The sequence below is a fragment of the Ruegeria sp. CDSC081 genome (assembly GCF_059610485.1).
Genome location: NZ_JBXWNS010000009.1, coordinates 57,312 through 112,372, shown reverse-complemented (window position 1 = coordinate 112,372; position 55,061 = coordinate 57,312). Strand labels below are relative to the sequence as shown.

The following is a 55,061-nucleotide window of genomic DNA, read 5'->3' as shown; positions in this document are numbered from 1 at the left end:
CGTGCTGCAGCAGATCGGTGCGCACCTTGTCCGGGTTCGCATCCGGCTTGTCGACCTTGTTGATCGCAACGATCATCGGGACACCCGCCGCTTTGGCGTGGTTGATCGCCTCGATCGTCTGCGGCATCACCGCGTCATCCGCAGCAACAACCAGAACCACGATATCCGTGACCTGCGCCCCGCGCGAACGCATCGAGGTAAAGGCCGCGTGACCCGGTGTATCCAGGAAAGACAGCGTTGTGCCGCCATCGGTTTTCACCTGATAAGCACCAATATGCTGGGTAATACCCCCGGCCTCACCCGCCACAACGCGAGCGTCGCGGATCGCGTCCAGCAACGAGGTCTTACCGTGGTCAACGTGACCCATGATGGTAATGACCGGCGGACGCGACTGCAGATCGCCTTCGCTGTCTTCGATCTCTTTGATGACGTCCTCGACGTCAGAGGCCGAGACGCGCGTGACCTTGTGGCCAAATTCTTCGATGATCAGTTCCGCAGTATCAGCGTCAATGGTCTGGTTCTGCGTGACCATCATGCCCATGTTCATCAGCGATTTGACAACGTCCGCGACACGCTCGGCCATACGGTTGGCCAGCTCGGACACGACAATCGCCTCGGGCAGCTGTACGTCACGGATAACCTTTTCCCGCTCGACAGCGCCGCCCATGGCTTTCTGACGCGCGCGCTCTTGCTTACGCTTCATGGCTGCCATCGAACGCTGGCGGTTGCCTTCACCACCGGTCGCCTGACCCAGAGTCAGCTTGCCTGAACGGCGGTTATCGTCACGGCCCTTGGTGCGCGTGCCGCGCTGTTCACGCTCGCGATCCTGCTTGCGTGGCGTTGCTGCGGGCGCAGGCTTGCTGGCCGGGCTGCGGGCGGCTTTTGGCTCTTCAGGAGTCGGGGTCGCCGCGACACGCTTAGCGGCATCTTCAGCCTCTTTGCGCTTGCGTTCTTCCTCTTCGGCCTTGGCGCGCGCGCGTTCTTCGGCCTCGCGCTGTTCGCGCTCTTTGGCCTCTAGTTCCGCACGGCGACGGGCACGCTCTTCCTCGCGCGCTTTTTCAGCGGCCTGACGCTCGGCGGCCTCTTCGACCTCACGCGCCTTGGCAGCCTGCAGCGCCTTCATCCGGCGCGCCATTTCCACGTCGGAAATCCCGGCTGGACGACGCGACGGATCACCTGATGGCGTAGCTCCACCACCGGTTTTGGCCGCACCCGGCTTGGGGACCACCACGCGTTTGCGTTTGGTTTCCACCACGACATTCTTGGTACGTCCGTGGCTGAAACTTTGTTTCACATTTCCGGGGCGCGCCCCGCCACGAAGACCCAATGTCTTTTTGCCGTCACTATCGCTCATAAAGCTTCTTACCCTTCCGCGCGGCCCTTGCCGCCGTCATCCGTTTCGCGCAAGCCATGCAGGCGCTGCGCTTCCTCTACAACACGTTTGGCGAGTCCGCCAGAGGCCAAGGCCGCATGAATCACGGTTTGGCGCCCAAATGCCGCCCCAAGTTCGTCTGCGGTCAACCAGCCGATGTATTTCCCAAAGTGCGGCGTGCTGAGTTTCGACTTGCCGCGCCCCGATCCATCAGAAGCCTGAAGCAATATCTGGGCCTCTTCCCGGTCCAGCATTGCCTTGACCTTTTCATAGCCAGCAACCGCATCACCGGACTTGCGTGCAAGGCTCAAAAGCTCGATCACGCGCCGCGCAATCTGCTTTTCAACCTCATCGGCCAGATCCTTTGACACAGTGACCTGCGCCTTGAACCCCCGCGCGAACAATTTCTTGCCGATGGCTTTGTCCAACGCGCTGCGGTCGGCCGAGACATAAACACCGCGCCCCGGCAGTTTTGCCGCGACATCAGGAAAGACCTGACCGTCTGGCCCGACCACAAAGCGGATCAGCCCATATCTAGGCTGAACCTCGCCAGTGGCAATGCACTTGCGTTCGGGTCCGTCAGACCGATCCTTATGGACGCCACCGCGACCCATGTGCGCCACCCGAAGCCTGCGATCAGGCCTCGGCTTCCTCGTCGGCCGCTACGCCGTCTTCTTCAGCCTGCTCCAGTTCGGCAGGATCAACCCAGCCCAGCATGATGCGTGCGGTCATGACCAGATCCTGCGCCTCTTCCAGCGTTATGCCAAAAGGCTCCAGAACGCCGTCATCCTTGATACGCTCACCATCAACTGTGGTCCAACCACCAGCCAGTTCCCAGTCAGCGCAGGTGGCAAAATCTTCCAACGTTTTCACGTCGTCCTTGGCCAGCGCTTCTACCATCTGGGGTGTCAGACCTTCGAATTCAATAAGGCTGTCCTCGACACCCAGCTCACGCGCTGCATCCAGCGCCGCTTTGGCCTGTGCTTCCAAGTGTTCACGCGCACGGGTCTGCAGTTCCTGCGCGGTGCCATCGTCGACGCCGTCAATGACCAACAGCTCGTCGAGCTCGACATAAGCGACTTCTTCCAGGTTGGTAAACCCTTCCGAGACCAGCAGTTGCGCAAAGAACTCGTCCAGATCCAGGCTTTCCATGAACAGGCTGGTGCGGGCTTCGAATTCTTTCTGACGGCGCGCCGATTCTTCGGCCTCGGTCATGATATCAATGTCCAGATTGGTCAGCTGGCTGGCCAAACGCACATTCTGACCGCGACGGCCAATGGCAAGGCTCAGCTGTTCTTCGGGAACCACAACTTCGATCTTGCCCGCTTCTTCATCCAGAACAACCTTGGACACCTCGGCAGGCTGCAGCGCGTTCACCAGGAAGGTGGGCTGATCTTCGTTCCATGGAATGATGTCGATCTTTTCGCCCTGCAGCTCATTCACGACGGCCTGCACACGGCTGCCGCGCATACCAACGCAGGCACCGACAGGGTCGATCGAGCCGTCATAGGAAATGACAGCGATCTTGGCGCGCGATCCGGGATCACGCGCAACAGCTTTGACCTCGATGATGCCGTCATAGATTTCCGGCACTTCCATCTTGAACAGTTCAGCCATGAATTCAGGCGCGGTGCGCGACAGGAAGATCTGGTGGCCACGAACCTCGCGGCGAACTTCCTTGATATAGGCGCGCACACGGTCATTGGGGCGATAGCTTTCGCGGCCAATCTTGTCGTTGCGGCGCAGAACAGCCTCGGCACCGCCCAGATCGACGATGACATTGCCGAACTCTTCGCGCTTGACCGCACCGTTGATGATGGTACCTGCGCGATCCTTGAAGTCTTCGTACTGGCGATCGCGCTCGGCTTCGCGGACCTTCTGCAGAATCACCTGCTTGGCGGATTGCGCCGCGATCCGGCCCATTTCGACCGGAGGCACTTCTTCGACATAGACGCTACCGACTTCCGGCGCTTCCATGTATTGCTTGGCCTGCTCGACGGTCATCTCGGCCTGATAGTTCTCAAGCTCCTCATCTTCAACCACGGTGCGGACACGGGTAAAGGTCGCCTTGCCGGTCTTGCGGTCGATGCTGACGCGGATATCCATCTCGGCGCCGTAGCGGCTTTTGGCGGCACGGGCGAGCGATTCTTCCATCGCTTCGACAACCAGACCGGGGTCGATCATCTTTTCGCGGGCCACGGCCTCGGCGGTCTGCAGCAGCTCCAGCTGGTTGGCTGAGGTGATTGCCATCAGTTCGTCTCCTCTTCGGACCCTTCGGTCTCAATCTCGTCGAAAGCGTTTTCGTTCAGGGCACCGGCGTCCTTGCGCTGGCGCAGCATCTCTTTGATCAGATCATCGGTCAGGACCAGCTTGGCATCGCTTAGCCAGTCAAACTGCAAGCCGATGGTGATCGTCTCATCTCCCTCGGAGATATTGATCAAAACCTCATCACCTTCGGTCCCGGCCAGCTCACCTTTGAAGCGGCGACGGCCGTCGATCAGTTCGGCGGTTTCAATCTTTGCCTCATAGCCCTCGAACATCTCAAAATCCTTGAGACGTGTCAGAGGCCGGTCGATGCCGGGGCTGGACACTTCCAGCGCATAGGCGTCAAGGATCGGATCTTCGACATCCAACGTGGCACTGACTGCGTTCGATATCTCGGCGCAATCATCCACTTCGATGCCACCATCGGGCTTGTCGGCCATGATCTGCAAGGTGGTCTGCTTGCCGCTCATCAGGCGGATACGGACCAGCTCATACCCCAGATCTTCGATCACTGGGGTGATGATCTCGGCCAGTCTCCGATCGATGGCAGCTTTGGCTATCAGTTCGTTTGTCATCAGCTACTCTACCCTGTCAGTCGGGCACAAAAAAACGGGCGCGCGGCCCGTCGAAATTCCCGGTGGAGCCCCAGACCAGAAGTCTGACACGCCGCTGTTGCAACTGCATATACGCAGGGTTTCCCGAGTCTGCAACCCCCGGCAGGAACCCTGACCGGAATTTACGCCAACCACCACCGTTCAGCGATGCGTCCGTCGTCCAGCGCGCGCGCGCCGCCGATCTGCTGGGGCATACCAACATGAGCAGCAGCAGCCAGCGCAATATCCGATTCGCTGGGGTGAAGGCGCAGACCGCGCAGTCCATTCAAGCCTTCGGATGATGGCAGGGCAGCAATATCCACATAGCCATCCCGCAATGCTTCGGCCCGGACGCGGGCATCAGGAATGACGATAATCTCAAAAGCATCCGCCCAGCCGGTCTGAGTGCTCTTATAATGGTCAACGACTTTGCGGCCCAGAAAGTGGCGATCATCCACAGCCCGTTCGACACAGTAGCATCCGGTGCCATTGGCGATCTGCAGCGGTTTGACGCTCTGACCAGCCCGCGGGATGACAAATTGACTTTCGGCCAGCAGGAAAGGCAGGCCGGGATTAGGTTTGGCCAGTTCAAGATGCAGCCGGTTAGGGGCCAGCGCTTCGGCGCGCCCGACTTCGGCCAAAACCGCCATCACATCAGCGATATCCAATGCTACGCCGTCGTGGAACACCGCATCATCGCGCAGATCAAACGTCCAGATCCGGGCATCCGTATCGGTCTGCCATCCTGTTGCCAGCTCACCTCGCAAGGTACCGTCCGGTGCGATTTCGGTCAGCGTGTCAAACACCGCCCCCCGTGCAACTTGTTCAAGACTGTCGTCACGCGGCACCGCAAGCCGCAGGGTTCCGCCCGGCTTGGGCGTATTCGCCAGTGACGCACCTGTTGCGGCCAACAGCGCCGCAGCGGCACCTGATGCAAACAACGCGCGGCGGTCAATGCGGGTCATGCTACCCCCTCGGCCACGCGGTTCATAATGCGGACCAGTTCGGCACTGATGCCGGGTTCAGACAGGGCATGGCCCGCCTGACGGACCATCTTCAATTCGACATTCGGCCAGCGCTCGGCCAGGTTCCAAGCAGAATGCGGTGGGCAGATCATGTCATAGCGCCCCTGAACGACATGGCCGGGAATATGAGCGATCCGATCCATCTGCTCCAGAATCTGCCCGTCCTGATCAAGGAAAGCCCGATTGATGAAATAGTGATTCTCAAGCCGGGCAAAGGCGCGCGCATACTCACCCGGGCTTTCTCCGGTGGATCCGTTCGAATGGATTGACGCCAGCGCATTTTCCCAGGCGGACCAGGCCCGTCCGTACAGAACCTCAGTCGCCCGATCCCCTGAGAACAGACGTTTGTTATAGGCCCCAATCGTGTCGGAAAGCTCAGTCTCGGAGAGCAGAGCGGTGAACTTGGACCATTGCTCGGGCCAGAACTTGCCCGCGCCACCACCATAGAACCAGTCCAGCTCGGCCTGCGTTGCCAGAAACACGCCGCGCAATATCAGCCTATTCACCCGGTCGGGATGCGCCTGCGCATATATCAACGCCAGGGTTGCGCCCCAGCTTCCACCGAAAACGGCCCAATCACTGATGTTCAACAGGGTGCGCAGCCGTTCGATATCGGCCACCAGATGCCAGGTTGTGTTGTCTGTGACCGACGCGTGCGGGCGCGAGCGTCCACAGCCTCTCTGATCAAACAGAATCACCCGAAAGACGTCCGGATCGAAATAGCGCCGCATTGCGGGGCTGCATCCGCCACCTGGGCCTCCGTGCAACACGACCACCGGCAGGCCATCCGGATTGCCGCATTGTTCCATATAGATAAGGTGACCATCGCCCACATCGACCATGCGCTGATCGAACGGGTCGATCGGCGGGTAAAGATATTGCACTGCGCGCTTTTGGTCCGGGTACTTGTCCATTATGGCCCTATATAGTCCTTAAACGTAAAAGAGCATACGGAGACAGGAATGCAAGCGCATCCGAACACGGTAGACCCGTCCGAGATCGCAAAATTCGAGGCGATGGCCGCCGAATGGTGGGACCCACATGGGAAATTCAAGCCCCTGCATATGCTGAACCCCTGTCGTCTGGATTATATCACACAGCAAATCGCAGGCGAATTTGACCGTGATCTGAAGGCCCCGCGCCCGTTCGAGGGCCTGCGCCTGCTGGATATCGGATGTGGAGGAGGCTTGCTGAGCGAACCCATGGCTCGCCTTGGCGCCGAGGTCGTGGGCGCCGATGCCGCCGAGGGCAACCTGCCCGTCGCCCGCATCCATGCCGAGCAATCGGGGCTTGGGATCGACTATCGCCACACCACTGCCGAGGCTATGGCCGCCGCAGGTGAGCAGTTTGATGTGATTCTGAACATGGAGGTGGTCGAACATGTGGCCGACCCGCTCAGCTTTCTGACAGCCACGCGGGATTTGCTGAAACCAGGCGGACTTGAGATTTGTTCGACCATCAACCGCAACCCGAAATCCTATGCGATGGCTATCTTTGGTGCCGAGGTGATCATGCGCTGGCTGCCGCGCGGCACGCATGAGTGGAACAAGTTCATCACCCCTGACGAGTTGTTCGACCTGTTGCGTCAAGCCGGGTTGGACCCGGTGGACCGCAAGGGTTTCGTGTTCAACCCGATACTATGGAGCTGGTCGATCTCTGACCGGGATTTGAGCGTGAATTATGTGACGGCGAGCGTGAAGCCGGGGTGAACCTATTCCCCCTCCAACTGCAATCGCAAATCCCGCAGCACGGGCAGCGTGCTGCGGACCCGCTCCAGCCCCAGCTCTCCGACCACGCGATTGATCAGCGGCGCAATAGAGGAGATCGCCTGATCCCGAGCACTCCGCCCAGCGGGGCTGATGGCGACCATCTTGCGGCGGGCGTCGTCCCAGTCGGGGCGGATGTGGATATATCCGGCCCATTCCAGCTTGGCCAAGGTATTGGTCATGGCACCTCGGGTCACGTGAAACGTATCGGCTAGCTGTGCCGGGCTGCGTTCGTTGCCGACAAAGACAAGATGGTTCAAAACCGAGAAATGCGAAATTTCCATGCCCCTGGGCAGCACCCGGCTGAGCCGGTTCCGCAATAACTGGTCTGCGGTCAGGATCTCGCTGAACAGCGTGACCGCGAGGGCATTGGTATCGTTTGTCATAGTCCAGATTCTGGATCAGGGGCCGTCAAAGGGACGGACATGTGTCAGCGAAGGCACGCGGCTTCGTGCTTCTGTAACAGAACTATCATCCAAATTGAAAAAGTGAATGCCCTGATCGGTCCCTGCGTCGATGACGACCTCTCCCCATGGGGCAACGACCATGCTGTGACCGTAGGTTTTGCGGGTCTTTCCCCTGGTTTTAGGGTGTTCACCGGTCTGCGCCGGGGCCAACACCCAGCATCCGTTTTCAATCGCCCGCGCCCGCAACAGCGACTTCCAATGGGCCTCACCCGTGACCGGTGAAAAAGCGGCTGGAACCGTCAGAATGCGCGCTCCAGCCTGCGCCAGAGATGCGTATAGTTTGGGGAAGCGGATATCATAACATATACTCAGACCCACCTTGCCGAAATCTGTCTCGGCTATGACCGCCCGTGTGCCGGGACGGTAGTTTTTGGACTCGCGAAACGTCTCGGCCTCGGACACCTGCACGTCGAACATATGGATCTTGTCATACCACGCCACGATCTGCCCCTGAGGATCAATCATGAAAGACCGATTGGCAAACCGACCATCCGCATCATGTGTTTTGATCGCCAACGAGCCGATCAATAACCAGATCCCCAGGCTCGCGGCCTGCTCGCGCAGCCCCGCAAGTGTCAGGTCGTCTTCTTCGTATTGCAGGATTTCCCGCTGCCGTGTGGACGAGGTGGACACGCAATTCGTCACCTCGGGCGTCAGAACGAACCGCGCACCCTGCCCTGCCGCTTCGGACATCAGGGCGCGCACCGTTTTCAGGTTTTCAGCCGGATCATCCGACGAGGTGATCTGAAGCAGGGCGCTCTTCATCAGGCCGCCAGCAAACCGTCCAGCTTGCCCTGACGTTCCAGCTCATACAGGTCGTCGCATCCACCCACATGCTGCGATCCGATAAAGATCTGGGGTACGGTGCGCTTGCCACCGGCGCGCTGGATCATTTCAGGTTTGCGTTTTGGGTTCCTCAGCACATCGACTTCCTGAAACTCGACGCCCTTCTGATTCAACAGCCGTTTTGCCGCGTGACAGAAGCCACAGAGCGGCGAGGTATATATTTCTACCGATTTCATATTCCGTACCTTTGGGTTTCGCACAATCCTGGGCGAGTTAGGTATCCTTGGCAACGCGCGCTAGGGTCAACACAAAAATATGATTTGCCCCGGATGCACGACAGACACGTGCACATGAGGTCAATGTTGCGCCTGATGTCATGACATCATCGACCAGCAGAATATCGCGCCCCTGCATCTGCCGAAGCCGCCTGGGATGCGCTGCAATCGCATTCTCCAGCGTTTCCATGCGCTGTGCGGCTGTTTTTCCATCCAAAACCGGCGTTCTTGTCCGTCGGACCAGAAGGTCCGGACAGGCCTCCAACCCGGTTTGCCGCCCCAGATGCTGCGCTAACAGGGCGGATTGGTTGTACCTGCGTTTCAGCAACCGGGACCAATGCAGCGGTACCGGCACGATCAGCATGTCCTCGCGAAACAAATCCCGACCCGCCAGGGCCATCCAGCGCGCCGCAGGGCGTGCAAGCTCGGGCCGGTCCCCATGTTTCAGAGCCAGAATCAGGGATCGCGCCTTGCCATCATACAAAAGCGCAGACCGCCCATCGCGCCAGGGGCGCGGCGTTTTCATACAGTCATCACATTCGATTCGGTGGCCATCAGCCTCACCCGGCAAGGGCACGCCGCAGCTTTCACATACAGCGCCACCGATAAAGGGCGTTTCACGCCAACAGGAGCCACAGAGGCCGAAATCCGCCTCGGTCAAATCACCGCATCCCAGACAGCGCGGGGGATAGATCATCTGGACAGCGGTTTGAATCCGCTGCCACATGCGATAGTTGCGCCCTATGAAACTGCCTGATTCCAACGCACCCTCACTGTTCGACCGCGCAATCCTTGCACGGCGTCGGTCCCGCGCACGGGAAGATGCCTTGTTCTTGCACCGCGCCGCAGTTGACGAGGTTCAGGATCGGCTCGCCTTGGTTAATAAAAGCTTTACGGACCCGGCGATCGTGACCCCTTTTGCGCAAGTCTGGCAGGATGTGTTGCCAATGGCGCGGATCATCCCGGATAACGAGGTGCTGGACCTGACCCCCGGTGCCCATGATCTGGTGATCCATGCCATGGCTTTGCACTGGGCCAATGATCCGGTTGGGCAGTTGATCCAGTGTCACCGCGCGCTGCAGCCTGATGGGCTGTTGCTGGTGATCTGTCTGGGCGGTGAAACCCTGCAGGAACTACGCGCCGCGCTTGGGCAGGCCGAGGTTGAGGTCACGGGCGGCCTCAGCCCCCGCATCGCGCCTATGGCCGAGCTGCGCGATCTGGGCGGGTTGCTGCAACGCGCCGGACTGGCCCTGCCGGTTGCTGATACCGCGCGGCTGACGGCGGAATATCGCGATCTGACCCACCTGATGCATGACCTGCGGGCAATGGGTGAAACCAACAGCCTGCAAAACCGCATGAAACACCCCACAAACCGGCAGGTCTTTGCCCGGGCGCAAGACATCTATGCCAATCATTTCAGCACTGATCAGAAACGCCTCAAGGCAACATTCGAGCTGGTCTGCCTAACTGGCTGGTCGCCCGATGAAAGCCAGCCAAAACCGCTGCGTCCGGGCTCGGCCCAGATGCGGCTTGCGGATGCTCTGGGCGCAAGCGAAGGCAAACTGTCCGATTGACGAATGCGGAATTCCGGTTATCTCAGCCCGAAGCAAAGACATCTCAGGAAGTGAAACATGTTTGACGCCACACGCCCCGATCATGCCCCGGCGGATCACCCCAAAGTCAAAACGGGCCGCGTCGGCATCCTGCTGGCCAATCTCGGCACCCCCGACGATTACAGCTATTGGCCCATGCGCAGTTATTTGAACGAGTTTCTGTCGGACCAGCGCGTGATCGACTATCCCAAGTGGAAATGGCAACCAATCCTGCAGGGGATCATCCTGACCAAACGGCCCTTCAGCTCGGGTGAGGCGTACAAGTCGATCTGGAACCACGACAAGGGCGAAAGCCCGCTGATGACGATCACCAAAGAGCAGACCGCCAAGATGCGGGACGCGATGACGGAACGCTATGGCGACAGGGTCATGGTCGAGTTCTGCATGCGCTATGGCAACCCATCGACCAAATCAAAGGTCCAGGAAATGGTCGCAGCGGGCTGCGACCGGATTCTGTTCTTTCCGCTTTACCCGCAATACGCAGGCGCCACGACGGCCACGGCCAATGATCAGTTTTTCCGCGCCCTGATGGATGAAACGTGGCAACCCGCCAGCCGCACCGTGCCCGCCTATTTTGACGAACCCGCCTATATCGATGCTTTGGCCGGGTCTGTGGAAAAAGCCTATGCCGCGATGGAAGATAAGCCGGACATACTGGTCTGTTCCTACCACGGCATGCCGGAACGCTACCTGCTACAGGGCGACCCCTATCACTGCCAATGCGCAAAAACGACTCGGTTGCTGAAAGAAAGGTTGGGCTGGTCGGACGACCAGCTTGTATCGACCTTCCAGTCACGATTCGGCCCGGAAGAATGGCTCAAGCCATATACGGTCGACCACGTGGCCGAACTGGCAAAACAGGGTAAGAAGAAGATCGCCGTTATCGCACCAGCGTTTTCCGCCGATTGCATCGAAACGCTGGAAGAGATCAACGAAGAGATCAAAGAGAGTTTTGAGGACGCGGGCGGCGAAAGCTTTACCTATATCCCATGCCTGAACGATGACGAATCGCACATAGCGGCCCTGGGCAAGGTGATCGAGGATAATTTGAAGGGTTGGCTGGACTAAGCCACCCAGTCGACTAGGCACAAAAAAAGGCGGTGGAAAGCTCCACCGCCTTTTCTTTAGATATCGCTTGTCGAATTAGCTTGCTGCAACAGCTGCGGCAACAACAACCAACAGGATCAGCGGCAGGATGATGCCGTTTGACGAACCCTGAGTTTCTTCAACAACAACAGGTGCTTCAACAACCGGCTCTTCCAGGTTGCCTGCATAAGCGGTCGAAGCAGCAGCAGTCAGTGCAGCGGCGAGAACGAGTTTCTTCATATTAACCTCCAGGATACGCACGGTTCCGTATAGTGAAACCATGCACTCAAGACTTACCTCGTGTTTTTTTCTAATCAGCTATCCAACTGGAATGCAAATGGAAGTTGCGTCACAAGCGGGTACCTGCGCGGAAATGTCGTCAAATTAGCAACACTTGCGTGCCAACCTTGGCCATTGAGAACAGTTCGGCAATATCGTTGTTGAAAAGACCGATGCACCCATTCGAAGATCGACGCCCGATTTTGCGCGTATCATGGGTTCCGTGAATTCGGTAATATTTCCAGCTTAGATATAAAGCATGTGTTCCCAATGGGTTATCTGGACCCGGCGGGATATAGTCCGGCCATTCCGGATTTCTTTTCTTCATCGAGGGTGTTGGCGACCAGCTTGGGCCCTCGACCTTGCGGATCACACTGGTCCGGCCGCGGCGCGTCAGCTCTTCGGTCAGGGGAACCGACGACGGGTATAGTTTGTACACCGATTGATCGTCAGACCAGTAATGCAGCGCCCGCGACACTGTATCGACAAGGATAGCGCCGTTTTTCGTGTTGGAAAAATAGGGCTGCCAGTCCAGCGCCCTGAAGCCAGAGATGTTACGGCGCACCGCGGGTTCGTCCTCGGGTGCGGGGCGCAGCGGGTCTCCGGGGGTGTATTGGGCAATCGCAGGCGAGGCGACCAGAGCCGAGACACCCGCGACGAATCCGCGTCGGGTTGTATGAGTAATGCTTTTCTTGACCATGATCGCAGGTCCTTTTCACAGAAAATCTAAAAATCCTGTGCATTTTATTGCCAGAATGCTTCAGTCGCAATTGAAACCGGCAGAATCACGCAGAACAAAGCCATTGTGCGTTTGCCCACAGCCTTCTGTCACGCTATGCCGTATGGCAACACAATAATCAGGTCGATCATGACGCGCATCATTTCATTACTGCTTGCTAGCTTTATTGCACTGGCCGCCTGTACGCCGGGTGGATCCCCAACCTATGGGGCAGATGGGCGCCCCCTGCCAACGGTGTACAAGATCCGTGGCAATCCAGAAAAGCTGCAATTCCGGATGTTGGATTCGGTTAACGCCCTCCGCCAGGCATCGGGCCTTCAGCCGGTACAACTGAATGCTCAGCTCAATGCCGCGGCCGCCACCCATTCCAAGGATATGGCGCGACAGAATCGGCCCTGGCACTTTGGCTCGGACGGATCTTCGCCGTTGGATCGGGCGACGCGCGTCGGCTATTACGGCACCTTCCTCGGCGAGGCGATCTCGGAAACCTATGAGACCGAGACCGAAACGCTGGCCGCCTGGATGCAGGAACCCGGACCGCGAAATGTCATCATGGATGCCAAAGCCACTCAGATGGGCTTTGCCTGGCACCAGGAGAACGGCGGGAAAATCTGGTGGACCCTGGAAATGGGAACCGGCGGTTAAAACGCAAAAGCCCCCGAAAACTGGGGGCTTTTTTATTGCCTTTGGGGCAGTTAAGCCGCCTGGACCGACTGCGCCTCGGTCAGAATTGCATAGAGCTTGACCGGATCAGGATTGGCGCGCAGCTTTGCGCAAACCGACGTATTGCGCAGCGTTCTGGACACCAGTGCAAGCGCCTTTAGGTGGTCCACACCTGCCTCTTCCGGGGCAAACAACGCAAAAGCGACATCAACCGGCTGGCGGTCTACCGCACCGAAATCAATCGGCTTTTCCAGCATTACGAAAACGCCAGCCACTTCGGCCAGATCACCCAGCCGCGCATGTGGCAGGGCAACTCCATGACCAACGCCTGTTGGGCCAAGGCTCTCCCGCTCGAGCAGGCCATCCACAACAACCTGCGCGTCAAGACCAAGGGCCCCCTCGGCAACATCGCCGATTTCCTGAAACAACCGCTTCTTGCTGGAAGCGGCGGACAATACACGTACCGCCTCGGGCTTCAGTATGCTCGAAAGCTCCATGATCACGCTCCATGGCCTTGCCCCTGCTTGCGCAGGGGCTTGCCTTGCTATTCTTGCCTGTTACGGATCAATCCAGCCAATGTTGCCGTCCTCACGGCGATACACGACATTCAATCCGTCCTTGTTTTCATTCCGGAACACCAGCACCGGGGCGCCGGCTAGTTCCATCTGCATAACGGCTTCACCAACACTCAACGATGGGATCTTGGTTTCCATCTCAGCCACGATCATCGGCTGCAGCGTTTCAGGTTCATCAGCCGACTCTGATTCGTCAGAGGCGAGGATATAAGAGGAAGCACCAAAGAGTTCAACCGGCTCGGATCGGTCCTTGTGATGGTCCTTGAGGCGGCGCTTATACCGGCGCAACTGCGTTTCCATCTTGTCACAGCAGGCCTCGAATGCTGCGTAGATTTCGATAGCGTGGGCCTTGGCCTGCGCAGTCAGGCCGGTCGAAAGATGCACGGTGGCTTCGCAAACATACTCATGCGCAGAACGGGAAAAGACGACATTGGCGTCGGTCGGGCGCTGGGCATATTTTCCAACAACCTCCCCTAGCTCGGTCTGCACATGGGTCTGCAGTGCCTCGCCGATGTCGATCTGTTTTCCGCTAATTTGGTAACGCATGTGATCTCCTTCACAATTCACACCCATTTTGACGCTGCGTTACGCAGCGCACGTGTTTTTATCGGGTGGGGGATATCGGCATATTCCGCAGTTGCTGAGAAACGTACCCCTTAGCAAAGGTGCACCGCGATCCCGACTGGAACTGAAGAAATGCCATAACCCAATTGAGGCAAGAGACGGCGGCAGAGTCAATCAAAACAGGCGTGTATATACGTGATTTCAGCCATGCGCTGGGCGCAATTCCGCGCAAGCCTATGAAATACGGAAGTTTTCGCCCAAATAGACCCGGCGGACATTTTCGTTCTCGACGACTTCATCCGGCGTGCCCGACATCAGCACCTGACCATCATGCAGGATATAGGCCCGGTCCACAATTTCCAGCGTTTCGCGCACGTTATGGTCAGTGATCAGCACGCCGATGCCGCGCTTTTTCAGGTCCGCTACCAGATGGCGGATATCGCCGACGCTGATCGGGTCCACGCCTGCAAACGGCTCGTCCAGCAACAGATATTTCGGATCAGCCGCAAGACAACGGGCAATTTCGACACGGCGACGCTCGCCACCGGACAATGCCAATGCCGGGGCGCGGCGCAGATGTTCGATCGAAAAATCGGACAACAGCTCTTCCAGCCGCTCTTTCCTGCGATGGCTGTGCTTCACGGTGATGTCCAGAACGGCGGCAATGTTGTCCTCGACACTCATCCCGCGGAAAATCGACATCTCTTGTGGCAGATATCCGATCCCAAGCCGCGCGCGCCTATACATCGGTAGGGTCGTCACGTTTTGGCCGTCAATGGTCACAGTGCCAGCTTCGGGAAAGACAAGCCCGGCGACCGAATAGAACGTTGTGGTCTTGCCTGATCCGTTCGGACCCAACAAGGCAACCACCTCGGACCGGCCCAACGTCATCGAGACTTCGCGTATCACGGTCTTCTTACGGTATGATTTCCGAAGTTTCTCGATCCTGAGGCCGGAACCGCCTTCGGCCACAGACAAATTCGGACGCTCCATCAGTTGCTATCCGGATTCAGAATGGTTTTGACGCGGCCAGTCATCTTTGCCGTTCCGGTCGTCAGATTGGCATTCATCTGATCGCCGCTGATAACGCTGGGGCCTTGCGTCAAAAGCACATTTCCGCGCATCACGATTTCGCCCGAGTCGATTGTGTATTCGGCCCAGTCGCCTTCGGCTGCATCAGGCGGGCTGACAAGAACCACATCATTTGTCGCCTCCATCCGCTCGATTCCGGACCTGTCAGCGTTGTAGATGACCAGGACCCGCTCGGCGGTCAGGCGCATCTCACCCTGCACGATCAGGACGTTACCGATAAACTCGGCCGTGCCGTCTTCTTGATTGACGTTTAGGGATTCCGAGGTGACCTCGACCGGCTGGCTTGGATCCGCCTTGGCTGACCCGAAGGCGACCTGCGTTTCCTGTGCCGACGCCGAAAAGGCACCGACCATCAGCGCAAAACTAACAACAGCAAATCGCAAATCAATCACGGCTTATCTTTCTGTTTTTTCAGGCTCGTATACCAGCTTAACACCATCTGTAAAAAGAATATGGACCGGCCCATCCTTTTTTTCGGTTCCAAATGTCATCCGTCCCGCGGAGAAATCACCGATGATGCCGGTGCCATCGACCTGACCCGGAGTGTCGCCGCGGATTTCATCCAGAGAGGTATTCAGAAGATCAGTTCTGACCTGAATTCCGTCTGTCGTCGTTATCAGGACGTCCCCAACAAACGTTGCGGAATTCTTGTCCGGGCGGATCATACCGGAATTTGAATCCATCGTTATGATGCCGCCATTCAACAATCCCAACCGCCCTCTAAATTCGGCAGTCGTGGGCAATGACCCTTCGCGCCCCTGGGTCGCTTGGGCCGCCTGAATTTGAACTTCCTCGCCTTTTCTGGTTGTTCCAAGATAATGGGGTTGGGTCACCACTTGGTCAGCCAGACGTTCATCTATGTCTTTTTGGGTAAACGGAACGGACACGCTGGTTTCGATGCTGCGTGACAGCAGGAAAACCGTCGACAGCAGCACAATGGCTGCCAAAGGCAGCAACACCTTCAGAAATTGCACCATCCGGGAATGTCCGTCCATCGAACGCCCCTCTACCCCAAACCAACGCGCAGGCAATCGTGGATATGTAGCACGCCCAAGGCCTGGCGATCACTGCCCTCTTCGACCACAAACAAAGAGGTGATCTTGCGGTCATTCATGATGGCCACCGCCTCTTCGGCCAACGCGCCGGGCGGGATGGTTGTTGGGTTCTGCGTCATCACCTGCTCGGCCGTTTTGCCCAGCAAGCCCTCCATATGACGCCGCAGGTCGCCATCGGTGATGATGCCCACCACCTGACCTTGCGGATCAGTAACCCCGGCAACGCCAAAGCCCTTGCGGCTGATCTCGATAAGCGCATCGCTCATGGGTGTTCCGACCGAAACCAGCGGCAACGCATCGCCCTTGTGCATCAGATCCTGCACCGTGCTCAGCTGTGCGCCTAGTTTGCCACCGGGATGAAAGGCGCGGAAATCTTCGGGTTTGAAGTTGCGATACTTCATCAACGCTATCGCCAGCGCGTCGCCCATGGCCAAAGTCAACGTCGTGGAGATCGAAGGCACCATGCCATAGCCGCAGGCCTCGCCCAGTGACGGGATCAAAAGATGCACGTCTGCCTGTTTCATCAGCGTGCTTTCCGGCTTGCTGGACAGGCCAATCAGTGGAATGCCAAAGCGGCGGGTAAAAGCCAGCAGGTTGGCAAGCTCTGGCGCTTCGCCCGAATTCGAGATGGCCAGAACCACATCGCCTTTTGAAACCATGCCCAGATCGCCATGGCTGGCCTCGGCCGGGTGCACGAAATAGGCCGGTGTACCGGTGCTGGCCAGCGTGGCCGCGATCTTGTGCCCGATATGACCCGACTTGCCGATGCCGCTGATGATGATGCGGCCCGAGGCCTGCAAAATCAGCTGAACCGCTTGGGCAAAATGTTCATCCAGACCGTCGGCCAGTACCTCCAGCGCGCGGGCCTCGTCTGTCACCACCTGACGGGCGGTTCTCAGAAATGCTTCGGTATCAGTCATGAGTGCGCAAAAATATCCGTTTCTGGCCATCCGGCGAGATCGAGTTTCGCACGCATCGGCAAGAAGTCAAAACAGGCCTGCGCCATCTCGGTCCGGCCCTCTCGCGCCAGGCGCTTGTTCAACTCCTCCCGCAGGCGGTGCAGATACAGAACATCCGAGGCGGCATAGTCCAGCTGCGCCTCGCTCAACGTTTCGGCGCCCCAGTCGCTCATCTGTTGTTGTTTCGAAATATCGACGCCGATCAGCTCACTGCACAGGTTTTTCAGCCCGTGCCGGTCGGTATAGGTGCGCACCAGACGGCTGGCGATCTTGGTGCAATAGACTGGCGCGGCTAACGCACCAAAGGCGTGATACATCGCGGCAATGTCGAAACGACCAAAATGGAACAGTTTCAGCACATCCGGGTTTTCCAGCATGGCACGCAAGTTCGGTGCCTCGGTCTGGCCCTTTTCGACCTGAACGATATGCGAATTGCCATCGCCGCCCGACATCTGGATCACGCAGAGGCGGTCGCGATGCGGGTTTAGACCCATGGTTTCACAGTCAATGGCCACCACCGGCCCCATATCCAACCCGTCCGGCAGGTCGTTTTTGTACAAATAGTTAGCCACCCGAGTAATCCTTTGCGCGGTATCGCCACCGAGATAGGCGCTTTATTCCCTAAACTCAACGCCATCCCTGTACGCCAGCCGGTTGCCGCTGTCGCAGTTGGTCAAGACCTAAACGAAGGTTTGGGGTGACAGAGCCTTTAGACTGCGGCAGATATCAATCAATGTTAAGCGTTCTGAGAAACCGGACCTATCGCCACCTGTTGGCCGCGCAGATCGTTGCCCTGACGGGCACTGGGCTGGCCACGGTCGCGCTGGGTCTGTTGGCCTTTGAACTGGCAGGGGATGCGGCCGGGCTGGTGTTGGGCACCGCGATGACCATCAAAATGGTGGCCTATGTCACGGTCGCGCCATTGGCGGCCGCTTTTGCCGAGCGGCTGGATCGGCGCAAGATGCTGGTGGTGCTTGACCTGATCCGTGCGGCTGTCGCGCTGTGTCTGCCTTTTGTGACCGAGGTCTGGCAGGTCTATGTCCTGATTTTCGTGCTGCAATCTGCCTCGGCCGGATTTACCCCTGCATTTCAGGCTACAATCCCCGATGTACTGACAGATGAGCGCGAATACACCCGCGCCCTGTCCCTATCGCGGGTGGCATATGATCTGGAGAGCCTGCTAAGCCCCGTATTCGCCGCAGCCCTGTTGTTGTTGGTCAGCTTCAACAGCCTGTTCTGGGGCACCGCCCTGGGATTTGTCGCTTCGGCGCTGCTGGTGGTGTCGGTGGCTTTGCCATCACCCAAACCAAGTAAGCCGCGCGGGATATACGAACGGACAACACGTGGCATACGCATCTACTTGAACACACCCCGGCTGCGGGGCCTTCTTGCCCTGAGTTGGAGCGCGGCGGCACTCAGCTCAATGGTGATCGTCAACACTGTGGTCATCGTGCGATCAGATCTGGGGCTGTCGGAAAGCGCCGTTGCCGCTGCGCTGGCCGGTTTTGGTGGCGGCTCTATGCTTGCCGCTTTTGTCCTGCCCCGGATGCTGGACCGGATCGAGGATCGAAAGGTCATGTTGGCCGGCGCCCTTCTGTGCTGCACCACCATGGCCGGAGCCGCCGCGATATTTGCGACAACCCCGCTGTCTTTGGGTCTGTTGATCGTTTTGTGGGCCCTAGCTGGCTTTGGCTATTCCACCACGCTGACGCCGTCTGGCCGCCTGCTGACCCGCTCGGCCCATCCCGAAGACCGCCCCGCCGTCTTTGCGGCCCAATTCACGCTGTCTCATTGCTGTTGGCTGGTGCTGTATCCTCTGGCAGGCGGGCTGATGACCCTGTTTGGGGCCACAACCGCCCTGAGCTTTATGGCGGCGATGTCCTTTCTGGGTATTATCGGTGCGGTCACCCTGTGGCCGCGTTCTGATCTGCATTCGGTGATCCACGACCATCCTGACCTGCCGCGTGACCATCCGCACATGGCCGGCACGCCACCGCATGCTCATCCCGTCATAATAGACGACCTGCACCCCCGTATCCCGCGTGAGCCTTGAGCCCTGCTGCCGTTTTGCCCTAAACCGGAAAAACCAGACCCGCACCGGAGCGCCAATGGATCAGCTTGACCGCCGCATCATCTCAGTCCTGCAACATAATGCCCGCGAGTCGACCACAAAAATCGCGGCAAAACTGGGCGTTGCCCGGACAACCGTGCACGAACGCATCAGCCGGATGGAAGAACGCGGCATCATTGCCGGCTATTCCGTGATCCTGAACAGCCCCGAAGATGCCCCCCGCGTCCAGGTTGTCGTTCTGCTCGAGGTCCAACAGAAGGAAACCACCCGTATCATCAAGCGGCTCGAGGCCTATCCCGAGGTTAAACTCTGTCTTTCGATCAACGGTGACTTTGACCTGCTGTTGACCGCTGACGCGCCAAGGATCGAGGATCTGGATATTCTCGTTGATGATCTGGCACGAATCCCCGGTGTTCTGCGCACCAATACGAGCGTTGTTTTTGGCCGGCGGATTGATCGAATCTGATTGACTGATAACCCTCTGTAAACCAAGGCAAGGCTAGCGTGGCCCGGATTGATCAGAATCCCGGACCGGCAGAATGCCAAATCGCCTATTCATTGTCATAGCATGTGTTGCGTTGCTTCTGGCAGCGCGTCAGAGCTTTGCGGGCGCGGAGGCCCGGATGTCTCAGACATGTGATCAGGCCGCCCGCCGCGCGGCCCTCGTCCAAGACATACCGCTTGATGTTTTGCGTGCCATAACGCGGGTTGAAACTGGCCGCGCGATCAAAGGCCGACTTGAGCCTTGGCCATGGGCAATCAATGTCGAAGGGCGCGGCCATTGGTTCCAATCTGAGCAGGAGGCTAAAGCCTATGTCGCGGATATTTTCCAAGCCGGAAAGCGCAGCTTCGATATCGGGTGCTTTCAAATCAACTATCGCTGGCACGGGCAGGCCTTTCAGTCGATTGATGCCATGTTCGATCCCGAGACAAACGCCAATTACGCGGCCCGGTTTCTGAAACAACTATATTCCGAACTTGGGTCGTGGCCGGCAGCGGCGGGGGCCTATCACTCGCGAACCCCGGCTTTGGCCAAGACCTATTCCAGCCGCTACCAGATTGTTCATGCTCAACTTGACCCGGGCACGGCGGTGCAAACTGCCCGCATGTCGCGTGATCCCTTCACACAACCCGCCGCACCGCTGTTCCCGGTGCAAATCACCCAGTTTCCGACGGGTGCGATGGGCTCTTTGATGCCAGCCGCGGACACCCAAACAGCCTTCATCGCCTTCAACTAGGAGAATTACGTGCCCAGACTTGACGTCCGCTCCCTGTTTTCTCCGACTGTTTTGCTGGCGCTTGCGTTGATGACCGTCATCGTAATGATGATCCTGCCCATGCCGTCCTGGGTCCTGGATGTCGGGCTGGCCACGTCCTTCGCCCTGGCGATCCTGATTTTCACGCTGACCCTGTTTATCGAGCGGCCGCTGGATTTCTCTTCCTTCCCGACCATCCTTCTGGGGTCTTTGATGCTCCGGCTGTCGTTGAACGTCTCATCGACCAAGCTGATTATCGGTCAGGGGCATACCGGCCCCAATGCCGCCGGCGATGTGATCGAGGGATTCGCAAGCTTCGTCATGGGCGGTAGCATATTCCTGGGCCTTGTCGTGTTCGGCGTCCTGTTGATCGTGAACTTTATGGTCATCAACAAAGGCGCGGCCCGCATGGCCGAAGTTGGTGCGCGATTTGCCCTGGATGGGATGCCCGGGAAACAGTTGGCCATCGACAGTGATATGTCCGCGGGCGCGATCGACCATCAAGAGGCCAAGGAGCGGCGCGAACGGGAACAACAGGAAACCACCTTTTTCGGCTCGCTCGACGGGGCGTCGAAATTTGTCAAAGGCGACGCGGTTGCCGGGCTTTTGATCACCCTGCTGAATCTGGTCATGGGTCTGGTCATGGGCGTGATCGTGCATGAGATGCCGGTGTCATCGGCGTTCGAAACCTACGCCATCCTGACGGTTGGCGATGGTTTGGTCTCGCAGATACCGGCTGTGATCATCTCGATTGCCTCCGCTTTGCTTCTGGCGCGTGGTGGAACACAGGGCGCAACTGACACCGCCATCTTATCGCAACTGGGGCGCCACCCGGCCGCCCTTGGCACTGTTGCCGGGTTGATGGTGCTTTTCGCGCTGGTTCCCGGCCTGCCATTTCTGCCCTTTATTCTGGGGGCCTGCGTTTTGGGCTATGCCGCCTATGCGGTGCACCGAAAACAGCAAAAGCAAGAGACCCAGGTTCAAACTGCGACGGATGAGACGGACACAGCGGTGTCACAAGCGATTGGCGATATTCTCGACCTCGATGATGTTCACCTGGAATTCGCACCGGATCTGGTCAGCATGGTCCTGAACCAGGGCACCGGACTAGATGCACGCATTGCGAATATGCGGACCTATGTCGCCTCGACCTTTGGATTGATCCTGCCCGATATCCGTCTGACCGATCGGGCCGAGCTACCGATGGGGACATATGTCATCAAGGTACATGGGGTGGAACAGGCCCGTGGTGCCCTGAACCCCGATCTGATTCTGGCGCTGGTTCAGGACGGGCACGATCTTTTGCCCGAGGGCAGGGATGTCACCGAACCCGTCTATGGTGCCCCTGCGCGTTGGATCCTGCCCAAAGATCAAGAGGCCGCAGCTATGAGCGGCGCGACGATTGTCTCGCCCCCGGAAATACTGGCAACACATCTGCTGGAAATCATCAAACAGAACTTCTCGCGTCTGTTGACGCTGAAGGCGCTACGCAGGCTGCTATCAGAAATGGCCCGGCTCAGCGACCCGGTCCGGGCCGAGGCAAACCGGAAAATGCTGGACGAGTTGATCCCCGACAAGGTTCCAATCGACACACTTCACGCAGTCCTGCGCCTGTTGCTGGACGAACGGGTTTCGATCCGCAATCTGGCGCTTATCCTCGAAAGCATCGCCGAGGCGCGCCTGACCACCACGCAACCCGAAGGGATTTGCGAACTGGTGCGACAGCGGCTTGGGTTCCAGCTTGTGGCCGACATGAAACGCGAAGACGGGTCGATCCCGCTGATCCAGCTGGCACCGGAATGGGAAGACACATTTGCCACCTATCAGGTCGATGCGCCCAATGCCGGGCTGGATGTCGCCCTGCCGCCGAACCTGTTCAACAAGCTTGCGGACGGCGTGGTGGACAGTGTCTCGCATTCCGCCGACCATGGTATCTTTCCTGCGGTCGTGACCTCGACCCGGCGCCGCAGGCTGCTGCGTACGATCATGCATGCGCGCGGCGTGTCCAATCCGGTTTTGTCATTTGAGGAAATCGGGCTCGAGGCGCGGCCCGCACTTGTAGGCACGGTACCCGCATGATCGCCCTCCCACCCGAACTCTTGCCGCACCTGGGCTCTGGGGCCTGGCATTTCTTCGGTGTTTTCCTGCGCGTTTCGGCAATGGTATCCTTGATGCCTGCATTCGGAGAACGCAGCATCCCCACCCGTGTCAAACTTGGCACTGCCGTTGCCTTTACGTTGATCGTGGCACCGGCAGTGCCGACAAAGGAATTCAATCCCGAATTCCTGTCCATGGTCCAGCTGATCACCACCGAAATTCTTGTCGGAATGGCGCTGGGGATGGCGCTGCGCATCTTTGTTCTGACCCTGCAGACGGCAGGGTCCATCGCCGCACAGGCAACGTCACTCTCGCAAATTCTGGGCGGGGCAGCGGCTGATCCGGTTCCGGCCATGGGCTATCTGCTGACGCTGGCCGGGTTGGCCCTTGCTGTACTACTTGGCCTGCACATCCGTTTGGCAGAGTTCTTGATCCACAGCTACGATCTGTTTCCCACCGGCGCCATGCCCGCAGCTCCGGATTTGTCCCAATGGGGCGTGGAACGGGTCTCGTACAGTTTCAGCCTGGCATTCGCCCTGGCGATGCCTTTTGTGATTGCCTCTTTGATCTACAACCTTGCGCTTGGTGTCATCAACCGCGCCATGCCACAGCTGATGGTGGCATTTGTCGGCGCCCCGGCCATCACATTTGCGGGGCTGTTCCTGCTGTTCGCCGGTGCGCCTCTGATCCTGTCGGTCTGGTCCGATGCCCTGTTTGACTTCATGCAGAACCCGCTGAGAGATCCGAGATGAGTGCATCAGACGACGACAGCGACAAGTCATACGACCCGACGCCGCAAAAGCTTCTGAAAGCACGGGAAAAGGGTGAGGTCGCCAAATCAAACGACCTGTCTGTTGTCGCCGCTTATGTCGGGCTGCTGATCGGTTTGCTTTTTGCAGGCCAAATGGGCGTTCAGCATCTGGGCACCTTGTTTGTCGTCCTGTTCGACCAATCCGATAAGATCAGCACCATGTTGACGGCTGGCCCGGCCGACGGCCTGGTGGGTGGGATGCTGGGCAAGGCCGCAATCTCAATGGCAACGATATTTGTTCTTCCCGCCACTGCGGTTTTGCTAAGCCTGATCGCCCAAAAGGCCCTGGTTTTTGCCCCCAGCAAGCTGCAGCCCAAGCTGTCTCGAATTTCGATCCTCTCCAACGCCAAGAACAAATTCGGGCGCGGCGGTCTGTTCGAATTTGCCAAAAGCTTTGCGAAGCTGCTGATTTACTGCGTCTGCCTGTTAATGTTTCTGCGCGCCAACCTGCCCGAGATTCTGACCGCCAGCGCTGCGCCGCCGCAATCGTCGATCGTCTTGATGATGAATCTTTTATTCCGGTTCCTCTTCATCGTCGTCACCATCGCACTGGCCATCGGAGTCGTCGACTATATGTGGCAATACTCCGAACATATGCGCAAAAACCGGATGTCCCGCAAAGAAATTCAGGACGAGACCAAAGACGCCGAAGGCGACCCGCATGTCAAACAACAGCGCCGCCAGCGCGCGCAGGAAATTGCGACAAATCAGATGATGGCCGATGTCCCAACCGCGGATGTGGTCATCGTGAACCCGACCCATTATGCGGTTGCTCTCAAATGGCAGCGGACGGCCGGGTCGGCACCGATCTGCGTGGCGAAAGGCGTCGACCAGATTGCAGCCGCCATCCGCGCCTCGGCGGCCGAGGCCGGGGTTCCGATCCACTCGGATCCCCCCACCGCGCGGGCGCTCCATGCGACCGTCGAAATCGGGAATGAGATCGCCCCCGAACACTATCGCCCGGTCGCAGCGGCCATTCGCTTTGCTGAAGCCATGCGCAAACGTGCGAAGGACAAAATCTGATGCGGTTTACCGGACTTGCCGATCTGGAGCGTTTATCCGACGCGACCTTCCAAAAAGAGCAACAGACCTTGCGCCCATATGTCGAAGCCGAGGCCGAGATTTTGCAAAAACTGAGTCGATTGGATGCACAGCTTCAGCAGACCCGACAAAACAGCGGTCAAGCTGATGGATATCAGGTCACCGGCACTGATGTTCTGTGGCGTGGATGGGAAGAGGCAACCCGACGAAAACTCAATACAGACCTCGCGCGCGTCCGAGCGCAAAAGCTAACCAAGATGCATGCCTTGCGGAAAGCGTTCGGACGCAAACAGGCCCTAGGACAGCTGATTGAAGAAGAACAAAAGGCCCGCCGAGACATGCTTATGAAAAAGCGATCGCGGCAATAAGCGGGCCGAAACAGGCTTCAAGTATCCTGACGGTTAACACTCATGATCAGGACTTGCAGCACGTCATCACCCAAATCCTTCTTGGCGACCTGCAGCAAAGCCTTTCGGACCAAATCCAGATTGTCGGATTCCGTAAAGTTGCCGTTGAAACCACCGGTATTTGCGTGATCGAACAGAACCTGCAGAAACCCATCCCTCAACTTTGGCTCAAACTCATAAATCGTTTCAGCAACGCCGGGTTTGGTTTCCAGGCTCAGCGACATTGTGACTAATGCGGCAATCCGGTCGGACTTCACGACCGGGATCACAAACTGTTTCGTCATCTTCAGATATTCATACTTGCTGGACGTATCCTTTTTGTCCGACTTGGTCTTAGTGGCCTTCTCCTTGGCTTTCTTGGGTTCGGCGGCAGCGGATTTATCCATGTCACCATCTTTGGTTTTTTCAGAAGGAGACATGGCAATTCCCGCACCAATTCCACCGCCTAGGCCAACAAGCAGAAACAATATAGGAATTAGATTTTTCATTGTTATACGACCTCAGAACGGCAAAACTGTATCAAGGACCTGCTGGCCGTAACGGGGCTGCTGCACATCCATGATCTGACCGCGGCCACCATAAGATACGCGCGCCGAAGCAATCTTGTCATAGGTGATTTCATTTTTCCGCGAGATATCCTGTGGCCTCACATATCCCGTGACCAATAGCTCTCGGAGTTCGAAATTCACGCGCAGCTCCTGCGAGCCTGATATGGCCAGCACACCATTCGGCAAGGCGTCGATGACGGTCGCGGCGACTCTAAGTGTCAGCTTTTCCTTACGCTTGACCGAGCCCTTGCCTTTACTGACCGAGGATGAGTCGATCCCGACAGCTTCGTCCAGCGTCGCCCCATCGGGCAGCCGTTCCAATGCGCGCTGCGGCAGGCCGAACAGCTCTGGAACCTCAAGGCTTTCGGACCCGCTGCGCGAGCGGTTCGTATCGTTGGAAATCTCGGCTTTCTCGTCCAGCTCGATCACAACTGTCAGGATATCGCCCTTTTTGATCGCGCGCTGATCACCCAAAAGCGATTGCTGCCCCCCGCTCCACAGCGATGACCGATCCACATTGCGTTGCGGCTGCGTGTGCAACGGTAAACCCGGCCACAGCATGGCGACATGTTCAGCAGATTCGTCCGCGGGTGTGAAACTTGGTGGCTTTCCCAAATGATCTATGCGGCCGCAGGCGGTCAGAGCCAGACTTGCCATCATCAACAGTTTTAGTTTTCCGGACATCATTTTACCTCGATTTGACCGTCTGGTCGGATAAAGCCAACGACGGTAGTGCGGGACGACAGATTCATGACGCGAATACGATCACCGACAGCCCCACGCCCAAGGGCACGGCCCTCGGCTGTGATCGAAAGGGGCTGGCGGTCAAAGACCAGAACCACCAGATCATTGCGGTCCACCAATGCGGGCGGTCCAACATCGGCAGCGCGCACCGGACGTCCGGGGTAGAGCGCGATGCGCGTTTCCTGACCGATCAGATCATCGGGGTTTGTAACCGCTCCGGGGACAACCTGATCTTTGATCTCAAGATCGGCAGCCGAGATCACCTCTTTGGCGCGGATGGTCCGGATCGGCACCACAATTTCAGCCAGGGCGCAAAGCGGGCTGATCGTCATCAGCGCTATGAACAGGGCACGCATCACCGTACCTGCGTTGTAGCGCCCATCATCTGATCGACGGCCGAGATGACTTTGGCGTTCATCTCATACCCCCGCTGGGCCTCGATCAGTTCAGTGACTTCGCGCACCGCATCGACCGAGCTGTCCTCGAGATATCCCTGCCGCAGGGTGCCCATCCCACCCTCACCCGGAGTGCCGATGACAGGCGCGCCCGAGGCTTCGGTTTCTTTGAACAGGTTGCTGCCGATCGCCTCCAACCCCTTCGCATTGGAGAAACTGGCCAGGGTAAATTCACCCAGCAGCTGCCCCTCGGCGGCATCGTCGAAATAGGCATAGACCTCACCCGATGCGTTGATCGAAATCGACCTTGCATCGTCCGGAATCGTGATCTCAGGCGCGACGGCGAAACCGTCTGAGGTAACGATCAACCCCTCTGCCGAGCGCTTCAGGCTGCCGTCGCGGGTAAAGCCGGACTGACCGCTGGGCAACGTCACCTCAAGATAGCCGCGCCCTTCGATTGCGACATCCAAATCGCTGCCAGTGGCCGCCAACGCACCCTGTGCCAGCTGCACGGTGACCGCAGCCGGGCGCACCCCCAGACCCAGTTGGATACCTGTGGGCAAGACGGTGCCGTCATTGGCATTCACCGTCCCTGCGCGCGCCATTTGTTGATAGTGCAGGTCTGCAAACTCGGCGCGGCGCGCGTTGTAGCCTGTGGTATTCATATTCGCCAGGTTGTTCGAGATCGTCTCGACCCGCATCTGCTGCGCGGTCATGCCTGTCGCTGCGATTTTCAGTGCCCGCATATCAATTCCTCCGTTATCAAATCAGCGCATCAGCGCCTTAAGCGCCCCACGCACACGTTCGTCTTCGGTTTCAAGAAAACTCTGCCCCAACTCATAGGCGCGCTGGATTTCGATCATCCGGGTGACCTGTTCGATCGCGTTCACGTTCGATCCTTCGAGGAATCGGTGCACAATGACCGGCTCCTCCACGGGTTCAATCGCTGCATCTGACCGAAATTGCGTGCTGCCCTCGCGCACCAGGCTCGTGGGATCAGCAACGCGGTAGACGCCGATCTGTCCCAGAACCTGCCCTTCGATACTGAGCGTGCCGTCGCTGCCGACATCAATCGACGCGGCATCCGGCGGAATGAAAACAGGGGCGCCGTTGCTGTCCAGAACCCGGTACCCATCCATGGTAACCAGATCACCCTCGGCACTGGGTGAAAACGCACCCGCCCGTGTCAGCCGGTTGCCGCTTGGGGTTTCGATCATGAAAAACCCGTCGCCTTCGATGGCGAAATCAAATTGCCCGCCGGTTTCGGTCAGAACGCCTTGTTGCAACGAGGTATTGCGTGCCTCTGCCCGCGCCATGGACAAGGACGGATTGCCCGGCGAGGCTTTCACGAACTCGGAAAACACCAAGCCCTGCTGGCGGTACCCCGTGGTATTGGCGTTGGCGATATTGTTCGCCACCAGCCGCATTTCATTCATCAGCCCCGATTGGCGGGATAAGGTGGTATATGAGGTATCCATCAGCGGCCTCCGGCGATCAGTGGGATGAGGGTTGAGGTGAAGAACGTCACCAGCGTCTGGGTCATGAACCCCATCGAAATCCAGAAAACGATCACGATGGCGATAAGCTTTGGCACGAAGGTCAGCGTCATTTCCTGCACCGAGGTCAGCGCCTGGAACAGACCCACAACCAGACCCGAGACCAGTGCCACCGCCAGGATCGGGACGGATGTGATCACCGCAACCCACAATGCCTGGCGGACGATGTCATAATAGAGACCTTCGCTGAGCATCGATCAGACCGGCATCCGCAGGATTTCCTGATAGGCCTCGACCACTTTGTTGCGCACGATGACGGCGGTTTCGACGGCCAGTTCGGTCTGCGCCAACGCCTGAACCAGCGCGTGCGGATCGGCCTGGCCGGTCATCGCCGCGCCGGACATCTGCTCGGACTGTTTCAATGTTGCGGCAAAGTCCTGAAAGGTTGAGCGCAACCCCTGTGCCATTCCGGCAAGGTCGGAGTCGGGCTGTGTAGCGGGCCGCGCTACGGCATAGCTCTGCGCGGCGGTCAGGGATCGGATATCCATTCTGGTGTCCTTTATTTTCTGAGAAGTTCCATAAGGCTCGACGACATTTGTCGTGTCTGGTCGAACATCTTGAGATTGGCTTCGTAGCTGCGCTGCGCTTCACGCGCGTCAGCGATTTCGATCATCAAATCTACATTGGACCCGCGATAATGGCCGGTCTCATCGGCCAACGCATGGCCGGGGTCATAGATGCGCGATAGGTCGCGACGATCAAGCTTAACGCGCCCGGTCTCGACCATTTGCGCACCATCTTTGCTGACCGCTTCAAACGGCACGGTTTTGCGCCGATATCCCGGCGTATCCGCATTCGAGATGTTTTCGGAGACGTGCCGCAAACGGGCCGCCTGCGCGCGCAGGGCGCTGGTCGAGGCGGAAAGGGAATTGGAAAAATCGCTCATCTCTCAGCCCTCCTCACCCGCGACCAAGGCTGGTACGCAGGATGCCAATCGAGGATTTATAGATCGCCAACGCGCGGTCATGTTGACGCTTGACCTCGACCGCTTTGAGCATTTCTTCCTCAAGAGAAACACCATTTCCGTTGGGATCGCCCGAGGGCGCGGCATCGAACTCGGCCCAGGGTTGGGCTGCGGCGGCGCCGTTCAGATGCCCGGCCCGCGTGGCGGCCATCGCAACCTCATGCCCGGAATTTTCGAAAGCTTTCTGAAAGGTCTCGATATCGCGGGGCTGATAACCCGGCGTATCCGCATTTGCCATGTTTCGCGCAATGACAGACTGCCGTTGCCCGGCATGGGTTGCCATTGCGTACGCTGTCTTAAAGACGTTCAGGTCAGAGAACATCGGGGCTTCTCCCTCGATCAATTTCAATCAAGGCTTAACCCCGATTCCTTTAGAAACCGTTTTCAGAAACCCGTTGGAGAACCCACGATGACCAATCTCGACCCGATGCTTCTGAAATGCGAATTCGACCGTCTGTCCGCCATGCGCCATATGGGCCGCGTGGCCAGTGTTGGGCGCGGCGTCATAGAAATAGAGGGGTTGGAGTACGTTGCCCGCATCGGCGACAACCTGACCCTGCGGCGGCGCAGCGGCCCTGATCTGGCGGGTGAAGTTCTGCATGTCGAATCGGATCTGATCCACATGTTACCCGCCGCTGCACCCGATGGGGTTTGCTTGGGTGATCGGGTGATTCTAAATCAGACACCGGCATTTTCCCCCGGACTGCACTGGCTGGGCCGGGTCGTTGATCCCTTCGGCAAACCGCTGGACGGCAAGCCGTTGCTGTCGGGCACTCAGGAACGAGACATCCTGCAAAGCCCTCCACCTGCCGTTGCCCGCAAACCGCTGGGCGCGCGGATGGAAACCGGGCTGAGCATCATGAACACCATGTTGCCTGTGGTGCAGGGGCAGCGCATCGGCCTGTTCGCCGGATCGGGGGTCGGCAAGTCGACCCTGCTGGCGACGCTGGCGCGGTCGATGCAGGCAGACGCGGTTGTCGTCGCTCTGGTCGGAGAGCGGGGGCGTGAGGTCAATGAATTCGTCGAACATGCGCTTGGGGCCGAGGGGTTGGCACGATCCGTGGTTGTGGCGGCAACTTCGGATCAGTCGGCGCTGGCCCGAAGGCGCTGTGCATGGTCAGCGCTGTCGGTCGCGGAATTCCTGCGGGACCAAGGGCTCAACGTCCTGTTTCTGGCCGATTCGGTCACCCGCTTTGCCGAGGCGCACCGCGAAATTGCCGTTGCGATGGGTGAGGCCCCCTCTCTGCGCGGGTTCCCACCTTCGGTCACGCCCTTGATCGCAGGCCTGTGCGAACGAACCGGGCCGGGCACCGCCGATCAGGGTGATATCACCGCAGTCTTCAGCGTTCTGGTTGCGGGCTCGGACATGGATGAACCGATAGCGGACATTCTGCGTGGCGTTCTGGACGGGCATATCGTCCTGAGCCGCGAAATCGCTGAGCGCGGCCGTTTCCCCGCCATTGACCTCAGCCGGTCAGTTTCACGCAGCCTGCCGGGGGCTGCCTCCGAGGCGGAAAACCGGATGATCTCGGAAACCCGCAAGCTGGTTGGCAGTTACGAGCAATCCGAGGTTATGATCAAAGCCGGGCTTTATGCCGAAGGGGCAGACCCGTTATTGGATCAGGCAGTCCGGGTTCATGACGAGCTTGATGCCTTTTTCGGCAAGGCCGAGCCGGACGGAATCAGCAACAGTTTCAAACACCTGCAACTGATTCTGCGCCGTGCCGGGGCAGCATTACCGCAGTGAGGAATTCAAGACAGTTTTAAGTGTTAAGCCCACCTTAAGACCTGCCCGGCTACCCCTGTAACTGGGTGATAAAAAGGTGGTGGAGATGGGTGCGCAATCCAATGTGGCGCCAATCATCATCAAGAAGAAACGTGTGTCAGGTGGCGATGGTCACCATGGTGGCGCGTGGAAAGTCGCATATGCCGACTTTGTCACAGCCATGATGGCGTTCTTCATGTTGATGTGGCTGCTGAATGCAACAACGGAACAACAACGCAAAGGGCTTGCGGATTATTTCTCGCCGACCATTCCCATAAACCCGGTTTCGGGTGGCGGCGATGGGGCCTTTGGCGGCAATAACATGTTCTCTGAGGAAACTCTGGTCATGGACGGGACCGGCGCCAGCAAACGCAGCCCGACGCCCGCGCGACAAGCGCGTGGATCGGTTGGCGTCAGCTCGGACGGTGGCGGAAAAGAAACGGTCGAAGACTTTTCCTCACTGGAATCAGAGCTTATGGGGCGAACCGGCGAAAGCATGGTGTCCGACAAGGTCCTCAAACATATCGTCACCCGCGTGACGGATGAGGGTCTGGTGGTCGAACTCTTCGCCACCAAGGATCAACCTCTGTTCGAATCAGGGACGAACCAACCAACCAATATGCTGCGTGCTCTGACATTGTTGGTGGCCCGATCCTCTGATCTGGTGACAAATGACATGGCGGTCGGAGGGCATGTCGGTTCCTCGCCGGTGGTTCTGGCCAAAAACCCGGCCTGGGATTTGTCTACCTCGCGCGCTCAGCAAGTTCGCCAAATGCTGCAGGACAAGGGTGTTGCGCCGCTCAGGTTGGACCGCGTAACCGGTCATGCTGATCGAAAATTATCGGATGAAAACCCGATGGCCGCACGCAACAACAGGATCGAGATTATCTTTCTGCGCGGCACCTGAGAATAAAAGGATAGACGGCATTTTACCTGTTAGCGCGCTGTTAAGGCCCAGCGCGTTAGCTGTTGCATCAAGATTTGACGCAACAGAAGGGCGTGCCAATGACAATTTCCTCTTCGCTGAACGCTGGCGTGGCCGCATTGAAGGCCAACGCAAACCGGCTGGCGACGATCTCGGACAATATCGCGAATTCATCAACCTTCGGGTATAAACGGGTGGAAACTGATTTCCATTCTATGGTCACCTCCGGCCAGGGCGGCAGCTATTCCGCTGGGGGCGTTCGCACCACCAGCCAACGCCTGATCGACCAGCGCGGTTCGCTGGTGACAACCAACAACTCCACCGACCTTGCGGTGCGTGGGCGCGGCATGATGCCTGTACGACCAAGTTCTCAGATCGCGGCCGGTTCGAATGAGATGTTGCTGACCACGACAGGGTCGTTCCGCACCAATGAAGAAGGATATCTGGTCACCGAATCAGGGCTTGTTCTGCTGGGTTGGCGTGCGAATGCGGATGGAACCATCCCTGCGGTTCCGCGTGACACGCCAGCTGCGCTTGAACCCATTCAGCTCAGTGTTAATCAACTGTCGGGCGCGCCCACGACGCAGATGAATCTGCGCATGAACCTGCCCGCAACCGCTACGGATGCGGGTTCCCCTGGCGACATGCAACCCTTGTCCGTTGAATATTTCGACAATCTGGGAAAATCCGAAAGCGTTGATATCGAACTCATCCCTACAGTGCCGGCCACCGGCAGCAGTAACGAATGGACGATGATCATGCGCGATTCAGCCTCGGGCGGCGCCATTATCGGTGAATACACCCTGACCTTCACCGATAGCCGAACTGCGGGTGGCACGCTGGCCAGCGTAACTGCGGTCACCGGCGGTGCATATGACCCAGCAACCGGCAGCGTTGTGGTGAACGTGGCCGGCGGCCCGATGGAGATCAATATAGGGGAAATCGGGGATGCCGACGGAATCACGCAGCTGTCCGATACATTTGCACCAGTTTCGATCACGCGCGACGGTTCGGCGGTCGGCACCATGACCAGCGTTCAAGTTGACGAAAACGGGTATGTTTATGCGTTCTACGATACCGGCGTCAGCCGACGCATGTACCAGATCCCATTGGCGGATGTTCCGAACCCAAATGGACTGACCGCGCTGGACAGCCAGACCTATGCACCATCCCGGGAAAGCGGGACGTTCTTTCTGTGGAATGCGGGGGACGGGCCAACCGGCGACCTGGTTTCTTTTGCGCGCGAAGAATCCACTACCGATGTGGCGACCGAGCTGACCTCGATGATCCAGACACAGCGGGCTTACTCTTCCAGCGCAAAGGTTATCCAAACGGTGGATGAGATGCTTCAGGAAACAACCAATATCAAACGCTGATCAGGGTATTGATTCAGGAAAGGGACCTGCAGAATGAATATGTCCACAGCATTGAACAACGCGTTGGGCGGCCTGACCGCCGCCAGTCGCGGTGCGGCGGTTGTGTCCGAAAATATCGCAAACGCATTGACGCCCGGCTACGCGCGCAGGTCACTGGAACTGGCAACCAACACGATTTCCGGTCACGGCGTGCGTACCGTAGGTGTCATTCGTCATCAGGATCCCGTCCTCACGTCCAACCGTCGGGCCACGGATGCCGATCTGGCCTTTCACACCGCCATTTCGGACTTTCACACAAGGTTGGAATCTTTGGTAGGGTCCGCCGATGATCCCGCATCGCTTTCGGTTCGGCTGGCTGATTTCGACAGCAGCCTGTTAACAGCGGCAAGCCTGCCGGATTCCAGTGAACGACTGGACCAGGTCGCGCGCACGGCTCAGGATCTGGCACGCGGTCTGAACGCAGCCTCTGAAGGGTTGCGTCAGATGCGATCCAACGCGGACCGGTCCATCGGCAAACAGGTCGACACCCTGAATCAGACCCTCAAGGATATTGAAGAGCTGAATGCCAAGATCCCGGCCATTAAGTATTCCGGCGCCGATATTGGTGGGCTACTGGATCAACGACAGGTCCTGATTGATCAGGTCAACGAACTGGTTCCTGTAAATGTGATTCAAAGGGACAATGATCAGGTCTCGCTTTATTCTGATGGCGGCTTGATATTGCTGGAAAACACTGCGGCCGAGTTCTCCTTTTCGACAACCGGCGACACCAAGCCCCATATGACCCTAGCAAACGGGTTGTTGTCCGGGCTTGAGATGAACGGAAACCCTGTCCGTACCAGTGGCGATTTCGCCCAAATTCGCGGCGGTGCCTTGATGGCCCAATTCCAGATTCGGGATGAAATCGCGGTTGAGGCTCAGGTCGATCTGGATGCCGTTGCGCGCGATCTTATCGAAAGGTTCGAAACGCCGGGGCTGGATCCGACCGCGCTGGCCACTGATCCGGGCGTTTTCACCGATGATGGCAGCCGGTTTGATCCGGCATCGGTGACGGGATTGGCCTCGCGCATCAGCTTGAACGCAATCGTCGACCCGGACGCCGGAGGAGACAGCTGGAAACTTCGCGCCGGGCTGGGTGCGACCGCCCCCGGCAGCGCCGGAGATGCCAGCCAGCTGCGCGTCTTCAGCTCAACTCTGAACGACGAACGCCCTGTTGCCGGCGCTGTTTTCGGGGCCGGAAACATGCGCGCCGCAGACATCTCCGAGGCGTTGCTGTCACGGATTGGGTCGGACGCACATGTGGCCGATGGGCGGCGGGTGTTTGCAAACAGCGCCAATCTGGAAATGACGGCCATTGAGGCCGAACAGGGCGTCGATACCGATCAGGAATTGCAGCGGCTAATGCAAATCGAACAAGCCTATGCGGCAAATGCCAGACTGGTTTCGGTCGTCGATGAACTTATGGACACGTTGTTGAGGCTGTGATGATGAATGTAACCTCTATGGGCGACCTCGCGCGCGGATTGACCCTGAAATCGCGGGCGACTGATATCAAAAATCAGATCGAAACCCTGTCTTATGAGATGTCTTCAGGCAAAGTGCAGGATGTCTCCGGCCATCTGGACGGGGATTATTCCTATCTTCTGGATATGGATCGCAACCTGTCGCGCCTGGATGCCTTTCAGGTAGCCACAGCCGAAGCCGGTCTGTTCACCGACGCCATGCAGCTTAGCCTGACGACGGTCAACGACGCGGTGGGGCGCCTGACGTCATCCTTACTGGCATATGGGACCTCCAATCAGGCGGTCACGCATGAGCATGCCTCTGTCCAGGCCAGAAATGAGCTGGATACGGTCATGTCGGCATTGAACACCCGTGCGGGTGGCCGAAGCCTGTTTTCCGGCGTGGATACTGATGTGTCGCCTCTGGCATCTGCGGATACCTTGTTGACCGCGTTAGAGGCTGAGTTGACGGGGCTGACAACACTCACGGACATCACACAAGCTGCGGAAGACTGGTTCAATGATCCTGCGGGTTTCGATGCGGTTATCTATCAGGGTGCAGACACAACTCTGGCACCGATGAGCATTTCGGAGAATGAAAGTGTCTCTATTCCGATCACTGCGACCGATCCGACGCTCAAAGCCGCGTTGCGGGACATCGCCGTCGCCGCTCTGGTTTCGGACGATAATCTGGGACTGCCCAATGATCTGCGTACGTCCCTATTCACCCAGCTGGGGGTCGAGCTTGCCAATACGCAGGACGGCACAGTGAACCTGCGGGCGGATGTTGGTTCGGCGGAGGCCCGGATTGAACAAGCCGCCACGCGCAACGCGGCGGCGCGTACCAGCCTGGATTACAGCCGAAACTCTCTGATCGCCGCGGACCCGTATCAAACCGCAGCGCAACTGCAGACTGTCCAATTTCAATTGGAAAGCCTGTATTCTGTCACCGTTCGCAACGCGAACCTATCGTTGGTGAATTTCCTGAGATGAGATTACTTGCCATTCTCCTGATCCTGCTTCCGAGCCTGTCTTTTGCCGGGGCAGTCCGCTTGAAGGACCTTGTCGATTTTGACGGGGTACGCGGCAATGACCTTGTTGGCTATGGTCTTGTGGTCGGATTGAATGGAACCGGCGATGGGCTCAGGAATTCTCCGTTCACCGAAGAGATCATGTCCAATATTCTGGAACGGCTTGGTGTGAACGTGAATGGTGAGGATTTTCGCCCCAAGAACGTCGCCGCTGTTCTTGTGACGGCCAGCCTACCCCCCTTTTCGCGGGTTGGTGGACAGATCGACGTCACCGTTTCGGCAATCGGCGATTCCAAAAGCTTGCTGGGCGGGACGCTTATCATGACACCGCTGAATGCGGCAGATGGTCAGATCTATGCGGTGGCGCAGGGGACGGTCCTTGCCGGTGGCGCCGTTGCCGAAGGCGATGCGGCTTCGGTCACTCAAGGGGTTCCGACATCCGGCGTGATCCCCTCCGGGGCACGGGTCGAACGTGAAATCGACTTTGAGCTTTCCGATCTGACCCAAATGCGCCTGGCCCTGCGTGAACCGGATTTCACAACCGCCGGTCGGATCGAGCAGGCAATCAATACCGAATTCAACCGAGCCGTAGCGATCATGCGCGATTCCGGGACGGTCGAACTGAATATTGCAGCGACACAGGCGATCTCGACCGCGCATGCGCTTGGGCGCATTGAAAATATCCTAGTAGAGCCAGAAACAAAGGCGCGAGTAGTAGTCGATCAGCGTTCGGGCACGATTGTCATGGGTCAGGAAGTGCGGATCTCACGCGTGGCAGTCTCGCAGGGCAACCTGACACTGACGGTCGAAGAGGCCCCTATCGCGGTTCAGCCAAACCCGTTCGCACGAGGCGAAACCGTCGTGGTTCCGCGTACCGTAGCCGGTATCGAAGAAGAGGAAGGCACCGGTTTGGCGGAAATTCCCGAGGCCACGACCTTGTCCGAAGTCGTCGCAGGGCTAAACGCTTTGGGTGTCTCACCCCGCGACATGATCGACATCCTGAAAACGATCAAAGCGGCCGGAGCATTACACGCCGAGTTCATCGTTCGATGAAGGGCTATCCCGGCGGTAGGCGCACAGCCCCAAGACCCGCCGGGAATTCACGTCACTTTGATTTCCAACTGTCCAACCATTTGCGGAATCGGTTGCGATGCTCACCGATGGCGTCGCCGGTTGCATACAACCCATCCTCGACACTCTCGATCATCGGATCGATCCGCGCCTGGCGGAACCTGCGCCAGCGCACCCAGATTGCCCAGACAATCGCAAAGAAGACCGTCAGGAAGACGATGTTGAACCAAGGGATCAGACGCGCATCCGGACCATCGACATGTTTGATAAAGACAGCGTTGGGAAAGATCGACATGAACTCATTCCGCCAGCCATAATGCGTCACGGCAACCCAGTCCGGGTCGTTTTTGTCCGAGATCGCGTCATTGGCTTCGGTATACAAATTGGCAGTGTCGAATTTGAAATAGGGCGGCCAACCCCAGCTGGTATCTTCGTTGCGATACACAATCGGTTTGCCATTGGCACGTACGGCCTGAATGAACTGTACATCCCGGTTCGACAGACTGGCCGACTGATCATCGGGCTCGGACCAGAAGATCCGGGTCCAGTCGTTCAGGTCCTGCCGTTCTTCATAGGTGTTGACGATCCGAACCACATCCCGTTGCGGCAGAGAATACTGAAGGATTACGGCGACCGTTCCCCAGAAAATCAGAATGAATGCCCATTTCAAATAGGCCATGCTTTACCTCTCACATGTAGTTCACAATGTAGATCAGCGACCCGATCGCTACCCAAGGCACAACATAGACACCCAGGATCAATTTGCGCCGGAACGAATTGTCATAGACGTGCAGCCCCCGTGCGACAAAGGCTGCCTTGTCTCCGGTTTTGCCCTTTTCGTCCCACCAATGCTCTAGCCTGCGGCGACGCACACTGCGTGAATACAGCGATAGGGCAAAATAGGCCACGGTCTGGATGACCAGCAGGATCAGAAACAGGCGCATCGCTCCGAACATTTCAATCCTTTCCTAATGCGCCCCAGGGCCCAACGCGGGCGATAACAGTTTCGCTGATCCTGTCTCGACCGCTCATATCCGGCTCATGTCCGAACAGGGCAGCGCGGGCACCCGCCTTGTCCACCTGATACTCACGCGCGAGGAAATCAGCAACATAGGCCTTCTTGGCCTCGGACCAGGATTTGTAGGTGCTATAGAACAGCTCTTTGTGGCAGATGAACATCTGGCGCGGGTCCAGTGGGGCCAATTCGGCCAGCAGCATGTTCACCAGATCACGGTTCGGCGTATCGGCGGCCCGTAGCGTATAGAAATACGCCGAATGATCCGAGGTGATCCGGGGCCACCGCCCGCCATCCGTCGCCCAACGCAATAGCTGCGCCAGCCCATGATAGGCCTCTGGCAACCGATCCGCGTGGGTGCGCGCCAGCCGACGCATATCACTGCGGTTCAGGCCAGTCAGATCGACCCCGGCATCAGCGGCCGCGTCGACGGTCAAGAAGTCCATCTTTTGCTGCAGGATCGCAGCAGCATCCACGCCGCGCGCCTTGACGATGGGTTCGACCAGGTCGTTATAGTCCAGAAACTTGGCGATCTGGTTCCGCTGCGACGGGTCAAACGTGTATTTGATGTTCAGATCGTCGGGCTTTTCGCCCATGCAGATCGCCGCCGGGTGATCCATGTCTGGAAACAGATACAGCCCGCCGAAATGCGCGGTCCAGAAATTACGCTGTTCAAAGGCAGTGTGGCGCAGGTGGACCGGGTTGCGGGTGACGTCGCCGGTTTCCTTGGCCGTCTCAATCATCTTGGCGATCAGCACGTCGTCGAACCAGGCATCCTCTTCCGTTTTGAACTGCTCAACCATGCCCGCCAGTTGCTGAGCCTTGCGTAGGGTGCCGCCAGCAGTGTCCGCCTCAATCTCGATCTTCTGGATGTTGAACAGGTCACGCGGGGTGCTGAGTTTGATGACCGAGTTCACCAGCTCTCCGGCCACCGCATCGGTGGCGGTCAGGGCAAACAGCTGCGCCTCGTTCATCTCGATAAATTCCCGCAGAATATCGCGCGAGGTCGAGAATTTGACGTTCAGCAAAGGCGCGCGTTTCTGCTCGGTCGTCAGCAGAATGAACTGCCGGTTGACCCCGTTGGGGTTGAGGTAGAGCTCGTCCTCCAGCTCAATCCCCACCTCTGGCGAGTAGCCGGAGATATCGACATGGAAATCCGTCAGTTCCGTGGTCTTGCCCGCCAGATGCTGCAACGCGCGGTTATACCGCTCGACCAGAGCCGGGCTGGAGATGTGGACGAGATTGCCAAACATCAGGCCTTTTTCGATGAGGCGGATCATGAAGCGAGCCTTTGTTCAGTTGGCAACCATTCGATTGATGACAGATAGAAATCCATCATGATGCAGCGCTGTTTTCAACGAAAGCCACTTTAAGCCTTCGTACCAAACCAAAAAAAGTCACTGGAATCCAAATAAGTATCGCCCAAACGGACCAACCGAATTTTTCCAGAATCGGACAAGGTAAGCCGCTTGTGAGGGGGTCGCCACAAGTTTCCGAGACAGCGAAACCCGTTGCATAAAGAAGAGCGATAACCGTCAATACAGACATTAGCGAGATCGTGATCACGACATCGACTACCAATGCCAAAAGAATATGTAGTCTTTCGAGCGGCTTGAGCCAAAAGAGAGACACGCAAATATAGCTCAATAGAGAAAGTACTAATAAAGCAACGAAGTAGGGTAAGAAAAAGCTCCAAAAGCTCACACCTTCCCCTCCAGATACCGCCGCTTGGCCTCTTCCATCCGGCCCATCTCGCGGACGGCGTTTTCGATGGCGACCTCGTCGCTCTTATCGGCATAGCGGAACTCGCTGTCGGCGTAGCGGTTGATCTCTTGGATCACCATTTCCACCGTGATCGGCTGGCGCAGATCCTCGATCATCGCCTTCTTGGTGTCGTAGTCGCGGAACAGGAACAGGTCGGGGTTTTCCATCCATTCGTCGGGCAACTCAAAGTCCATCGCGCGGACCTTGACCGCGTCGGTGATGTTCTTGATCGCGCGGCCGGTAAAGCGCTCGTCCGCCTGTTGGATCGCCTTCAGATACGCCCCCATCTTGGCAATCGTATCCATCTGGCCGATCTGTCCCTGAACCCGGTCATAGACCTGCAGCAGAGCATCCTCATGCGGGCGGGAATGGCTTTCGAAACTGGCGGCGACGGCCTTTTTGATTTCCTGCGCGGCATAGGCTTCGTGCTCGCCCAGCGGGATGTCGTGGTTGCGGCCCATCAGCAGGTGCAGGATGTCGATGTAGTCCTCACGCGTTTGCGGCCCGTCCACCAGGAACCGCGCGCCGGCCCGCTGACGCAGGGCGTCGTCCACATTCTCGGGGTAGTTCGAGAACATGCCAAAGGTGCAGTTGCCGCGCACAACGGTATTGGCGCCCGCAAAGCTCTCCATCAGCACGGCGGTGATTTCCAGCTGCCCGGCTGACGACTGCCGGTCGCCGCGTTTGCCCGCCAGCTGGTCGATGTCGTCGATGGTGCCAAAACCGATGACCGAGGGGTCGATGATCGTGTTGATAAAGGCCTTGGCGTTCTGGCCGGATTTGCCCTGATAGCTGTCGATATTGTCGGTGCTCAGGTTCTGATAGCGGAACGGATAACCCGCGTTGTGGCAATAGTCGTTGATCAGCCCGGCCATCATCTGGATCAGGGTGGTCTTGCCGGTGCCCGGTTTACCGTCGCCCATGAAGGTAAAGATGAACCCGCCAAGCTCGGCAAATGGGTTCAGGCGGCGGTCGAAATCATAGGCCATCACCATCTTGGCCAGCTTCATCGCCTGATACTTGGCGATATGGTTGCCGACCACCTCGTTCGGTTTCTTGAACGTCATGGTCAGGGTGGTGGATTTGGCTTTGGACGCTGGCTCAAACCCTCGGATCGTCAGATCATCAGCCTCTATATGCCAGGCGGCGTTCTGGAATGGGGCCAGATGGCCGGCGGATTGGGCGCGTAGGGCAGCCTTGTCCATCAGTTGCTCGGCATAGGCGCTGGTGGCCGCGATCAAATGCGCATCATCGGGCGCGTGTTTGGCGAGGGTTTGGTCCAGCTCCCACAGCGCGCCGTGCAGGGCAAGCTGGCCGTTGTCGGTCAGAACTTCTTCGATTTCCCCGACATCAACTGTGGTCTCGCCCAGATGTGAGGACATCAAATAGGCCAGTGCATTGCCGAAACTGTGCGAGGTGATCAGCGCCTCGGCCGTCAGCAGTTCCGAGAATTCTGTCTTGCGTGCGGCGGGCAGATCCCCCGCCAGGTTCGCGCGTTTGAGATCAGCCAGCGGGGTCTGTTCGGCATAGGCTTCAGACACCGCCAGAGCGATGGCGATAGCGCGACGAATGGCCTGCTGCGTGGTGGCCTGCGGGGGTGAAACCAGCGTATCGCCGTCATCTGACGCCTCGATCCGTTCCACCAGATGCACCCCGTCAGCCCGCACGGTCCGCCGTGTCACCAAACCTGGCGTGGTGGACCGAAACCGCCGACCTGTGGAGACGCCCGGCGACCTCTCAACCGCGGCCTCAACTGCTTTGGCAATCCGCGGCGCGTGCTCGAACCCGTTCAGCAAGGCAGTGGCCGCAGTGTAGTGCTTGCGAATATCGTCTTCGCGCAATTCCATCTGGTCTGACGTCAAACTCATCTCAAAATCGCCTTTACTGTCTTCAATATCTCAACACCTGCCCGGTCTTGCTGACGACGAACTTGCGCACGTCACCAAAACCCGGCGGGTTGCGCTCGGCCAGTACCTGGAACGGGCGTTGTGGCAGAATGATCGAGCGCTCGGTTTGCGTCGCCCCGGTCTCGGCCCCCTGCCCGCCGAATGGGTCCAGCGCAAAGACCTCGCGGTCTACGGTCCCGAACCAGCCTGAGCGTTCTTGAATCACATCCTCGCTTCGCAGCGCTTCAGTGGTCCAGGCCAAGGCCCAATCCTGACCCGCAGGGGATTTCGCATCCTCCAGCACCTGCCGCAGCGGGCCGGATTGCTCGGTAAAGGCCGAGGAATACATTGGCCCCACATGAATGCGGCGCAGGTGTTTGGGATGCAGGTCGTCGAAATCCTGATCAAAGCCTTTGGCGATGGTCACCAGTTTCAGACCACCCAAGGATTGCGCCATCAGATGCGCCTGCACTTCCGGCCAGCGGCGTTGATCTTTGGGCAGGGCCGTGCGCCCCGAATCCTCCAACTCCATCAGGTAGATGACCGGCAGGTTGATCTGGCTGTCGTACACGGCCCAGTGGATCAGGAACCTGCGCCGCTCGCCCTCATTGCCAATCCAGTGACATTCGGGATCATTACGGGCCCAGAACAGCTCACCCTTCAGCAATTCCTCGTAATAGAGCCTTTGGGACAGTGCGAATTGCAGCTTGGTCGGGATCTCCCGGTCGCTGATGATGGTGCGAACCATATCGGTTTTCAGCTCATCCTCGGACGGCATGTTCGCCAGATGCACCTGCGCCTGCTGCGCGTCATTGGCCATGGTCAGCAGCTCGGCCGCCACTGGAAAGCCGCTGTCGCGCTTGTCCATGGCGAGGCTGCCAAAGAACCGCCCCGTATCGCGCCCGACCAGCAGGTATTTCATGCTGAGCGCACGGAAGGTATAGAGCAGCCCCGAGAGATAGCGCGACACAATGCGCACCTCTTGTTTGGAAATCGCGCCCTCAGCCTCCATCGTCGCGGCCACGCGCAGGAGGTGAACGGTGATCACCTCAAATTTGCGGAAATAGCGACGCGAGGCGAACGTGTCGGTCAGGCCGACGTGGTCTTGGGTGGGGTTAAGGTCACTCATTCACGTTTGCCTGCGATTGACGCTTCTGTTTTCTTAATAGAACGAGAGCCCACATTACGGCCACGACGCCCGCCAGCATACTGGGAGTGCCAAGCAAAAACGCCAAATGGTAGGATACACGAGCTATGAACATTCCAAAGCTGCCCTGTGCAAACAAAAGCCCGGACAAAAACGCCGCCAAAATAGGCCAAAAAATCATCGCTATACCGAACCAGAGTATTCTGAAGCCGACGACCTTGGGTCTTTGTTGAATTTGTTCAGTCAACGGTTCCGTTCCACAAACGATGAGCCGAATGAGAAAGGCTGGCGACCACAAGAACGACGGCCACCCATCCAAACGGTCCGCCTAGAACGGCGTACATCACTGAGAACACAAGCCAGAAACTGCCGAGAACGATCCACCAAAACCAGTTCTCTGGAGCCACCAGAAATGTAAAAAGCTCCAGCAGTTCCAAGATCAACCCCCATACAAATTCTTATCATGCTTCTCGACAATCGAGGAGAACCGGCGGGCAAAGCGTTCGTCCGCCTTGGCCTTTTTCTCCAGCACGTCGCGGGCAAAGACCATGTGGTCCTCATGCGCCTCGAGCATGTCGGCCATCTTCTGGTTGGTCGCGGTGCCGATCGAGGCCATGGCGGTTTGCGCCTCTTGGTCGGTCTGCACGCCGATCTCGTTGATGCGGTGGGCGACGTCCTGCTGCTGCGCGGTTTTCAGCGATTTAGTCAGGGCGTCATACAGTACCACGCGCTGTTGGGTGTCTGTCTGCAGCTTGTTGATCAACACCATCTGTGTCGCCGCCTGGTTCTGCAGGGAATCGACCCAAGTCTTGCCTTTTTCGATGTACCGCTCAAGCGTTTGGGACTTGGCCAGCTTGACCTGCTCTTCCTGAACCTTGGCGTTGTATTGCTTGTTCAGCTCGGCCAGCTCGGTTTCCAGCTGGGTGCGCGCGGCGGCGTCCTGTTCGACGCTGATCTTGTTCTCCAGCGTGATGATCGTCGGGTCCATGCCCTGAATTTCAGTGCGAAGCGCTTCCAGCTCGGCCACGGTGGCCTCGCGGTCATCCAGCGTTCCGGTCAGGTTGTTTTCAACCTTCACGCGCTGTTCTTCCAGCACCGACAGCTGCCCTTCCAGCAGCTTCACGATCACGTCGGATTTGGCGATCAGGTCCTGCAGCTTGTCGTCAATACTGGCTGTGCGCATCCGCTCCTGCCGCATCGATTCAGATTTACCCTTCGAGAAGATGCCAACAAACGTTTCCCACCCGGATTTTGAGCGCATCTCGTCAAAATCCTTAGAGAATGCGCTGGTGACGTCATCCAGACCCATGATCAGCTCGGCGATATTGGCGTTCATGACTTCGGTATGGGCGTGCACATCTTCCAAAGTGGCGTTCTCGATATCGATATCCGCCTCGGCCGTGCCAATCTTGGCCCGTGCAGCCTCAATCCGCGAGGTCAGCCCTTGGATCTGCGACTGGCTTTCGCGCACTTTCGTCTGTGTTTCTTCAATCAACGCTTCGAATTGCTGGTTCGACATCTCTGCTGTCCCCTGTTTTCTTTATTTACCCAATAAGATAGGGAATGTTATGTTCATTTACATCCCCTTGATCCCTCAAATCACCGAGACTTTTACAATTTCGTATCGAAAAAGATAGGCCACGCAGGCGAGATATCTGCACTCTGCAACGATGAATTTGATCAAATCTGGATTGATCCTGCCCGCCGAGTGGACATAGACAAATGCGACGCCACCTGTTTGGGTGCGCGCAAACCCTTTTCTGCCGGAGTCCGACCCATGCTGGATACTACGACCGACCTGAAATCCATTCTGAAAAACCCCGATCTGCTGGTGACCAAGGCCTATATCGGCGGCCAGTGGGTCGATGGTGACAATGGGACGTTTTCCGTCACCAACCCAGCGCGGGGCGATGTGATCGCCGAGGTCGCCGATCTGAGCCGTGCACAGGTTGCAGGTGCCATCGCTCAGGCTGAGGCCGCGCAAAAGGAATGGGCCAAGCTGACCGGCAAGGAACGCGCCGTGATCCTGCGCCGCTGGTACGATCTGATGATGGAAAACGCCGAGGATCTGGGCAAGATTCTGACCGCCGAACAGGGCAAGCCGCTGGCCGAAGCCGTGGGTGAGATCGGCTATGGTGCCTCGTTCATCGAGTTTTTCGGCGAAGAGGCCAAGCGCATCTATGGCGAGACTATTCCAGGTCATCAGCGCGACAAACGCATCATGGTGCTGAAACAGCCCATCGGCGTTGCGGCCTCGATCACGCCGTGGAACTTTCCCAACGCGATGATCACCCGTAAGGCCGGGCCAGCGCTGGCCGCCGGGTGTGCCTTTGTCGCCCGCCCTGCCGCCGAGACTCCCTTGTCCGCGCTGGTTCTGGGCGCATTGGCCGAACAGGCGGGCATTCCGGCTGGTGTATTCAACGTCGTGCCCTCATCCCGCGCCAGCGAGATCGGCAAGGAGTTCTGCGAGAACCCCGGCGTGCGCAAGCTGACCTTTACCGGCTCGACCGAGGTGGGGCGCATCCTGCTGCGGCAGGCCTCGGAACAAGTGATGAAATGCTCGATGGAGCTGGGCGGCAACGCGCCGTTCATCGTGTTTGACGATGCCGATCTGGATGCCGCCGTCGAAGGCGCGATGATGTGCAAGTTCCGCAATAACGGCCAGACCTGTGTCTGCGCCAACCGCATCTATGTGCAGGCCGGTGTCTATGACGCGTTTGCTGCCAAGTTGAAGGCCGCGGTCGAGGCTCTGAACGTCGGCGACGGCCTGAACGAAGGCATCACCACCGGACCGCTGATCAATGATGACGCCGTTGCCAAGGTGCAAGAACACATCAAAGACGTAACCGACAAAGGCGGCGCGATCCTGACCGGTGGCCTGCCGCACGATCTGGGCGGCACCTTCTTTGAGCCGACCATTGTCACCGGTGTGACGCAGGACATGCTAGTGGCGCAGGACGAAACCTTTGGCCCGCTGGCACCGCTGTTCAAGTTCGAGGATGAAGACGACGTGATCGCCATGGCCAATGATACGATCTTTGGTCTGGCCTCGTATTTCTATGCCAAAGATCTCAGCCGCGTTTACAAAGTGGCCGAGGCGCTGGAATACGGGATCGTTGGCGTGAACACAGGCATCATCTCAACCGAGTTAGGCCCGTTCGGCGGCGTCAAACAATCCGGCTTGGGCCGCGAAGGCAGCCATCATGGCATGGAAGACTATCTGGAGATGAAATACATCTGCCTGTCGGTCTGATCCGCCCAAACCTTCGCTGTACAGCTGGCCGTAAAGGCAACGCCCCGCGTCTGGAGGAACGCGGGGCGCATGGTGCGGTAATCCAGAGAGGAACGATTACCGCGGCGTGGTGACTGACTGCCTCAGTTTACGGCTTTGGCGTCAACCACATCCTTTTCGATGGCCTTGCTGGACGAAATCTCGATCCGGCGGGCTTTCAGGGCTTCGGGCACTTCGCGCTTGAGATCGATATTCAGCATGCCGTTCTCATGGCTGGCACCGGTGACACGAACGTGGTCGGCAAGGGCAAAACGGCGCTCGAACGCGCGGGTGGCGATACCGCGGTGCAGATAGCTGCGATCTTTGTCTTCCGCAGTTTTCTTACCGGCGACGACCAACGAATTCTCTTTCACTTCGACCGAAAGATCGGCCTCGGAAAAACCGGCAACAGCAACCGAGATACGATAGGTGTCGGCATCGGTTTTTTCGATGTTGTAGGGCGGATAGCTGGGTTGAGCCACATCATTGGTCAGAACGCGATCCATCATGTCAGCGATCTGGTCAAAACCTACGGTGGCGCGGTGCAGCGGTGCAAAGTCAAATGTACGCATATGTCGTATCCTCATGTTTGAGCGATGAACGTAATGCCCTCCGATCGGACGGGCGTTCGATTATCTCAGGCCCCGTTTGCGGCGACCCGATACATTTGACATGGGAAACGTTCTGGCCGAGTTCAACCCCCTCCGGAGCTGATGAATTTCGCACCGGTATCCGACTTGCCTGATCCCACCTGCAATCGCTTTATTGTCGCCTTTGGTTTAGGGGCATCCCGGCGCAGAGTCGCCTTCAGATCGGCCACAATTTCCTGCAATTCCATACCGAATCCCACTTTCTGCCGACCATCCGTACCAACTGCAGAGACTACTGAAAGTATTTGCCAGCGCGGACCTTTTCGCGCCAACAGGGCCGAACCCGAGGACCCAAAGGTAATGTCGCAGTTGAATGTGATCAGGCCCTGAAAGCGCTGCAGGATTTTACAGGACCGTTCCCGCGTAATCGCATTCGATCGGCCCCGACCATACGATGCAAGACTGACCTCATCCCCCGCCACGCGCCCGTTATGCAACGCAAAGGGATCGGCCACGGAATAGGGGATCGGTTGATCCAGCCGCATCAACGCGACATCAACGCGCACGGCATCGGGCGACAGTTGAGCGAAACGTGTGTAATCCGGATGTGCCGCGATCTGCACCACCTTGCGATCTGCCAACGCAGTTCCGTCGCTTAGCCCTGCCCGAAAGGTTACCTGCCCCGGCCCATAGGGTTGACCGGTTCTTTTGTCCAAGGCGCAATGGGCCGCGGTCAGTACCAGATCCTGTGCGATCAACGTACCCGTACAAAACCCCTCGGCGCCGATATCCAGGCGGCCGACGGCCTCCCAGCCATATAGGTCATCGCGGTCGGTGAGTTTGCGTTTTGCACTTTGCGCCTGGGACATCGTTGTCATCATAGCCAGGCATAAAAACAGGCTTGCCCAAAATCGCATCATGGCCGGACGAACCTGGCGCCAATATGACGGCTTGCCGAATCGCCGGTTTCCGAGCCGCTGAATCCGCGCCCGGCGGACAGTTCACTCCGCAGCAAAGGCAGCGAAACCTCGACTGCGGTACCTATGGCCACAGGCTCGCCATTGAATTCCGCCTTGGCCGCCACGACCGAGACGATCCGTGGTCTTTCGCCCTCGAACGCAAATACCGGGGCGCCGGAGGATCCAAACTCGACATCACAGGACAGGACAAGAACCTCGGAAACGCCGGTCACGACCGAGCAGACCTCCTGCAATGATGGCGCTTCGGCGCGGTCCTTCGCATAGGACACAACCCCAACTTCCTGTCCGCGAACGGGCCGATCGCCGGTATCAAATGGAATGACCGAGGTACTGCGGATTGGCTGCCATAGCTCGATCAGCGCAATATCGCTACCGATCCGGTTGGTCGGGGTTTCGTCGTCGTAAAAGTAATCGGGGTGAATCACCGCCCTGCGCGCCGCACGATAGGCAGATGCCCGACCCAGACGCCAGGCGGCAAGAAACTCGACCTTAGACAGGTCAATACGTTGGCCTGTGGCCTTATCATAAAGACAATGCGCTGCCGTCAGCACCTGGTTCTGCGCAATCAGCGTCGCGGTGCAGAATGCTTCGCCGTCAATATTCAAGCGCCCGACAGCCATCCAGGCCCGCCCGGCATCGGTGGTGTCCAGACTTTTCAGCCCGCTATCCTGCGCCGTTGCAGCCATCGGTATGAGTGCCAGCGCCAAAGCCTTGATCCAGTTTCTCAAGCGGTTCTCCGGCGTTGCTTTCGGCATATGTTCATAGCTGTCAGGTACGGCGAAAATAGGGCATCGACAGTATGGCACGTTTCCCGTTCTATCTGATGCAGCCCTGCATCAGGTAGCTAACGCAGGATCGGCACGGCCGTTCCCACCTGATGACCCTGCTGCATCGCACGCGGCAACGGCCCGCCTGTGGACCAATCCAACAGCTCGACCGTATGCAAAATAGGTATCTGCGTGGCCGAACCGATCTGCATCATGCAACCAATATTGCCTGCAGCGATAACATCGGGGTTCTTAGCCTCAAGCGTCCGAACCTTGCGTTGCTTTAACTGACCCGAGATTTCGGGCTGCATCAGGTTATAGGTCCCGGCACTGCCACAGCACAGATGGCTGTCTAAAGGCTCTAACACGGTGAAACCCGCATTCTTCAACAGGTCTTTGGGATGGTTTTTGATCTTTTGCCCATGCTGCAAAGAACAAGCGGCATGATAGGCGACGGTCATGCCCTTGTGCTGGCCTCCGGGCAGGTCCAGCTGCACCAGCAATTCGCTGATATCCATGGCAATCGCCGAAACCCGCGCGGCATCTGCCGCCAAAGCCTCGTTTCGGAACATATGCCCGTAATCCTTGACGGTCGTACCACAACCCGAGGTGTTGATGACGATGGCATCCAGCCCCTGGCTATCGATCTCTCTGGTCCAGGCCTGTATATTGGCCGCTGCCGCTTTGTGGCTGTCAGCCACCTTGCCCATGTGATGGGTCAGCGCACCACAGCATCCCGCGCCTTTGGCCACAACGACTTCGCAGCCCAGCCGGGTCAGCAGGCGAATCGTGGCGTCGTTGATATCCGTGTTCAGCGCCTTTTGGGCGCAGCCTGTCATCAGCGCCACGCGCTTTTTCTGCGCTCCATTAGGGGCAAAGCGTTGCGGATCATCGTTGCGGCTGACCGGAGGGATTTGTTTTGGTGCCATCTCCAGCATCGCCCGCAGCCGCGCATCCGGCATCAGAAACCGGAAGGGACGGCCCAGCTTGGCCCCGATCAGGGCCCAGCGAAACCGCATCGGATAGGGCAGAATTTGCGCCAGAACCCAACGCAGAAGGCGATCGGTCAGCGGGCGTTTGTAGTTCTGCTCGATATATTCCCGCGCGTGATCGACCAGATGCATGTAATGAACGCCCGACGGACAGGTGGTCATGCAGGCCAGACAGGACAGGCAGCGGTCGATATGTTTGACGGTTTTCTCATCCGGAACACGCTCATTCTCAAGCATATCCTTGATCAGGTAGATCCGTCCGCGCGGGCTGTCGAGCTCATCCCCCAGCACCTGATAGGTCGGGCAGGTGGCGGTACAAAAGCCGCAATGAACACAGCTGCGCAGAATCTGGTTCGAGCGTTGGATCGCCGGATCTTGCATCTGTTTTTCGGTGAAATCTGTCTGCATTGCCCTACCCCATCAGCCCCGGGTTAAACAGCCCTCGGGGGTCAAACTTCGCCCGAATACATTTTGTTAGAGCCTCTACTGCTGCATTCTCAGGCTGGAACCGCCCCAGCCTCTCGACCGTTTCCGCATCGCCACGCACAAGGGTTGCATGGCCCGAGAAGGTGCCAAGACGCGCCCGCAAATCGGTTCCCGCAGGAAGGCGCAGCCAGATCAGACCGCCACCCCAGTCGTAAAGCACCTGTTCAGCCTTGGCCCGCGCCGCGATCATCGGGGCGTCACCGGGCGTGACAGACAGACGCCACACGTCGCCAGTCTTGCCCCGGAACCCGTGAACATCGCGGATCGCCGTCCACAGCGTTGCCGGTTCATCGACATTTGCGATCTGGCCGAACCCAGACAGTTCGGATGTCAGCCTCTCGGTTCTGTAAGCGACGGAATCGGCAAAACCTTCGACTCTAATTAAGGCCTTTTCGCCTTCCGGGTCATAAGCTGCGCCAGTGACCTCGAACGGAGATCTAAGCGCTGCGGACAGCGTTTTTATCGCTGCATCTGCATCAGATACGGTCACTGACAGGGTTGCTGTGTGGTCCGGCTTGGGCAGGACTTTCAGCGATACTTCGGTCAGCACGCCCAAAGTCCCCCAGGACCCGCACATCAGCTTGACCAGATCATAGCCGGTGACATTCTTCATCACCCGACCGCCATTTTTGATCACCTGCCCGGCGCCATTGACATATCGTACACCCAGCAAGAAATCGCGGCATGCTCCCGCCTGAATTCGGCGTGGCCCGGAAATGTTAGCAGCAACCACACCGCCGATTGTCGGCTCGCCTTCGGTGTCCAGCAAGCCGCGGTGGTCCATCGGTTCAAATGCCAGTTGCTGGCCCTCGGCGTCTAATGCGGCCTCAACCTCGGCCAACGGTGTCCCGGCCTGCGCAACCAGCGTCAGGGCACCGGGTTCATACAGTGTGATGCCGGTCAGCCTGCCGGTCTCAATCACTTCGTCAGGCCCCGCGATACCACGGGTGCCGCCGCCGGCGATACGCACGGCGCCTGTCAACCCGGCCACCATCTGGGCCAGTTCAGTTTCTGACGTGGGTTTCATCATATTTCTCTTTGTTAGAGCCTATTTGCAGCCATTTGCGGGTCGCGACGGGATTCGGAGGCATCCAGCGGGAACACTTTGGCGGGGTTCAGCAACCATCCTGGATCGAACACATCCTTAACCGCCATCTGCGCCTCAAGATCGGCAGGGGCATATTGATGATGCATCAGATCGCGCTTTTCAATTCCCACACCGTGCTCGCCGGTCAGGCAACCGCCCTCATCCACACAAAGTTTCAGGATTTCCGCCCCGAACGCCTCACATTTTTCGAGGTCGCCGGGTTTGTTGGCATCAAACAGGATCAAAGGGTGCATGTTCCCGTCGCCGGCATGGAATACATTTCCAACCGGCAGGCCGAACTCATCGCTCAGCTCACCAATCCGGCGCAATACAGCGGGCAGCGCCGATACCGGGATGGTCCCATCCAGGCACATATAGTCGTTCATCTGCCCCATGGCGCCAAAGGCCGATTTGCGGCCCAACCAGATCCGGGCGCTTTCATCCGCCGACTGGCTCTCGCGCAGCTCGACCGGATCGTGGCGTTTTGCAATCTCGACAATCTTGGCCAGCTGGCTGTCGATCTCGGCCTCCGAGCCTTCGACCTCGACAATCAACAATGCTTCGCATTCCGGATACCCGGCATGTGCAAAGTTTTCGCAGGCCTGAATGCACAGGCGATCCATGAACTCAATCGCAACAGGCAAGATACCGGACTTGATGATGTCCGAAACGCATTGGCCTGCGATTTCATTGTCATCAAACCCCATCAGGACGGGCCGTGCGCCTTCGGGCTTGCGCAGGATGCGCAGGGTCGCTTCGGTGACAACGCCCAGTTGCCCTTCGGACCCGCAGATCACCCCCAGCAGGTCAAGACCCGCCGCGTCCAGATTCGCGCCACCGATTTCGACGACGCTGCCATCCATCATCACCAGGGTCACACCCAGCAGGTTGTTCGTGGTCACCCCGTATTTCAGGCAATGCGCCCCGCCGGAATTCATCGCGATATTGCCCGCAATCGCACAAGCCAGTTGCGACGACGGATCGGGGGCATAAAAGAAATCCTCTTCCTCGACCGCGCCGGTGACGCTCAGGTTGGTGCGCCCGGTCTGGACCTTGATGAATCGGTTGTCATAATCAACCTCCAGCACGTCGTTCATCCGGGCCACGCCCAGTATGACGCAATCAGCTGTTGGCAGCGCCCCCCCGGCCAGCGACGTACCTGCACCGCGCGGCACCACCGGCACGCCTTCGTCATGGCAAATGCGCAAGATATCCGAGACCTGCTGCGTGGTCGAAGGCAAAACCGCCAGCATCGGCGGGCATCTATAGGCGGTCAAAGCATCGCATTCATAGGCGCGTGTCTCGGCCGGGTCATGAATGATCGCGTCGTCCGGCAGAACCCCCGACAGGCGCGCCACCACCGCATCTTTGCGACGCAAGACATCAGGGCTTGGCTTTGGCATTTCCATGGCAGGCTCCTTGGTTTGGTAAAATAATATTACCAATTTGTCAGTATGGCAAGTTCCGACTTCCGGAAGTACTGTCACGGCCATGACCTGGATTGACCGCGCCGCTCTGTTTGCCCCTTTGGATTTTGCCGCCATAACGCTGATGATGGGGGCCTGGCTGTGCCTTGGGTGGATGATCGAAAACCCGTCGCCAAAGAAGCGGTCAGTGGCCTTGATGATGGATGAGTATCGCCGCGACTGGATGCGCGAGATGGTCACACGCCAGCCAAGGATGTTTGACGCGCAGGTCGTGGCCACGATGCGGCAAGGCAGTACCTTCTTTGCCTCGACCACGATGATTGCCATCGGTGGGGGACTGGCCCTGCTGGGCAATACCGAGCGTCTGGCCGGTGTCGCCAGTGATCTGGCCATCGGCAGCTTTCCAGCCCTGGTGTGGGAGATCAAGATACTCGCCGTCGTGCTGCTGCTGGCCAATGCCTTTCTGAAATATGTCTGGGCGCATCGTCTGTTCGGCTATTGCGCGGTACTGATGGCCGCGGTCCCGAATGAGCCCGAAAATCCCATCGCCTATCCCCGCGCCACGCAATCGGCCGAGATCTGTGTCACCGCCGCCCGCAGCTTTAACCGCGGGCTGCGCTCTACCTATTTCGCACTGGCCTTGCTTGCATGGTTTCTGGGGCCACTCGCGTTGATCGTCGGCACAGTTATCACTGCAGGCCTGCTTTACCGACGCGAATTCGCCTCGCAATCCCGCGCGATCCTACTGGCACAGGCAGACAATACGCCGTCGTGATCTAATGCCATGGCTGTGGCGTTACTGCGTCGCCTTTAGTTCTTCCTTGTTACGAGCTGGTTTTCGTGTGGGTCGAAACGAACTTTTTAATCAACGCACAATGAATTGCTGATTTGAGCCCAAAATGCCGATTGCTGCGCCTCAATCCAATGACTAGTTATCGTTGGTAACGGCGCTCATTACTTTTTGGTCGCCCACCAAAACCAATCACGGCGCTGATATCTGACGTAATCCTAGAATCCTAACGCTGTAAGCGCTGCACGTGTTGTGTTTCTTGCCTCACCCTTAGGAAGGGGGAAGGCCGCGAAAAAATGATCTAGTGACGCGTCCGGGCGACGCTTGCGGGCGCAATCAGCAAATCTACGGCCGTCTTCTATGTTTCCATTCGCCTGATGGGCCATAGCCGCTAACATATCGATGAGGAAATGCGCGCCGGGTGTGCGTGCAGACAGATCCCCCCAATGCGCGGCCTCTTCCCATTGGCAACTGTTGATCCGTGCCCATGCTTTCATGCCGTGCATTCCATAGAGCAACGGGTCTAGCGGGCTGAGACGCGTCGCCAGATCTGCACGTTGGTCAATGTTATCACTGACGCCGTTCAACGCTTGCACTAGACCGAGCGAGTAGTGACCCTGCGCATAATTTGGATTTAGCGAAACAGCCTGTTGCAAGTAATGCACCGCAGTATCCAAATCTTGCTGAATCCAATAGCTCCGCCCAAGCACAAAATTGGAAAACGGGTCATCGGGGGCCTGTTCCATTGCCCGTTCAGCAGCAGATAAGGCATCCTGAGCGGCAACACCGCGATCAGCGCCGAAACCGGTAAACGCCTTCTGGAAAGAAACGAAAGAAAGCCCGGCATGGGCACGTGCAAAATTGGGCGCACGGGCAAGAGCTTCTTTGAAATATCTGGCAGACAAAGCGTTGTCTTCTTGGGTGAACCGATAAATGTGGTTTAGTCCAAGGTGGAAAAAGCTCCAGGCGTCGAGGGATTCAATATCCTGCCGTCGGGCCTCGGCGGCCTGATGGCGCGGAACATGGAGTTCGACCGCCGCTACTACAGAATTGGTGACATCGGCCTTGATAGAAAAAATGTCATCAATCAGGCCAGTGTAGCGATCAGCCCAGATCACTTGTCCGGAATCCGCAGCAGCAAGCACCGGAGACACGGTCAGATTTGGTCCGTTAATCTCGACGCTACCCGACAGCACATATCTTACATCTAACTGCTCGCGCACACTTTGCGTGTTTGCAACGCTACCGAGTTGGAAACTTGAGGCGCGCGCAATGACCGTCACCCACTTTGTCAGCGACAACGACACAATCAATTCATGTGCAAGGGCCGGAGCGATCACCCTAGCCTGATCTGTTTCTCCAAAGGCCTGAAACGGCAACACGGCAATGGATGGAGCGACCCCTTCATTGATGATCAGCGTCTCTGCGAGGTTTGCGTCGACCTTTTTGGTCACCGGCAATTCGAACCGAAAGCCCTGTCCCCGGATCGTGCGGATGATGCTTTGCGTTTTCCCGTCATCCCCCAAAGCGGCACGGGCAGATCGGATACGGCTTGCAATAGCGGCGTCTGAAATTGGTGCGCCATTCCAGATTTTGGTGACAATTTCGTCCAATGTCGTCACGCGCGAGCCGTTTTGGACCAATAAGCTCAGCAACAGGAAAACTTGCCGTTCAAGATGAACGCCTTGACCGTCCGAATACCGCAATTCAGCGGCAGCGTGGTCCAGCTCGAAATTGCCAAAACAGAATTTCATGAAAGAAATCTATCAGAAGTCGCGGAATTCTACACCATTTCTACAAGCTGTCTGCAAGCTTGTGCGCGAACCATCGGGCAAAGTCAGTACATTAATGCAGAACATCATCCATTCAAAGAGGGGCTAGGAAAGTGATTTACGCAAATATCAACGAAACAATCGGACAAACGCCGGTAGTCCGGATCAACAATTTGGCACCCGATCACGTAGAGCTTTTTGTCAAAGCCGAGTTTTTCAATCCCGCAGCATCTGTCAAAGACAGGTTAGCGCTTAGCATTATCGAAGAAGCCGAGAAAAGCGGGGCGCTAAAACCAGGCCAAACGGTTGTTGAGGCAACCAGCGGCAACACCGGGATTGGTCTGGCGATGGTG

At 57.9% G+C, this 55,061-nt stretch carries 64 protein-coding genes (2 of these 64 cut by a window edge); 20 read left to right on the top strand and 44 right to left on the bottom strand.

What is annotated here, in order from left to right; all coding sequences use genetic code 11:
• The 6 genes from infB to pip all read right to left on the bottom strand — a co-directional run.
• Positions 1-1,354, bottom strand: partial view of a translation initiation factor IF-2 gene (gene infB, locus AC2FH9_RS16500; RefSeq protein ID WP_496692727.1) — the 5' portion only. The gene continues 1,124 nt to the left of window position 1, outside the view; only the first 1,354 of its 2,478 coding nucleotides appear in the window; the start codon lies at positions 1,352-1,354; its stop codon lies beyond the left edge, outside the window.
• 8 nt (positions 1,355-1,362) lie between these two features.
• A complete protein-coding gene (locus tag AC2FH9_RS16495; protein WP_142638257.1) occupies positions 1,363-1,986 on the bottom strand; it encodes an RNA-binding protein in 624 nt (207 codons plus the stop codon).
• Between the two features lie 22 nt (positions 1,987-2,008).
• A complete protein-coding gene (nusA, locus tag AC2FH9_RS16490) occupies positions 2,009-3,622 on the bottom strand; it encodes a transcription termination factor NusA (protein ID WP_271950779.1) in 1,614 nt (537 codons plus the stop codon).
• On the bottom strand, positions 3,622-4,212 hold the full coding sequence (gene rimP / locus AC2FH9_RS16485; protein WP_496697395.1) for a ribosome maturation factor RimP: 591 nt from the start codon (positions 4,210-4,212) through the stop codon (positions 3,622-3,624). The genes nusA and rimP overlap by 1 nt, the downstream gene beginning before the upstream one ends.
• 161 nt (positions 4,213-4,373) lie before the next feature.
• Positions 4,374-5,195, bottom strand: a complete 822-nt coding sequence (locus AC2FH9_RS16480; RefSeq protein ID WP_496872256.1) for an ABC transporter substrate-binding protein — start codon at positions 5,193-5,195, stop codon at positions 4,374-4,376.
• Positions 5,192-6,169 carry a prolyl aminopeptidase gene (pip, locus tag AC2FH9_RS16475; protein ID WP_282022178.1) on the bottom strand — a complete coding sequence of 326 codons (978 nt, stop codon included), beginning with the start codon at positions 6,167-6,169 and terminating at the stop codon, positions 5,192-5,194. Before pip ends, AC2FH9_RS16480 begins: the two co-directional genes overlap by 4 nt.
• A 48-nt stretch (positions 6,170-6,217) precedes the next feature.
• Between pip and ubiG the strand changes: the two genes are divergently transcribed.
• Entirely contained in the window at positions 6,218-6,964 is a 747-nt protein-coding gene (gene ubiG / locus AC2FH9_RS16470) for a bifunctional 2-polyprenyl-6-hydroxyphenol methylase/3-demethylubiquinol 3-O-methyltransferase UbiG (protein ID WP_142638267.1), read from the top strand.
• 2 nt (positions 6,965-6,966) lie between these two features.
• Here the strand turns inward: ubiG and AC2FH9_RS16465 are convergent, their stop codons facing one another.
• Genes AC2FH9_RS16465 through AC2FH9_RS16450 form a run of 4 tightly spaced genes read right to left on the bottom strand, consistent with a single transcriptional unit; the run spans position 6,967 to position 9,276 of the window.
• Positions 6,967-7,407, bottom strand: a complete 441-nt coding sequence (locus tag AC2FH9_RS16465; protein ID WP_142638269.1) for a MarR family winged helix-turn-helix transcriptional regulator — start codon at positions 7,405-7,407, stop codon at positions 6,967-6,969.
• 15 nt (positions 7,408-7,422) lie between these two features.
• The gene (locus tag AC2FH9_RS16460) at positions 7,423-8,253 is read right to left on the bottom strand and encodes a carbon-nitrogen hydrolase family protein (RefSeq protein WP_496872255.1); all 831 of its coding nucleotides are present in this window, start codon (positions 8,251-8,253) and stop codon (positions 7,423-7,425) included.
• Entirely contained in the window at positions 8,253-8,510 is a 258-nt protein-coding gene (gene grxC / locus AC2FH9_RS16455; RefSeq protein WP_142638273.1) for a glutaredoxin 3, read from the bottom strand. Before grxC ends, AC2FH9_RS16460 begins: the two co-directional genes overlap by 1 nt.
• A gap of 37 nt (positions 8,511-8,547) precedes the next feature.
• Positions 8,548-9,276, bottom strand: coding sequence for a ComF family protein (locus AC2FH9_RS16450; protein WP_496750491.1), 729 nt, complete (start codon positions 9,274-9,276; stop codon positions 8,548-8,550).
• A 16-nt stretch (positions 9,277-9,292) separates the two neighbouring features.
• Here AC2FH9_RS16450 and AC2FH9_RS16445 point away from each other — a divergent pair, with 16 nt between their 5' ends.
• Both AC2FH9_RS16445 and hemH read left to right on the top strand, forming a co-directional pair.
• A complete protein-coding gene (locus AC2FH9_RS16445) occupies positions 9,293-10,123 on the top strand; it encodes a methyltransferase domain-containing protein (protein ID WP_271950789.1) in 831 nt (276 codons plus the stop codon).
• 57 nt (positions 10,124-10,180) lie between these two features.
• Complete coding sequence (hemH, locus tag AC2FH9_RS16440) at positions 10,181-11,230, top strand: ferrochelatase (RefSeq protein WP_496872253.1); 1,050 nt, start codon at positions 10,181-10,183, stop codon at positions 11,228-11,230.
• 75 nt (positions 11,231-11,305) lie between these two features.
• Here the strand turns inward: hemH and AC2FH9_RS16435 are convergent, their stop codons facing one another.
• The gene (locus AC2FH9_RS16435; RefSeq protein ID WP_142638281.1) at positions 11,306-11,488 is read right to left on the bottom strand and encodes a hypothetical protein; all 183 of its coding nucleotides are present in this window, start codon (positions 11,486-11,488) and stop codon (positions 11,306-11,308) included.
• Positions 11,489-11,627: 139 nt separating this feature from the next.
• Entirely contained in the window at positions 11,628-12,227 is a 600-nt protein-coding gene (locus tag AC2FH9_RS16430) for a L,D-transpeptidase (protein ID WP_281973577.1), read from the bottom strand.
• Positions 12,228-12,395: 168 nt separating this feature from the next.
• Here AC2FH9_RS16430 and dalA point away from each other — a divergent pair, with 168 nt between their 5' ends.
• Positions 12,396-12,911, top strand: a complete 516-nt coding sequence (gene dalA / locus AC2FH9_RS16425; RefSeq protein ID WP_496697377.1) for a divisome-associated lipoprotein DalA — start codon at positions 12,396-12,398, stop codon at positions 12,909-12,911.
• A 50-nt stretch (positions 12,912-12,961) separates the two neighbouring features.
• On the opposite strand, the gene AC2FH9_RS16420 is transcribed toward dalA, so the two are convergent.
• The 7 genes from AC2FH9_RS16420 to AC2FH9_RS16390 all read right to left on the bottom strand — a co-directional run bounded on the left by AC2FH9_RS16420 (position 12,962) and on the right by AC2FH9_RS16390 (position 17,746).
• Complete coding sequence (locus AC2FH9_RS16420) at positions 12,962-13,426, bottom strand: PTS sugar transporter subunit IIA (protein WP_142638287.1); 465 nt, start codon at positions 13,424-13,426, stop codon at positions 12,962-12,964.
• A 60-nt stretch (positions 13,427-13,486) separates the two neighbouring features.
• Complete coding sequence (hpf, locus tag AC2FH9_RS16415) at positions 13,487-14,050, bottom strand: ribosome hibernation-promoting factor, HPF/YfiA family (RefSeq protein ID WP_271950796.1); 564 nt, start codon at positions 14,048-14,050, stop codon at positions 13,487-13,489.
• 252 nt (positions 14,051-14,302) lie between these two features.
• The gene (gene lptB / locus AC2FH9_RS16410; protein WP_142638291.1) at positions 14,303-15,061 is read right to left on the bottom strand and encodes an LPS export ABC transporter ATP-binding protein; all 759 of its coding nucleotides are present in this window, start codon (positions 15,059-15,061) and stop codon (positions 14,303-14,305) included.
• On the bottom strand, positions 15,061-15,513 hold the full coding sequence (locus AC2FH9_RS16405; protein ID WP_142638458.1) for an LptA/OstA family protein: 453 nt from the start codon (positions 15,511-15,513) through the stop codon (positions 15,061-15,063). Before AC2FH9_RS16405 ends, lptB begins: the two co-directional genes overlap by 1 nt.
• 42 nt (positions 15,514-15,555) lie before the next feature.
• Positions 15,556-16,155, bottom strand: coding sequence for an LPS export ABC transporter periplasmic protein LptC (locus AC2FH9_RS16400; protein WP_496697374.1), 600 nt, complete (start codon positions 16,153-16,155; stop codon positions 15,556-15,558).
• An 11-nt stretch (positions 16,156-16,166) separates the two neighbouring features.
• Entirely contained in the window at positions 16,167-17,135 is a 969-nt protein-coding gene (locus AC2FH9_RS16395) for a KpsF/GutQ family sugar-phosphate isomerase (protein WP_281973575.1), read from the bottom strand.
• Positions 17,132-17,746: a ribonuclease D gene (locus tag AC2FH9_RS16390; RefSeq protein WP_496697372.1), complete on the bottom strand. Its 615-nt coding sequence runs from the start codon at positions 17,744-17,746 to the stop codon at positions 17,132-17,134. Before AC2FH9_RS16390 ends, AC2FH9_RS16395 begins: the two co-directional genes overlap by 4 nt.
• Positions 17,747-17,907: 161 nt before the next feature.
• On the opposite strand from AC2FH9_RS16390, the gene AC2FH9_RS16385 reads away from it, so the two are divergent.
• The 7 genes from AC2FH9_RS16385 (at position 17,908) to AC2FH9_RS16355 (ending at position 24,818) form a co-directional block, all read left to right on the top strand.
• Positions 17,908-19,227 carry an MFS transporter gene (locus AC2FH9_RS16385; RefSeq protein WP_496872249.1) on the top strand — a complete coding sequence of 440 codons (1,320 nt, stop codon included), beginning with the start codon at positions 17,908-17,910 and terminating at the stop codon, positions 19,225-19,227.
• 55 nt (positions 19,228-19,282) lie between these two features.
• Positions 19,283-19,711, top strand: coding sequence for an Lrp/AsnC family transcriptional regulator (locus tag AC2FH9_RS16380; RefSeq protein ID WP_142638301.1), 429 nt, complete (start codon positions 19,283-19,285; stop codon positions 19,709-19,711).
• Between the two features lie 73 nt (positions 19,712-19,784).
• The gene (locus AC2FH9_RS16375) at positions 19,785-20,483 is read left to right on the top strand and encodes a lytic transglycosylase domain-containing protein (protein WP_496872247.1); all 699 of its coding nucleotides are present in this window, start codon (positions 19,785-19,787) and stop codon (positions 20,481-20,483) included.
• A 69-nt stretch (positions 20,484-20,552) separates the two neighbouring features.
• Entirely contained in the window at positions 20,553-22,580 is a 2,028-nt protein-coding gene (gene flhA / locus AC2FH9_RS16370; protein ID WP_496872309.1) for a flagellar biosynthesis protein FlhA, read from the top strand.
• A complete protein-coding gene (locus AC2FH9_RS16365; RefSeq protein WP_496697366.1) occupies positions 22,577-23,350 on the top strand; it encodes a flagellar biosynthetic protein FliR in 774 nt (257 codons plus the stop codon). Before flhA ends, AC2FH9_RS16365 begins: the two co-directional genes overlap by 4 nt.
• Complete coding sequence (flhB, locus tag AC2FH9_RS16360; protein ID WP_496872245.1) at positions 23,347-24,432, top strand: flagellar type III secretion system protein FlhB; 1,086 nt, start codon at positions 23,347-23,349, stop codon at positions 24,430-24,432. The genes AC2FH9_RS16365 and flhB overlap by 4 nt, the downstream gene beginning before the upstream one ends.
• Positions 24,432-24,818, top strand: a complete 387-nt coding sequence (locus tag AC2FH9_RS16355) for a hypothetical protein (protein WP_496697364.1) — start codon at positions 24,432-24,434, stop codon at positions 24,816-24,818. Before flhB ends, AC2FH9_RS16355 begins: the two co-directional genes overlap by 1 nt.
• 17 nt (positions 24,819-24,835) lie before the next feature.
• On the opposite strand, the gene AC2FH9_RS16350 is transcribed toward AC2FH9_RS16355, so the two are convergent.
• The 9 genes from AC2FH9_RS16350 to AC2FH9_RS16310 are packed head-to-tail and all read right to left on the bottom strand — an operon-like array spanning position 24,836 to position 29,386.
• Positions 24,836-25,345 carry a flagellar basal body-associated protein FliL gene (locus AC2FH9_RS16350; RefSeq protein ID WP_496697362.1) on the bottom strand — a complete coding sequence of 170 codons (510 nt, stop codon included), beginning with the start codon at positions 25,343-25,345 and terminating at the stop codon, positions 24,836-24,838.
• Positions 25,346-25,357: 12 nt separating this feature from the next.
• Positions 25,358-26,089: a flagellar basal body L-ring protein FlgH gene (gene flgH, locus AC2FH9_RS16345; RefSeq protein ID WP_496750501.1), complete on the bottom strand. Its 732-nt coding sequence runs from the start codon at positions 26,087-26,089 to the stop codon at positions 25,358-25,360.
• Entirely contained in the window at positions 26,089-26,505 is a 417-nt protein-coding gene (gene flgA, locus AC2FH9_RS16340; protein ID WP_496697358.1) for a flagellar basal body P-ring formation chaperone FlgA, read from the bottom strand. The genes flgH and flgA overlap by 1 nt, the downstream gene beginning before the upstream one ends.
• Positions 26,505-27,290: a flagellar basal-body rod protein FlgG gene (gene flgG / locus AC2FH9_RS16335; protein ID WP_496750505.1), complete on the bottom strand. Its 786-nt coding sequence runs from the start codon at positions 27,288-27,290 to the stop codon at positions 26,505-26,507. The genes flgA and flgG overlap by 1 nt, the downstream gene beginning before the upstream one ends.
• A 21-nt stretch (positions 27,291-27,311) precedes the next feature.
• Positions 27,312-28,022, bottom strand: coding sequence for a flagellar hook-basal body complex protein (locus tag AC2FH9_RS16330; protein ID WP_271950829.1), 711 nt, complete (start codon positions 28,020-28,022; stop codon positions 27,312-27,314).
• Positions 28,022-28,294 (bottom strand): flagellar biosynthetic protein FliQ, encoded by a 273-nt coding sequence (locus AC2FH9_RS16325; protein ID WP_142638323.1) that lies wholly within the window; start codon positions 28,292-28,294, stop codon positions 28,022-28,024. The genes AC2FH9_RS16330 and AC2FH9_RS16325 overlap by 1 nt, the downstream gene beginning before the upstream one ends.
• Before the next feature lie 3 nt (positions 28,295-28,297).
• The gene (fliE, locus tag AC2FH9_RS16320; protein ID WP_496872241.1) at positions 28,298-28,588 is read right to left on the bottom strand and encodes a flagellar hook-basal body complex protein FliE; all 291 of its coding nucleotides are present in this window, start codon (positions 28,586-28,588) and stop codon (positions 28,298-28,300) included.
• An 11-nt stretch (positions 28,589-28,599) separates the two neighbouring features.
• Complete coding sequence (flgC, locus tag AC2FH9_RS16315) at positions 28,600-28,986, bottom strand: flagellar basal body rod protein FlgC (RefSeq protein WP_496729191.1); 387 nt, start codon at positions 28,984-28,986, stop codon at positions 28,600-28,602.
• Between the two features lie 13 nt (positions 28,987-28,999).
• A complete protein-coding gene (locus tag AC2FH9_RS16310; RefSeq protein ID WP_496689863.1) occupies positions 29,000-29,386 on the bottom strand; it encodes a FlgB family protein in 387 nt (128 codons plus the stop codon).
• Between the two features lie 87 nt (positions 29,387-29,473).
• Here AC2FH9_RS16310 and AC2FH9_RS16305 point away from each other — a divergent pair, with 87 nt between their 5' ends.
• The 6 genes from AC2FH9_RS16305 to AC2FH9_RS16280 all read left to right on the top strand — a co-directional run bounded on the left by AC2FH9_RS16305 (position 29,474) and on the right by AC2FH9_RS16280 (position 36,716).
• A complete protein-coding gene (locus tag AC2FH9_RS16305) occupies positions 29,474-30,811 on the top strand; it encodes a FliI/YscN family ATPase (RefSeq protein ID WP_496872239.1) in 1,338 nt (445 codons plus the stop codon).
• Positions 30,812-30,896: 85 nt separating this feature from the next.
• A complete protein-coding gene (locus tag AC2FH9_RS16300) occupies positions 30,897-31,736 on the top strand; it encodes a flagellar motor protein MotB (protein WP_496697349.1) in 840 nt (279 codons plus the stop codon).
• A gap of 98 nt (positions 31,737-31,834) precedes the next feature.
• Entirely contained in the window at positions 31,835-33,130 is a 1,296-nt protein-coding gene (locus tag AC2FH9_RS16295) for a flagellar hook protein FlgE (protein WP_496692706.1), read from the top strand.
• A gap of 33 nt (positions 33,131-33,163) precedes the next feature.
• A complete protein-coding gene (gene flgK, locus AC2FH9_RS16290; protein WP_496872238.1) occupies positions 33,164-34,615 on the top strand; it encodes a flagellar hook-associated protein FlgK in 1,452 nt (483 codons plus the stop codon).
• The gene (locus AC2FH9_RS16285) at positions 34,615-35,625 is read left to right on the top strand and encodes a flagellin (RefSeq protein WP_496697346.1); all 1,011 of its coding nucleotides are present in this window, start codon (positions 34,615-34,617) and stop codon (positions 35,623-35,625) included. Before flgK ends, AC2FH9_RS16285 begins: the two co-directional genes overlap by 1 nt.
• Positions 35,622-36,716, top strand: coding sequence for a flagellar basal body P-ring protein FlgI (locus AC2FH9_RS16280; RefSeq protein WP_496697345.1), 1,095 nt, complete (start codon positions 35,622-35,624; stop codon positions 36,714-36,716). Before AC2FH9_RS16285 ends, AC2FH9_RS16280 begins: the two co-directional genes overlap by 4 nt.
• A 52-nt stretch (positions 36,717-36,768) precedes the next feature.
• Here the strand turns inward: AC2FH9_RS16280 and AC2FH9_RS16275 are convergent, their stop codons facing one another.
• Genes AC2FH9_RS16275 through AC2FH9_RS16235 form a run of 9 tightly spaced genes read right to left on the bottom strand, consistent with a single transcriptional unit; the run spans position 36,769 to position 44,065 of the window.
• The gene (locus AC2FH9_RS16275) at positions 36,769-37,413 is read right to left on the bottom strand and encodes a DUF1523 family protein (RefSeq protein WP_496689870.1); all 645 of its coding nucleotides are present in this window, start codon (positions 37,411-37,413) and stop codon (positions 36,769-36,771) included.
• Positions 37,414-37,423: 10 nt separating this feature from the next.
• Complete coding sequence (locus AC2FH9_RS16270) at positions 37,424-37,690, bottom strand: hypothetical protein (RefSeq protein ID WP_142638342.1); 267 nt, start codon at positions 37,688-37,690, stop codon at positions 37,424-37,426.
• A gap of 1 nt (position 37,691) precedes the next feature.
• Positions 37,692-39,029, bottom strand: coding sequence for a DUF6638 family protein (locus AC2FH9_RS16265; RefSeq protein WP_496697343.1), 1,338 nt, complete (start codon positions 39,027-39,029; stop codon positions 37,692-37,694).
• A 55-nt stretch (positions 39,030-39,084) separates the two neighbouring features.
• Entirely contained in the window at positions 39,085-39,453 is a 369-nt protein-coding gene (locus tag AC2FH9_RS16260) for a hypothetical protein (RefSeq protein WP_496697341.1), read from the bottom strand.
• On the bottom strand, positions 39,450-41,381 hold the full coding sequence (locus tag AC2FH9_RS16255) for an AAA family ATPase (protein WP_496872237.1): 1,932 nt from the start codon (positions 41,379-41,381) through the stop codon (positions 39,450-39,452). The genes AC2FH9_RS16260 and AC2FH9_RS16255 overlap by 4 nt, the downstream gene beginning before the upstream one ends.
• Before the next feature lie 22 nt (positions 41,382-41,403).
• Positions 41,404-42,528, bottom strand: coding sequence for a hypothetical protein (locus tag AC2FH9_RS16250; RefSeq protein WP_496872236.1), 1,125 nt, complete (start codon positions 42,526-42,528; stop codon positions 41,404-41,406).
• Complete coding sequence (locus AC2FH9_RS16245; RefSeq protein ID WP_282022195.1) at positions 42,521-42,793, bottom strand: hypothetical protein; 273 nt, start codon at positions 42,791-42,793, stop codon at positions 42,521-42,523. The genes AC2FH9_RS16250 and AC2FH9_RS16245 overlap by 8 nt, the downstream gene beginning before the upstream one ends.
• Positions 42,786-42,983 (bottom strand): hypothetical protein, encoded by a 198-nt coding sequence (locus AC2FH9_RS16240; protein ID WP_496703776.1) that lies wholly within the window; start codon positions 42,981-42,983, stop codon positions 42,786-42,788. Before AC2FH9_RS16240 ends, AC2FH9_RS16245 begins: the two co-directional genes overlap by 8 nt.
• Positions 42,984-42,985: 2 nt before the next feature.
• Entirely contained in the window at positions 42,986-44,065 is a 1,080-nt protein-coding gene (locus tag AC2FH9_RS16235) for a hypothetical protein (RefSeq protein ID WP_496872234.1), read from the bottom strand.
• 258 nt (positions 44,066-44,323) lie between these two features.
• On the opposite strand from AC2FH9_RS16235, the gene AC2FH9_RS16230 reads away from it, so the two are divergent.
• Complete coding sequence (locus tag AC2FH9_RS16230) at positions 44,324-45,799, top strand: NAD-dependent succinate-semialdehyde dehydrogenase (protein WP_496872232.1); 1,476 nt, start codon at positions 44,324-44,326, stop codon at positions 45,797-45,799.
• Positions 45,800-45,921: 122 nt separating this feature from the next.
• Here AC2FH9_RS16230 and AC2FH9_RS16225 read toward each other — a convergent pair whose 3' ends face one another.
• The 6 genes from AC2FH9_RS16225 to AC2FH9_RS16200 form a co-directional block, all read right to left on the bottom strand.
• The gene (locus AC2FH9_RS16225; RefSeq protein ID WP_496750520.1) at positions 45,922-46,389 is read right to left on the bottom strand and encodes an Hsp20 family protein; all 468 of its coding nucleotides are present in this window, start codon (positions 46,387-46,389) and stop codon (positions 45,922-45,924) included.
• Between the two features lie 122 nt (positions 46,390-46,511).
• Positions 46,512-47,285 (bottom strand): trypsin-like serine peptidase, encoded by a 774-nt coding sequence (locus AC2FH9_RS16220; RefSeq protein ID WP_496750522.1) that lies wholly within the window; start codon positions 47,283-47,285, stop codon positions 46,512-46,514.
• A gap of 38 nt (positions 47,286-47,323) precedes the next feature.
• Positions 47,324-48,115, bottom strand: coding sequence for a trypsin-like serine peptidase (locus AC2FH9_RS16215; protein WP_281973552.1), 792 nt, complete (start codon positions 48,113-48,115; stop codon positions 47,324-47,326).
• Positions 48,116-48,231: 116 nt separating this feature from the next.
• A complete protein-coding gene (gene glcF / locus AC2FH9_RS16210) occupies positions 48,232-49,554 on the bottom strand; it encodes a glycolate oxidase subunit GlcF (protein ID WP_496872229.1) in 1,323 nt (440 codons plus the stop codon).
• A 4-nt stretch (positions 49,555-49,558) separates the two neighbouring features.
• Entirely contained in the window at positions 49,559-50,659 is a 1,101-nt protein-coding gene (locus tag AC2FH9_RS16205) for an FAD-binding protein (protein ID WP_496872227.1), read from the bottom strand.
• A 14-nt stretch (positions 50,660-50,673) separates the two neighbouring features.
• The gene (locus AC2FH9_RS16200; RefSeq protein ID WP_496750528.1) at positions 50,674-52,128 is read right to left on the bottom strand and encodes an FAD-linked oxidase C-terminal domain-containing protein; all 1,455 of its coding nucleotides are present in this window, start codon (positions 52,126-52,128) and stop codon (positions 50,674-50,676) included.
• An 82-nt stretch (positions 52,129-52,210) separates the two neighbouring features.
• Between AC2FH9_RS16200 and AC2FH9_RS16195 the strand changes: the two genes are divergently transcribed.
• Positions 52,211-52,921, top strand: coding sequence for a DUF599 domain-containing protein (locus AC2FH9_RS16195; RefSeq protein WP_496697322.1), 711 nt, complete (start codon positions 52,211-52,213; stop codon positions 52,919-52,921).
• A 233-nt stretch (positions 52,922-53,154) separates the two neighbouring features.
• On the opposite strand, the gene AC2FH9_RS16190 is transcribed toward AC2FH9_RS16195, so the two are convergent.
• Positions 53,155-54,690, bottom strand: a complete 1,536-nt coding sequence (locus tag AC2FH9_RS16190; protein WP_496703047.1) for a winged helix-turn-helix domain-containing protein — start codon at positions 54,688-54,690, stop codon at positions 53,155-53,157.
• A 131-nt stretch (positions 54,691-54,821) separates the two neighbouring features.
• Between AC2FH9_RS16190 and AC2FH9_RS16185 the strand changes: the two genes are divergently transcribed.
• Positions 54,822-55,061, top strand: the start of a protein-coding gene (locus AC2FH9_RS16185) for a PLP-dependent cysteine synthase family protein (RefSeq protein ID WP_496750533.1). 807 nt of this gene lie beyond the right edge of the window; only the first 240 of its 1,047 coding nucleotides appear in the window; its start codon is at positions 54,822-54,824; its stop codon lies beyond the right edge, outside the window.

Coding starts and splice junctions, on each gene's coding strand:
- AC2FH9_RS16495 (WP_142638257.1), bottom strand. CDS start 1,986: ATGGGTCGCGGTGGCGTCCATAAGGATCGGTCTGACGGACCCGAACGC.
- nusA (WP_271950779.1), bottom strand. CDS start 3,622: ATGGCAATCACCTCAGCCAACCAGCTGGAGCTGCTGCAGACCGCCGAG.
- rimP (WP_496697395.1), bottom strand. CDS start 4,212: ATGACAAACGAACTGATAGCCAAAGCTGCCATCGATCGGAGACTGGCC.
- AC2FH9_RS16480 (WP_496872256.1), bottom strand. CDS start 5,195: ATGACCCGCATTGACCGCCGCGCGTTGTTTGCATCAGGTGCCGCTGCG.
- pip (WP_282022178.1), bottom strand. CDS start 6,169: ATGGACAAGTACCCGGACCAAAAGCGCGCAGTGCAATATCTTTACCCG.
- ubiG (WP_142638267.1), top strand. CDS start 6,218: ATGCAAGCGCATCCGAACACGGTAGACCCGTCCGAGATCGCAAAATTC.
- AC2FH9_RS16465 (WP_142638269.1), bottom strand. CDS start 7,407: ATGACAAACGATACCAATGCCCTCGCGGTCACGCTGTTCAGCGAGATC.
- AC2FH9_RS16460 (WP_496872255.1), bottom strand. CDS start 8,253: ATGAAGAGCGCCCTGCTTCAGATCACCTCGTCGGATGATCCGGCTGAA.
- grxC (WP_142638273.1), bottom strand. CDS start 8,510: ATGAAATCGGTAGAAATATATACCTCGCCGCTCTGTGGCTTCTGTCAC.
- AC2FH9_RS16450 (WP_496750491.1), bottom strand. CDS start 9,276: ATGTGGCAGCGGATTCAAACCGCTGTCCAGATGATCTATCCCCCGCGC.
- AC2FH9_RS16445 (WP_271950789.1), top strand. CDS start 9,293: ATGAAACTGCCTGATTCCAACGCACCCTCACTGTTCGACCGCGCAATC.
- hemH (WP_496872253.1), top strand. CDS start 10,181: ATGTTTGACGCCACACGCCCCGATCATGCCCCGGCGGATCACCCCAAA.
- AC2FH9_RS16435 (WP_142638281.1), bottom strand. CDS start 11,488: ATGAAGAAACTCGTTCTCGCCGCTGCACTGACTGCTGCTGCTTCGACC.
- AC2FH9_RS16430 (WP_281973577.1), bottom strand. CDS start 12,227: ATGGTCAAGAAAAGCATTACTCATACAACCCGACGCGGATTCGTCGCG.
- dalA (WP_496697377.1), top strand. CDS start 12,396: ATGACGCGCATCATTTCATTACTGCTTGCTAGCTTTATTGCACTGGCC.
- AC2FH9_RS16420 (WP_142638287.1), bottom strand. CDS start 13,426: ATGGAGCTTTCGAGCATACTGAAGCCCGAGGCGGTACGTGTATTGTCC.
- hpf (WP_271950796.1), bottom strand. CDS start 14,050: ATGCGTTACCAAATTAGCGGAAAACAGATCGACATCGGCGAGGCACTG.
- lptB (WP_142638291.1), bottom strand. CDS start 15,061: ATGGAGCGTCCGAATTTGTCTGTGGCCGAAGGCGGTTCCGGCCTCAGG.
- AC2FH9_RS16405 (WP_142638458.1), bottom strand. CDS start 15,513: ATGGTCGGTGCCTTTTCGGCGTCGGCACAGGAAACGCAGGTCGCCTTC.
- AC2FH9_RS16400 (WP_496697374.1), bottom strand. CDS start 16,155: ATGGACGGACATTCCCGGATGGTGCAATTTCTGAAGGTGTTGCTGCCT.
- AC2FH9_RS16395 (WP_281973575.1), bottom strand. CDS start 17,135: ATGACTGATACCGAAGCATTTCTGAGAACCGCCCGTCAGGTGGTGACA.
- AC2FH9_RS16385 (WP_496872249.1), top strand. CDS start 17,908: ATGTTAAGCGTTCTGAGAAACCGGACCTATCGCCACCTGTTGGCCGCG.
- AC2FH9_RS16380 (WP_142638301.1), top strand. CDS start 19,283: ATGGATCAGCTTGACCGCCGCATCATCTCAGTCCTGCAACATAATGCC.
- AC2FH9_RS16375 (WP_496872247.1), top strand. CDS start 19,785: ATGCCAAATCGCCTATTCATTGTCATAGCATGTGTTGCGTTGCTTCTG.
- flhA (WP_496872309.1), top strand. CDS start 20,553: ATGACCGTCATCGTAATGATGATCCTGCCCATGCCGTCCTGGGTCCTG.
- AC2FH9_RS16365 (WP_496697366.1), top strand. CDS start 22,577: ATGATCGCCCTCCCACCCGAACTCTTGCCGCACCTGGGCTCTGGGGCC.
- flhB (WP_496872245.1), top strand. CDS start 23,347: ATGAGTGCATCAGACGACGACAGCGACAAGTCATACGACCCGACGCCG.
- AC2FH9_RS16355 (WP_496697364.1), top strand. CDS start 24,432: ATGCGGTTTACCGGACTTGCCGATCTGGAGCGTTTATCCGACGCGACC.
- AC2FH9_RS16350 (WP_496697362.1), bottom strand. CDS start 25,345: ATGAAAAATCTAATTCCTATATTGTTTCTGCTTGTTGGCCTAGGCGGT.
- flgH (WP_496750501.1), bottom strand. CDS start 26,089: ATGTCCGGAAAACTAAAACTGTTGATGATGGCAAGTCTGGCTCTGACC.
- flgA (WP_496697358.1), bottom strand. CDS start 26,505: ATGCGTGCCCTGTTCATAGCGCTGATGACGATCAGCCCGCTTTGCGCC.
- flgG (WP_496750505.1), bottom strand. CDS start 27,290: ATGCGGGCACTGAAAATCGCAGCGACAGGCATGACCGCGCAGCAGATG.
- AC2FH9_RS16330 (WP_271950829.1), bottom strand. CDS start 28,022: ATGGATACCTCATATACCACCTTATCCCGCCAATCGGGGCTGATGAAT.
- AC2FH9_RS16325 (WP_142638323.1), bottom strand. CDS start 28,294: ATGCTCAGCGAAGGTCTCTATTATGACATCGTCCGCCAGGCATTGTGG.
- fliE (WP_496872241.1), bottom strand. CDS start 28,588: ATGGATATCCGATCCCTGACCGCCGCGCAGAGCTATGCCGTAGCGCGG.
- flgC (WP_496729191.1), bottom strand. CDS start 28,986: ATGAGCGATTTTTCCAATTCCCTTTCCGCCTCGACCAGCGCCCTGCGC.
- AC2FH9_RS16310 (WP_496689863.1), bottom strand. CDS start 29,386: ATGTTCTCTGACCTGAACGTCTTTAAGACAGCGTACGCAATGGCAACC.
- AC2FH9_RS16305 (WP_496872239.1), top strand. CDS start 29,474: ATGACCAATCTCGACCCGATGCTTCTGAAATGCGAATTCGACCGTCTG.
- AC2FH9_RS16300 (WP_496697349.1), top strand. CDS start 30,897: ATGGGTGCGCAATCCAATGTGGCGCCAATCATCATCAAGAAGAAACGT.
- AC2FH9_RS16295 (WP_496692706.1), top strand. CDS start 31,835: ATGACAATTTCCTCTTCGCTGAACGCTGGCGTGGCCGCATTGAAGGCC.
- flgK (WP_496872238.1), top strand. CDS start 33,164: ATGAATATGTCCACAGCATTGAACAACGCGTTGGGCGGCCTGACCGCC.
- AC2FH9_RS16285 (WP_496697346.1), top strand. CDS start 34,615: ATGATGAATGTAACCTCTATGGGCGACCTCGCGCGCGGATTGACCCTG.
- AC2FH9_RS16280 (WP_496697345.1), top strand. CDS start 35,622: ATGAGATTACTTGCCATTCTCCTGATCCTGCTTCCGAGCCTGTCTTTT.
- AC2FH9_RS16275 (WP_496689870.1), bottom strand. CDS start 37,413: ATGGCCTATTTGAAATGGGCATTCATTCTGATTTTCTGGGGAACGGTC.
- AC2FH9_RS16270 (WP_142638342.1), bottom strand. CDS start 37,690: ATGTTCGGAGCGATGCGCCTGTTTCTGATCCTGCTGGTCATCCAGACC.
- AC2FH9_RS16265 (WP_496697343.1), bottom strand. CDS start 39,029: ATGATCCGCCTCATCGAAAAAGGCCTGATGTTTGGCAATCTCGTCCAC.
- AC2FH9_RS16255 (WP_496872237.1), bottom strand. CDS start 41,381: ATGAGTTTGACGTCAGACCAGATGGAATTGCGCGAAGACGATATTCGC.
- AC2FH9_RS16250 (WP_496872236.1), bottom strand. CDS start 42,528: ATGAGTGACCTTAACCCCACCCAAGACCACGTCGGCCTGACCGACACG.
- AC2FH9_RS16235 (WP_496872234.1), bottom strand. CDS start 44,065: ATGTCGAACCAGCAATTCGAAGCGTTGATTGAAGAAACACAGACGAAA.
- AC2FH9_RS16230 (WP_496872232.1), top strand. CDS start 44,324: ATGCTGGATACTACGACCGACCTGAAATCCATTCTGAAAAACCCCGAT.
- AC2FH9_RS16225 (WP_496750520.1), bottom strand. CDS start 46,389: ATGCGTACATTTGACTTTGCACCGCTGCACCGCGCCACCGTAGGTTTT.
- AC2FH9_RS16220 (WP_496750522.1), bottom strand. CDS start 47,285: ATGACAACGATGTCCCAGGCGCAAAGTGCAAAACGCAAACTCACCGAC.
- glcF (WP_496872229.1), bottom strand. CDS start 49,554: ATGCAGACAGATTTCACCGAAAAACAGATGCAAGATCCGGCGATCCAA.
- AC2FH9_RS16205 (WP_496872227.1), bottom strand. CDS start 50,659: ATGAAACCCACGTCAGAAACTGAACTGGCCCAGATGGTGGCCGGGTTG.
- AC2FH9_RS16200 (WP_496750528.1), bottom strand. CDS start 52,128: ATGGAAATGCCAAAGCCAAGCCCTGATGTCTTGCGTCGCAAAGATGCG.
- AC2FH9_RS16195 (WP_496697322.1), top strand. CDS start 52,211: ATGACCTGGATTGACCGCGCCGCTCTGTTTGCCCCTTTGGATTTTGCC.
- AC2FH9_RS16190 (WP_496703047.1), bottom strand. CDS start 54,690: ATGAAATTCTGTTTTGGCAATTTCGAGCTGGACCACGCTGCCGCTGAA.